This window comes from Rhodococcus sp. IEGM 1318, from assembly GCF_033142465.1.
Taxonomy (GTDB): domain Bacteria; phylum Actinomycetota; class Actinomycetes; order Mycobacteriales; family Mycobacteriaceae; genus Rhodococcus_F; species Rhodococcus_F qingshengii_B.
Window position 1 is genome coordinate 1 of record NZ_JAWLSC010000002.1, and the last position, 56,758, is coordinate 56,758.

Below are 56,758 nucleotides of genomic sequence, written 5' to 3' on the forward strand. Positions count from 1 at the left end.
GCCCCGAGCGGATTACCGACACACGTTTCTGCTGGTGTCGACCTTATCTAAAGTCCACCACGCCATGGGACTCACCCCATCGAAACCGTACTGGCAGCATCAAAACAACACAGTTAGACTGTCTAAATGAACGTAGTTAGGGGTCGCAGCAAGGCTCGAGACGAGATCGACGTACTTTGGGACGATCTGGGTGCCTTCGTCCGGCGCCTGCGCACCAAACGCAACGACCACAAGCTCACGCCGAGCCAGATCCAGGCCCTCGGCCACCTCGATCGACAAGGTCCGTTGACCGCCAAAGAGTTGGCAAAATTCGAGCGCGTCACGCCGCAATCAATCGCAAAAACCGTGGCCGCGCTCGAAGAACAGGGCATGGTGACGCGAAGGGCGGATCCATCGGACGGCCGCGCGGCCTTGGTCACGATGACCGAACTCGGCACCTCGACCCTTCACGAAGACCGAACGAAACGCACAGAGTGGCTGGCCGAGGTCATCGACGCCGAGTGCACCGAGGCCGAGCGCGATCTGCTGCTGATCGCCGGCCGCATCCTGCGCAGACTAGGCCAGGGCGCTTCCCCGGTATCAGCATCGACACCGACTTCAGAGGAGTCACTGATGAACCCGTGACCGCAGTCGTCGAAACGCCGACGCCCCAAACCTCCGTTCCACTGAAGCTGAGCCTTGCTCTCGGTTCGGGGACGGTTCTTCAGGCACTGAACTCGTCGATGATTGCGGTGGCAATCGTCCCGATCGCAACATACTTCGGTTCGAGTTCCGGTACGGCCTGGGTAATCTCGGCCCTCTACATCGCGACCGCGGTCACGGCCCCTGCGGCCGGGCGACTCGGATCGATCCTCGGCGCCAAACGCGTCTACCTCGCCGGGTTGGGACTGATCGCTGCCGGATCGATCCTCGGCTCGCTCGCTCCGTCGCTGGGTTGGCTGATCGCCGCACGAATCCTGCTCGGAATCGGCACGGCGACACAGTATCCGAACGCAATGACCGTCATCCGCGAATACGCGGACCGCCACCGGACTCAAACCCGTTCAGCTATAGCAACACTCACCATTTGCGCTCAATCGGTCGTCGCGCTGGGGCCCACTCTCGGCGGGTTGCTGGTCGGCACACTCGGGTGGCAGTCGATCATGTGGGTGAACCTCCCACTTGTCGTCGTCACTGCGATATGGGTCCTCTTCGCCGCTCCGAGCGACTCCGCCCTACCCGACCGGGCCGGTGCCGCTGCGTTGTTCAAGTCTCTCGACCCACTCGGCATCGCCCTGTTTCTGGCACTGACGACGTCGACGATGCTTTTTCTCCTGTCTCTCGCCGAGCACGCGAAGTGGTACCTCGTCCCATCGACGGCCCTCTTCGCGTTCCTGTTCGTCTGGTGGGAACGTCGAACCGCCTCGGCGTTCATCGACGTCCGTGCCGTCGCGCGAAACCGCGCACTGAGCATGACTCTCGGCCGGACCCTGCTGACCTACACAGCGTTCTACTGCATCTTCTTCGGACTCCCCCAGTGGTTACAGGTAGCCCGCGGAATGTCACCGATCAGTGCCGGGCTCTTCATGCTCCCCGTCGCAGCGGTCGGGATCTTCGCGACCATGTCCGCGTCCAGGGTGTACGGAAAATTCGGCCCACGGATCACCCTGCTGATCGGCACCGCCGCCTTGGCGGTTGGCGGGGTTCTGATCGCCTATGTCGAATCGACCTCGACTCCCCTCGTGGCACTCCTGTTGATTGCGGCGATCCTGGGCATTCCCAACGGCTTCAACAACATGGGAAACCAGAACCTGATCAACTCGGTGACCACCTCCGCCGACGTCGGGACCGCGATCGGCCTGTACCGAACAATCCAGTACATCGGCGCCAACCTTGCTGCCGTCGTCATCGAGTTGACCATGCGCGGAACCATCGACGACGCGGGTCTGCATCGCACTGGCGGGACCATCGCCGTCATCGGAATTGCCCTTCTGGTGGGGGTGGTGTTTTCACGGACTCTGCGGTCCCGTTAGACTCTGCGCCGCGCCCCTATAGCTCAGTTGGTAGAGCTACGGACTTTTAATCCGCAGGTCGTAGGTTCGAGTCCTACTGGGGGCACAGATGAAGTCCCAGGTCGAGACGGTTACCACCGCTCACCTGGGGCTTTTATTCGTTTTGCGGGATGCAAAAGAGCGTGAAATTAGCGTGAAGCGCGGGCGGCGATCCGACTTGTCGGTTCGGTACGGCATGATAGTGGGCATGCCGCCATCTGCTCGTCAACCAGCAGGATCTAGTCGTTGAGCCCAACCGACACTTCTTCGTCTTGGTGGCCAGCTTGGCACAAAGGAATCCTCGCCTTACTACTCGCTCTGCTCGTTGCGGCGTGCATAGCCGCTTACGCGTTTCCCGACACCACGTCTGGCGGCCTATGTCAGGTTTTAGGAATCCCGTTGCTGGGAATAAGCCTCGGCTGGTGGTTTTGTGACCTATACCAGCGCAAGGGGTACTCCGATTCGCTAAAACGCGATGTGAAGAAATCGGTGCGTCCAGTTCTCGAAGTTCGACACGCCTGCGACTTGATAGACCAAGACCTCACGGCCGCAGAAAATGCACTCCAAGAGCTCAGCGATGGTCACATTGAGATGTCTAGGAGCGCGGTCATCCGATCCCGCACACACGCCGTTCATGGCATCAACTCTGCAAACCAGGCGATACATCACTGGAGAGATCTTGCGAACGCCGAAGTGACCGCGGAAATCACGAAGTTCAACGAGGACCTATCTAACAACGGTCAACGACAACAAATCCGAGATGGAAGCAAGGAAGCAAACCGTGGATAGTGACATCAAGGGCAAGATCGCCGAAGTTGTAAACCTCTACACAGTCCTGATCAATCGCGGCACCTACGAAGGCGTCTTACGCGGATCCATCTTTGCGGTCATGGATCCGAATCCGATTCCTGTGATCGACCCAGACACGAAGGATCAGATCGGCGAGAGATTCAAGGAAAAAATTCGTGTCAAGGTAGTAAGCGTCGACGACCACTTTTGTACAGCAGAGACTTACCGCAGGGTGACAACGGGCGGTGAAGGCTTCATGAGCGGTATTACACTTCCAGAGTCAATGCAGCCGCGGCGAGTCACCCGAGAGACGATCTCCTCAAATGCACCTGGTTTCACCAAGCAGCAGAAAGAAGTCACAGTCAACGTCGGCGATGTAGTTCAACTCGTGGATTCAGCCTTCGAGGGAGACTAGTCGGCTGCGATCCGAGCGAACTAAACACCAGTCTGCCTGCGAAAGAAATCGGGGGGGGGCAGTCCTTTCGCGACGATCGCCTAAAGTTCTCTCATGAGACGAACTTTGCTGGCGGTTTGCGCTGCCCTTATCTTTCCACTGGCCGCTTGCGGGAGCGAGGAATCTACAAACTCTCTCCCCGACGCCACGACCACTGCGGTTTCCCCTTCTTCATCGGCCGCCGCACCGACAACTACGGTAAGCCCAGAACAGGCGTTGTACAACGAGTATGCAGCCGCACTGACCGCTGCGGGGATCCCGTTTAGGCCAGGTTCGGGCCTTGGCTCTGGAGCTTTCAGCAGTGACCAAAGCATCTGTAAGGCCATGAGAGGTGGAACCCTCGATGCCTACCAACTCGCACGTGTCGAGCTAGGAACCGCAGGAGAGGACAACAAGCGTCGGGTCACGACGATGGTACCGATCCTTTGCCCCGATCAGCAGCCATTACTCGCGGAAGCACTCTCCGGAAATGCTGTGATGACACGTTTTATCGACGGCAAGTACATTGTTAGCCAGGGCGGCTCTGCCCAAAGATCAGTAATGCCCGGCACTTACAGCACCGGGCCTGTATCTGATTGCTACTGGGAGCGCGCAGACTCACAAGGAAATATCATCGACAACAACATGGTGAGCATTTCTCAATCGATCACCGTCACTATCGCGGAATCTGATGGTGCATTCACCAGCAAGAAATGCGGCCCTTGGACGCTAGTTCGCTAGCCGACCGACCTCCGACCAAACAGCTGAACTACGTTAGACGGTTGCGGCTGAGCCTGGGCAACTTCAGGTTCGGCCGCAACCCCACCGGGGCGCAGCAACGGGGCCTTCTTCCCACCCTCGTCTTCCGCGATGTAGTCCGCGTAGACGTTGAGTGTGGTGACGAACGACGCGTGTCCTAGCCACTTCGATACGGCCATGTAGTGCTCCCCGGCGCTCAAGCTCAGAACGGCGAAGGTGTGTCGGAGGTCGTGCCAGCGGCTATGGGGTAGTCCAAGCGCCTTCAACGCCGGGTCGAAATAGTGGTCTGCGACGTTGGCCGGATTGATCGGCGCGGTCCACTTGTACCCATCGGGTGGAGCGACCCGCAGACATGTCGCGGTCGGGTCCGCGACGGTATTGCGGCGGTCGAGCTGGCCGTCTTTCCTCCGAACCTCCGCGCTGAACGTCGTCGCCCGCTCCGAGCCGATCGCTTCTCGCGTCAACCCGTCCAGCAACGCCTCCCCTTTCGCGTACCGACCAGGGAACAAAGGGGCTTCCGGATCAAAGTCCGACGATTCGGGGTCGCCGTGCGGGTGAACGCCGAGCAGATATCGCCGAATGTCGTCGGTCAACCACCCATCCATCGGCACGGTTCGGCGCGACCGTTTCGATTTGGGCGTGCCCGTCTCCCAACCTCCGCGAATGGGGCGACGAGTTCGCACCACCCTCACCGCGCCTCCCCTCCCCTCCACCTCCGGGAGCAAAATGTCTCCGACGTTGAGGCCGGCCAATTCGCCCGCGCGGACGCCGGTAAAGGTGCTGAATGTGACGGCCAGCGCGTAGATCGGGTAGCCCTGGACTCGGGCAATATGGTCCGCGACGGAAGATATCTGCTCAGAAGTGAGCGGTTGAGGCGTGAACTCTGGCTTGTCCGATTCGGCGCTGGTCTTCCGTGGAAGGCGAACCGAGTGGCATGGGTTAGCGGGGATCGCCCCGTCCACAACGGCAACGTCAAGAATCCGCCGTAGGACGTCGTACGCGTGCTTCACCGTCGAGCGCGCCAACGTCACCATCACGGGCTGCTCGTCGGGGCGATACCTCCGCTTCGGTCGCGGACTGAGCAAGCTCGCGCGGAACCGACGAACGTCCGCCGCAGTGATCGAGGCGACGGCTTTCGGGCCGAATGGTTCCGCGAGGTATCGGTGGTACACGGCCTTGGTTTCTTTGAGCGTGCGCGGTTTAACCGTCCCGAGCATCCCATCGAAGAATGCCGAAGCGAAGTATCCGAGCGGCTGATCCCCTAGCTTCCGCAACTCCGAGGGCGTGTGTGGCGCTGCTCTGTGTCGGGCCGCGTTGAGCTCGTCACAACGCTCCTGCGCCAGTTCCTTGGACAGGAACGTCTCTCGGCGATGGACTTGCTTCTTTTGTCCGCCTGGTCGAGATGGGTCGAGCGGGATCGGTAGGCCCATCTCATCACGCACATTCTCCATCCACCGCACGCGATAGCTGGGCTGCGGCTTTCCGTCCTTCGTGCGCTTGGTTGCTGCCTTCTCCACGAATGCCATTGCGCCTACTTCTTTCCGTTGTTGCCGAAGATCGAGCCGAGTACGCCTGTGCCGACGAAGCTGAGAATGATGAGCACCCAGATCCAGAAGTCGCTCATCACGCCACGCCCTCTCGTGCGAGTACGCGCCGAATGGTCGAGTCCGACCACCCACGACCACCACCAGGCGGTCGAATGTCCGTGTCATCGAGCGCTTCCGCAATTGCCTTGGCACTCAGCCCTTCCTGCTTCCGCATCTCCACGATTCCTTCCACGACAACGGGGTCAATCCGCGTGGGTCGCCCGATGTGCTTGCCTTGAGCTTTTGCGCGCCGCATACCCTCTCGGGTGCGCTCGCTGATCTTGCGCTTCTCCTCTGCGGCCATTGCGATCCTGATATCCGCGAGGAGACGCTGGCTCGGGTCGCCGGAATCGGCCCTGTCGCAATCTAAGAGCCTCCACCCGTTCTTGTTGGCGCGCTTGAATATTGATGCCGCGTCGAGCTGGTCCCGCGTAGCGCGATCGAGAGCGCGCACCAAGAGAGCGTCAGCAAGGCCAGACTCGATAGCTGCGATTGCTGTCGCACGTCCGTGCATCTTCTCCACGCTTCCGCCACTCACCATGTCGTAAGTGATCGTGAGGAGCTGCAAACCGTTCGCAGCGCAGTACTGCCTCATCACGTCCTGCTGAGCAGTGAGGCCATAACCCTTCTCTCCCTGCGCTTGTGTTGAGACTCGGGCGTATCCAACAACCCGCAAACCGCTGAGAGACTGGGTATTTGAAGTCATTGCAACTGCCTTTCAGTTCGTTTGAACCGTTCGGTGGGGACGACGAACGGGAGTCGAAAGCGTCTAAAGGGGTCGGTAACGACGCTTTCGACTCCCCGAAAGCTACGCCAGCCGCCACCGAATGGCGACAAGAGATTTTGCGGATTGCATTGCCACACAGCGCATTTTGTTTCTAAGGATCTGAAAGTCTCGTACCCTCCGATCCCTAGCCGAGGGCGATCGAGCTGGCGAGGCTGTGGATCAGGTGGGTGCAATTTGTGTCGTCAGCTATCGAGCGGGACGAGGCGCGGACGATAGGCGCTCCGCGACGGCGAAAGCGACCTGTCGGGCGGTCAGGATCTCTTGGCCTGGAGGACAAGCCCCATCGGGAAGTTCCGCGAGGAGAGAGCTGAGCGGAGAGACGAGGCAGAAAATCGCCTAGGCCGATGAGTATACAATCCCTACCTGCAAAGTAGGAAACCCTCTAGAACGCCTGAGGTCCAGGGTCCACCCCATCCCACGGCACTAGCGCTCCGAAATTCTCATCGGTCAGCTTGTTCTTCACAACCACCACCTCGGCAAGCGCATCGACTTCCGCCCACTTCGCTGCCTCAGCCTTCTCCCACTTCAACCGCTCTGTCTCCACCCGTCGGCCTGCCCTCCAGGCGGCACGCTTCGGCGTTTCGTAGCGCTCCACGTTCACTCGCTCCAATGCTCAATTTCGCCCGATTTCCCGAGCATTTCCGTTACCTACGACCGACCCGACTTCCCCGACACTCTGACCTGCGAATACCCGTACGTACCCGACCAAGCTTTCCCCAAAAACCCACCCTGACCACCTCTTACCCGATTACCCTCTCTTTTCTTCTTTAAAGTAGTAAGAAGAAGTAGTAATAAAGGGATCTATATAGGGGCTCCTATAAAAGCTCCTATAAGACTTTCCGGAGGGTCGGTAACCTCGGTACCGGGGTAACCGCTGGTCAGGGTGAGTTTTCGGACCTATTTCGCCTCGGTATTCGCGAGGGTAATCCGCTCGACGTTCCGACCACAGGGCGAAACCATTGCGCAGGTCGATCGGTTTCGCCCTGCGAGGTTAACAACCAAAGTTTTTTGCGGAGAGTCGATCTGCCCATTCGAGCGTGAGATAGATGCTCTTTCCCTGCGTGTTCGCGGCCGTATGCGTCTTCTTCAAATCCCTTTTGCGCTTGCGCGATTGGGGTTTTCCGAACGCATCCCGCATCCGTTTGGTGAATTGGGTTCGGTCTAGCCTGTTGTCGTGGGTGAGTCCCGATTCCCTTTGCTCCCTGTCGAAATGGGTCCATGCGTCACCCGGAGTCACTGCCCACCCTTGCCGCGGAGACTCCGTGACCTTCCTCAGCGCCGAAGATTGCCACGACTGGAAGAACGACAGGTCCGAGTGACCTTCTTCGGTGGCTGTGCGTATGTCGGGATGGAGATTACTGAGATCAATTCCGTTCTGTAGATAGTCCAACCGACCCTCGACTAACAGCCGTAGGAAGTGTTGGCGGTCAGCGGTAGTGATCGTGTGGTCTGACTGCTCCGAGTCGCGGAGCTGCTTATTGAAGGGCAAGACCAGAAGGCGACGCTTCAGAGCCTCGTCCGCATCGACAATTGTCGGCATCTCATTCGTCGCGATGATCGGCGTGAACCACGGCTGCACCTTGTGGACGACGCTTTGGTACATGCCCCGCGCGGCAACCTCGTCTCCCGCGCCGGTGATCATTTTGACGTGATCGGCGTGCATCTTCGCCCGCGTCGACAGCTCGGAGGAGAACGTCACGAACAAGAAGACTGCGCTGAGGATTTCGGGGGCAGGTCCGTCGGCCTTACTGCGGAACACCGACAGATTGACTGTGCCACCGAGGTCCCCAATTGCCTCGCGGAACAACCGCAACAACGTCGACTTGCCGCTTCCGGTGTCGCCCTTGATGAATAGGGCGATCCGCGCCGGGTTTCCGCGTTGGAGCGTGTAGCCCAGGAACCGGAACACCTCACGTCGATACCCCTCATCCGGCAAGAACTTTTCCAAATAGTCCTCCACCCAATCGCTTTGAGCGTTCGGGTCGAACTCGGTGGGCGTGTGATAGAGCACCATATCCTCGCGGGTGGCCGACCTGAGCGCGGAATCCCATCTGCCACCAGCAAGAATCCGAGCGAAGTCGAGCACCTTGCCGCCTCCAACCCCAAGCAATTTCTCGTTGCCGTCGAAGTCGGTCCTAGCAACCGCCGCGTTGGTGTGTGCGATCTTGAGGTACTTCTCCATCGCGGCCAGCTGTCCGGTCGCGTTCGCCCGAACCTCCAAGTTCTTCGCGCGGGCGTTCGCAGCCTTCGCGTCATCCTCCTTGCCGGTGCTTCGCGCTAGGTTTCGTTCTGCTTCAGCGGCTTTCCGCAGTCGCCGCTCCACAGCAGGAGCACAGAAATCGTTGTAAAGCGATTGGTCTGCGATGCGCTGCGAGTATCGACCTTGGCGAGAGTCCCATGCCACCCACGAGCTGGTTCCCCGTAGCCCGCGAAGGTTGTCGCCGTGGTAGTCGGTGAACATATTCGCATTGCCCAGATCGTTGGGGTTGTAGTGGTTCGGATCGACTATCTCGCGGTATCCATCACGCACCGATTGAATCTGTTCTGCCACCGAATCTCTATTCGATGCCTGCAAGGTGAAGGTCCACAGCGTCAGGTCTCCGCATGGTCGCGAAGTTGCACGGTAGGGGCGCTCTGGGGTGAGGGTGATGCTCATGCGGATTGTCCGTTCTCTGTCACGTGCCGAAAGTCGATGCGCCCCTCAGCATCTCGCTGAGGTTCTGCGGCTTTTCCGCGAGTCCGCGCGATACCCGCAGAACCGCGCACGGCGCGATGAAAGTCCTGCAAAGCCGCACTCTCCGAACGCGCTTCGCCGGGAGCTTTCCCGTCTCTGCGCATCCGCATCACTTCCAAATACGCCTCACGGATCACCAGTAGTGCCAGCTTCAAACCCGCTCTGCCTTCGGTGGAAAGCAGGACAACATACTGGACCTTCCGGAGCATCAACGAGTGCGCGGAAGCATCCTCATCCGACCCATCTGCAAACAGACGCACAGTGCTTTCGTAGTCGAGTTCACCCAGCATCGAACGGTATCGCCCGAGCTTGAGCATCTCCTTGAAATCGGCATCTGCGCCGGGCTGACTGGCAATCCACGCATCGGCCTCTGCCATATTCGTCGGTACCCGCTCTGCGATGGTGCCGACAGCTCCACCCAATGGCTGAGCATCGCGCATATCAAGCAAACGGACCAGACGGTCACGGCGAACCGCTTCCGAGCGCGGAAAGATGTGGGTTACCACCGGCACAGGATCGCTCTTCCAGTTCGCCGAACCAGGGCACCGAAGAATCCGACTCAGGTCATAGACGTTGTCGATCTTCGCGTCGGGACGGACCTCGCGCGCAACCTGCTGCACCAGGCCACCCCAACGCGCATAGACCTCACGCCAAACCTGGCGAGACCATCGCGCGCCATCCTCCGTCTGCTCATCCGCGATTCGTGTGGATGAACTGCGGGGAGAGGCCAGCCGCCAATACGGCTGGAGACCATGACCGGACTCCACGACGACGGTCGGAGGAACGCCCACAGCCCGAGCCAGTCGGTCCACCACCTCGCGGCATTCGTCGAGCGTTTGCAGACTGTCGTGCTTGATGTCGAGGTCCGCAAATAGGACCCGTACGCGGGTGATATCGGAGTCCGTACCACGACCCGAACTGACAGCCCTGGAGACGGGGTTCACCCCGAAATACACATCACGATCGTGTGGAGCTTCCCAATGCTCAAGGTCTCCAACTGACAGCAGTCGCGGATATACGCGACCATCGGGTGTCTTGTGGTTCAGACTGACGCGTTCAGTGGGACGGTAGCTGAGAGCCGTATATACCGCGTACAGATTAGGTTGCGGCAGAGGAGGGTTGAAGCTTGATACTCGCGGACCCGACCGCGATCGACTAGGATAGGACACAGGATTCCTCACTGAGGCAAAGTGATTGGGATTCATGAAGCAAGTCAGGTGCCGCGGTCCGTAGCCGGGGCACCTGCTATTTTCCGGAACTAACTGAGGGGTGATCGATCCAGAACAGATCGACATGGACCCGCTCCGCGCTGTCAATCAGTTTCCTTTGGCATCGCAAACACACTGGATCCACCAGAATCCAAAATGAGTGTCCACGCAGCAGGAATTTGATTTCAGCTAGCTTGATGCGCTTCGAGAAGCAGATTCCACACCAACTCGCCTTGCGGAGAATCGGTGCAAAATGCTCCTGCACAGCCGCATTCACTTCATCGATGTTGGTGACTGGAATGTGCAATGTGCCCATCAGGTCACTGCCCACCAACGCGGGACGCTTGTCGAAGGGATCGACCTGTTGAGAAATATCACCGCGTTCGAGCAGCCCAGGCTTGCGGTGACCAGCGATTGCATGCGCAAACAGTTCCGCGAGAGAGCTATGTGGATCATGGGGATTTCGGAGCCGCTGATGCCCTGCTGAGAACGATTCTGCGAAGCGTCGGTGCATATCCCACTCATCCACAATGGGATTGCCGTCGTGGATGTCACGAGGGGTACCGCTCGAAAGTCCTAGCCTGTCCAGCATTTCAGCCACATCGAGCGGATGAGCCTCACCATACGGATCAGACCGAAACCGACCTGAGCTCTCATACTCCGCAACAGGTTCAGGTAGAGATTCGCGACGACGACCAATGGAGTCCCTGGCGTACGGATCGAAACTACTCATGATGCACGCCCAGCGCGTCGGTCGATGAAATCTGCATCTGCCGTCGATGCGATCCAATCTCTAATATCGTTCTCACTCAGTCGAACTCGATTTGATATCAAGTGACGGCGCATCGACTTGCTATATATGGCACTACTGATCGTGCGGCGCGTGATGAGATCCAAGCCCAGCCGGTGACACAGCGCAACGGCGTCATCTACTGTCAGATTGGGGATTGTCGGATCTCGCTCGATGATCTTGCCCATAACTTCTCTCCTGGTTGCGGCAGCCCAGGGTGAGTCCAAATACAGCGGAAAGCGGCATTGGGACACGACCCTAGAAAGGGATGGTTGGGCCACAGGCCCGAACTGTGTGGCTCAGCCACGTCGTGTCCACCGCCGGCCAGGTGCACTGATGCACGATGGGACGCCTCCAACGAGACGCCCTCTGTCCCTCACACCCCTGGGGCCGCGCGGCGATGGAATCATCCATGTCTCCGCCAGCCGAGTCCAGATGGAGCAGTGGGTACTTCGGTTCTAGCAACGGATTCGATCGAATCCGATACTCCTAGCGTAGCCGACTCGTAACCGACGCGCTAGTCGCGCCCTCGCCAAAGCTGTTGCGCGAGTGTCGATTTACCCTACCGACAATCAGTCGCAAGAACATCCGGAGCTTGTTCAAATTGTACAGAAAACGGATCACCCCGACCACCGGAGGTTCAATGCCGAAGGTCGGGGCGATCCGTTCCCCTACCGCGCCGCGCCGACATGTCAGGCGATACAGCCGAAGGGTCAGTCCACGCCTCGACACGTCTAAAGGTCCGTGGTCTGCAATTCGAGGTTCGGGTTAGGGGTGCCCGTCTCGAAGGTCTCTATCGAGTTGTCGATTCAGTCCCGATTTAACGAACGCGATTGCCCACAGCTCGGCGTGCCGGAGCGGGCTTGCGAGATGAGGATCGGGCCGACGTACCCTTTCCGGCTTTCGACCCTGCAGAATTGGTCAGAGTGGGTGGCGTGGCCTTCGGTTTGAAGAGTGAGTTCCCTGCTGCGGCCCCTGCTCTGGAGCCGAGCGTATGGCCGAGAGCACCGCCGATCGCAGCGCCGGTGGCGGAGCGAGTGACTGCAAGGCCGGCAATGACACCGACCTGCGCGCCGCTCACCCCGCCAAGGCCCACAAGCGCGGACCTTGCAGCGGTTCCTGCGATCTTTGCGACGTTCGACTTTCCTCGCGGGCTACCCTTCCCTGCCCAACGCCCGCCCTTGTCGCGAGGTTGGCCGAGATAGGCGGTCTTGGATCGGAACTGCCGCCTACTCATCGCTCATCTCTCCTGCTGGCACTCGCGATACTGCGCACGGCGTCCGCAGACAACCCCTCGCTCAACGTTTCACTGGCTGCGCGACCTCGATACCGCTGAACGCCCAGGGGGTCCAATCCGCGACCGTGACTGAACTCGGACGGTCCAGGGTCTTGGTCACGCTTCATTGCCACGGCGACCTACTTCGGGAAGGTCGGCTTGGCATACGCCGCATTGGTCGTGACCTGAAGAACGGCTGCGCCTCCGCGATGTCGAACGCCTGTGCCGTACCCCAATGCGTAGTAACTGGAGATGAGGGGGTAACGCTGGTCTGCTCCAGGAATCAAGCGAAGCCCTTGGTATTCCGGTACTGCGTGGACCCGGAAGCCGACGGGGTTGCCCTCCGCACCAGGGCCAGCAGACGCGACTACTGCCACGTATCCCTTGGGGATGAACGCGCTTTGGATCACATATGCGTCGCCATAGCTACCGAGAATCGGGAGGCCGTTCCACTCAGAGGGTGCCTGATCACCAATGATCTGCTCGGTGACCAGTCGAGGAGGTGCCGCGCTACTGGGAATGAAATCCATGGCTGCCTCAACGCCGTCCGCACCCGGCTCGCCAGCGCGGAATGTCGCGATCATCTTCGCTTCGATTGGGTTGGCGAGGATGAGCAGCTTACGGCCGCTCTCCGCACCGAATCCCTTGCTGCTGACCTTGGTGAGGAGAGTCTCGACATCAGACGGGTCGAGAACGGCCGACCCTGTCGTGAGGTAGTGGGTATCAGTGTCAGGATCGAACTCGGTGCCGAGGTATGGCGGAATGAACATGCCGTCGCCGCTGTAAAGCCCGTAAATGGTATTGCCTTCGGGCGACTGGCTCTGAGTCGGATCAAACAACCGCTCCAGCACCGCCGTCGTCGTCGCCCGATTCGCACCCTCAAGAACCGAATTGTGGACAGCCCGGACCTGCCGCGAATCCGCGTCGCGCAGATACTTCCACGTGAACCGGCTGGCACGGTCGTAATCCTCATAGCCATAAGCAAGCCTAAGAACGTCTTTGGGAACACGATGCCCCTGCGGCACGCCAAACTCCGACGCAATCTCAAACTGAGCGCCTGCTACTGCCTGCGGGACAGCGTCGATCTGCCGCGTGGTCTGGTAACTGATCAATGCGGCAAGCGCGGTTCGTTGCTGGTTGTGCAACTCGAGAGTGGTCGCGAACTCCGCCCATACCTCATTGAGATCGACTCCATCCGAAGTCTGATTGACGAGGACATCGCCGAGAGTGTTTGTGCCGCTTTCAGCACCCCAGAACGAATAGAACGGCTCACGCATATGCGCGGGCATCGGAAAACTTGCAGACATAAGAATGCTCCATCGGATATGTGGATTGAGGGTCGCGCTCCGCGCGGGGTCTGTAGGCCACAGGCCAATGAAGCATCGTGTTTGTCGGGTCGCTAACTAGCGGGATTCCGACGTACGAATCGAGCCTACTCGAGACGAGCGCCCGAGTAAACGAGCGTGAAATTAGCGTGACGTGCGGCGTAGTTCGATCGTTCTAGCGACGTACTCACCGCGTACTCGAACGCCCTAGAACGTATGTCTACCTGCGGCAATGCTCTTCGCTCGCGGAAATCTCCGCTGGTCGCCGAAACCCAGAAATCACACCCATCACCTACTTTTAATCCGCAGGTCGTAGGTTCGAGTCCTACTGGGGGCACAAATGCAGACCCGGCGCCTCATTCGGAGGCGCCGGGTCTTGTGCATTCATGCCACATCAATTCGTGCCACATGAATACTGAACAGGTCATCGAAGCAGGAACTCGAGGGTCACGCGCTCGAATGCCTCCTTGGCTTCGATCATCACCCAGTGACCGCAGTTCGGGAATACATGCAGTTCGGCGTTCGGAATCAGTCGCATCGGAATCATCGGCATGTCCGGTGGACATTGCCGATCATCGAGCCCCCACGTCAGCAAGGTCGGGCATTGCACCTTGTGCATCATCGACCAGTAGGGCGGGGTATCCGAGTTGGCCATCATCTGCTGCTGAGCGGCAAGGGCTTTGGATCCGTACATCGCCGACAATGCCTGGTGCGAAGCCGGGTCGTTGGCCGTTTCCCACCGCTCCTCGATCCGCTCCTCGGTGATCACGGATTTGTCGTAAACCATGCACTCGAGCCAGCGAACCAACTTCTCGCGACTGGGAGCGTCGGCGAAATCCTGGAGGAGACGCGTACCTTCGCTCGGGTTCTGACTGAAGATGTTCGGGCCGACGCCACCGACGGTGACCAACTTGCGGACGCGATCGGGAAACCTCATTGCGATGTTGACGCCGACTACCCCACCCATCGAATTGCCGATCATCGCAGCTGATTCGATTCCCAGCGCGTCCATAAATCGGATCACCGACGACGCTGCCGTGAGCACCGGGTGGCCGTCGACTGGATCACTCACGCCGAAACCCGGGAACTCGAGGATGTAGCAGTGGAAATGCTTCGCGAATACCTCGAGGTTCCCCCGATAGTTCCGCCAACCACTCACACCGATCCCTGAGCCGTGCAACAGGATCAACGGCGGACCATCGCCCGCCTCGTGATAGCGCAAAGTCCCTTTGTCGGTAGCGACTTCGCGTTTGGTCCCCTCATAAGTCACGTCCATCACGCAAGATTAGAACGTGTTACAGATTTGCGACGGTTGATTGCGGAACTTCGCAATCACTGTCAGAAGCATCCCCCGCTACCTCGACGCCCACTGCGATTCGTGGACTTCTGCTCGCTCGTTTTCGGCTTTCCCTGCCCGGCCTTCACGCATCGGTTGGGGCGCCGCACTTGCTCGAAATGCCCAGCGCTCACGACATTGCCGGCCACGCTCACCCTGACCGGCGTGTCCGCGCGGGCGGTTCCGACTTGCGCCGACCCCAACGTCAGGGCGAATGCAGCCACAACGACCAGCGCCGTCATCTTCGAAATCTTCATGCGTGCTGCCACTTCGACACAGTCCACTCCCGATGCTGAACAGGTGCGCGCACCGAAGGAACACGCTGGGTGTCGACGATATTCAGTCCGGGTGGCCGGCCGCGATCCTTTTGCTCACCAGCATCTGAACAGTCGACAACAAAAGTTTTGGCGGCACGTCAACATCCCGAGGGCGTCAACGAGCCGACGCCCAACGTACGCACCGTTACTGAGAAATCCGTAAATCCAGGCAACCGCCTCACTCGAGGGTCGAGCTGCACCCCTACCCGGTCCCGAGAGAACGGCGCGTTTCCTCCACAGTCCGAAGCATCCGGTGTGCGGAAACTCTTAACCCACCAAGCCGCGGAAACCGAGGCATGAATGACACACACGAACGTCACCGGACGGGAAGGGCCGCCACCTGTCCTCTTCGTCATCATGACCGTCACCGCATTGACGATCGTGGTCCGCGTATTTCGATGACGGTTCCACAAAAGCGCCAGTTCCTCCGAGAGGTCCTCGCCCCGGAGGTCGAGCGAGGCGTCATGACTGGTGATTCGCGGACGCCGCGGGTCTCGCCGATACGCGGAACAGAAAGCGACCGAATCGAATTCGCGTGATCCGAGACAAACGAATCCGAAGCTGCGTTTCTCGCCTCAGAGAGCGAGGAACGCAGCGTTTGCCACCAACGCCTGTGTGAACAGCGTCCAGTCGTTGATGATGTGCGCACCCGAGGAGACCCACAGGTTCTTCGTGCGAATGTAGGCGAGGGTCAATACAAGTCGAGCGCCACCGATGACGATGAACGCTTGCGCGAAGTTCCAGTCATATGTCGGAAGATGCGCAGCGGCAAACCACAGGGAACTGATCAGCCAAGCCAGAAGAATCGCGTTCTTACGTGAGAGCTTTGCCTTGGCGAACAGGAAGTACATCAGGGCGAGAAACGGGATGATCGTGAAGACTTCCTCGCCGACGAGTTGGAACAGTGTCCCCACGTAGAAGGCAACGGTGTCCAACGCACCCGCTTCGCCGACATCCTCGATTACGTCGTTCGCCGATACCCCGAAGACCGACTTGACGATGAGGGCCAGTACAACCGTCAGGATGAGGTTGAGAACGGCAAAACCGATCATCACCAACACATCGTGGCCACTGACCTTACGAAACAGTGCACGCCAGTGATCTTTTGTCACCATGGCCAGCACAACCAGCGGAATCGTCACGAACAGGATCCGGGGAATCAACCCCACGAAGTTGTTGGGCTGCGGGATGAGTACCAACGCAGCGAACCCGACTATGACGGAAGCCCACAGGATGATCCACTGCTTCACGGAAAGCGCAGCCGGAACATCGTTGTAGAACGGGAAATCTGCGTCGTCACGACGCTCTACCAAGTGACCGAAACGATCACCAGGGGTATCGCTTCCACCCGCAGGCAGCTCGTGCGTTCCGGAACGACCACTCATCGAAGTGCCCCTTTTAGGTAGTTTGGTGCGTTGATAATCTCACCTCCCACCCGTCAGCACAGCATTGAACACGGCCGGAAATCCATGTCACTGCATGGCGATCAACCGCTGAACCGCCCCGACCGCAGCCTCGCGACGCTGAGCGACGGGACGGGACGACTTGAGCGCGAGCATCCGCGCGATGTCGGTAATCAACAGAATCAACTCCGCGGGATTCCACTCGGGGTCGATGTGTCCCTCGAGTTGGCCTTTGCGAATCTCGGCCACTTTCGGCCTGAACGTCTTGCTTCGTATGTCGTCCTCGCTCATGACGTCCGGCGCTTCGAGATCCGCCCACTGCTGTAATCGAGCGTTCTCGGGATGCGCTACGTAATTGTCGAAAAGTCGACCTGCATAGCCCGGCAGATCATCACCTCGTAGCGCTGTCTCCGCTGTGGTTTCGGACGTCCATTGCTCAGTGACGGCAGAAAACAACTCTTCCTTGCTCGCGAAGTACGCATATAGACGGTCCTTGCTGGCACGCGCTTGCGCGGCGATCCGATTGATCCGCGCGCCGGCCAGGCCGTACGTCGCAAATTCGTCCTTTGCGGCCGCCAGAATGCGGTCTCTCGTGGCTTCCCCTGCTGAGCGCATGTTCACAGCCTAGAACGAATCGACCGTTGCCGAACCATCCGGTTCGGCGTAGCGTGCAGAGTTGACGAACAATTTGGTTCGCGAACTTCGGCCAACTCACCCGCCGCCGCAAGGAGAGACATGAATCTCGATGACGCTCGAACCGCATTCACCCGGCTCCGTGGATCGGAAAGTGGTGTTTCACCAGCAGAACTCGACGAAGTGTGGGCCGCGTTGGAGACCGTCGCCGCCGAAGAAATCCTCGGCGAATGGAAGGGTGACGACTTCGCCACCGGTCATCGTCTGCACGAAAAGCTGTTCGCGAGCCGTTGGTACGGCAAGACTTTCAATTCCGTCGAGGATGCCAAGCCGTTGATCTGTCGCGACAAGGACGGAAACCTCTATTCCGACGTCAAGGGCGGCAACGGCGAAGCAAGCCTGTGGAACATCGAGTTTCGTGGCGAAGTCACGGCGACGATGGTCTACGACGGCGCGCCGATCTTCGACCACTTCAAGAAAGTCGACGATTCGACGCTCATGGGCATCATGAACGGAAAATCGGCGTTGGTTCTCGACGGCGGGCAGCACTACTACTTCCTGCTCGAGCGAGCGTGATTCGCGCCGAACAGAATTCGACGTCCTCCATGCAGATGACAGCGGCGCTCTCACACGGCCCGCACTCCCCCTTCACGCTCGATACCGTCGAGATCGACGAACCCCGCACAGACGAGATCCTGGTTCGCATCGTCGCGACTGGCCTGTGTCACACAGATTTGTTCACGAAGTCGGTGCTACCGGAAAGGCTCGGCCCCTGTGTGTTCGGACACGAAGGAGCGGGGGTGGTCGAGGCCGTCGGCGCGTCAATCGACAGCATTGCACCCGGTGATCACGTGTTGCTGAGCTACCGCAGTTGCGGTGTGTGCAGGCAATGTCTCAGCGGCCATCGGGCGTACTGCGAAAGCTCACACGGGCTCAACAGCTCTGGCGCACGCATCGACGGCTCGACGCCGGTCCGGCGAAACGGGACTCCGATACGGTCCGCATTCTTCGGCCAGTCCAGCTTCGCGGAATATGTCATCGCCTCTGCCGACAACACCGTCGTCGTCGATCCTGCAGTGGACCTGACCGTCGCGGCTCCCCTCGGCTGCGGATTTCAAACCGGCGCGGGTGCCGTGCTGAATCTGCTTCGCCCCGAGCCCGACTCTACGTTTGTCGTTTTCGGAGCCGGCAGCGTCGGACTCGCAGCGCTGCTGGCGGCGAGGGCTGCCGGCGTTTCAACCCTGGTCGCCGTGGACCCCGTTGCGCAGCGGCGCGAACTCGCCGAGGAATTCGGCGCCGTCACTGTCGATTCCTCGACTGAAGATGTGATCGACGCGGTCCACTCCGCCACCGACGGAGGTTCGACACATTCCCTCGACACCACCGGAGTCGGCTCCGTGATCAATCAAGCCGTCGCATCACTCCGAGCACGGGGAACGCTGGCAGTGGTCGGACTCGGAGCATCAACGGTCGAGGTGAACATGGCCGACATCATGCTGAGCGGAAAGACGATTCGAGGATGCATCGAAGGTGAATCGGAAGTCTCGACGTTCATCCCCGAACTCGTCGAACTCTTCACCGAGGGTCGATTTCCGATCGACCGCTTGGTGACGCGCTACGCCTTCTCCGACATCGACAAAGCCGTCGAAGATCAAGCGTCGGGGCGCGTCATCAAACCGGTGCTCGTGTGGTGACTCGGCCGCCTCAGATTTCGGGAGCTGGTGCCTCGCCCTTGCTCTGCGGCTCGTGCTGCTTGAGTTCACCGCGCATCTTGTCGAGATCCTTGCCACGCTTTTTGTACAGGTAGCCGAGCGCAACGAGACCCAGGAACAACGCGACGCCGAGGACTGCACCAACAACGGAGGCTCCACGGAATCCGGGACCGTCGACGTCGAGGATCCGCTCGCCCGCGTGTGCTGCATTGTTGTTGCCGAGAACGACTGTCAAAGAAAGCAGATTCGGCAGCGCGAAGATCACACCCAACGCGAGAGCCGTGATCTGCATGATTCGAGCGTGCTTGCGCTTGCGCACCTGCCACACAGCCCGGAAGAAGAGCAGCGGGACCAGTGTGCAGACGAGACCGAACAGCAGTCCCCACGCGATACCGGCGCTGAAGCTGCCGTTCGCGAGCGACGCGATGCGCTGTGCCCACCAACGTGGAAGGAAGGCGGCAAGGATGAAGTAGGCGATGACCAGGACCACCGCCATCACTGCGATCCCGATGGCCTTCTTCGCCCACGGCGGCATGCCCGGTTTTGCGGTGGTCGGTGAAGTTTCCGGTGTCGTCATGACAATTCCTCGTCTAGTCGGCGTTTGTACTGACGAATCTATCCGTTACGGGCGTTCCTCATCCGCATCGAGAACGATCCGGGCAAGCCGCTTCGGCGCAACGAGGGTGAACGAGGTGTAGATCCATTCCTCGAGCTGTGACCATTTCTCCTCGGAAACGTCGGTACCGATGTCGAGTGAAACCCACCCGTGGCGACCGAGCCCGTAGCCGGCAGCGCTTGCGCCTGGTTCGGTGGCCACCACCGCCTCGGCTTCTTCCTTGCTCAACTTGACGGTCAAGGAGGTGGCTTCGAGGTTGCAGAACACGAAGTTCTTGCCGCGCACCCGAAACGTCGGGTGACCATCCCACGCTTCGATGTCGACACGCTCTGCCTCCGGCAGTGACAGCGAGATCTCTTCGAGTCGACGCATGTTGTCAGGCATGGAGATGATTGTGCACGCTTCGCTACTGGGCTTCACACTCGCGACACAGCTAGGCTCGGCGACGACCGCGTTACCGAACTCCAATCATGGGGAGAGTGGCATGCGCACATTAGTTCATCTGGTTATGTTGATTTGTGGGATCGCCGTAGCCGTCGGCTCGTTCATGTACGTTCTGGCCGGCGTCAAACCGGGCAACGTTCGTCTCGAGGACCTGCGGGACGGCTTTCCGGCGGGTTGGGCCATCGAGCAGATCAGTGATCAGTCGGTGACCTTCTACCGTTCGATGGCGGTACTTCTGCTCGCCGCCGCCGTTTCGATTCTGATTGCCGCATTGTTCGGTTCTCGCATTGCAGCGTGGATCGGAATCATCGTGGGATTGGGAACTCTGGGCACGTTCTACTACCGAGTGAACGACCAATTCGACAACGTCATCAGGGAAAACTACTCCACGATCCTGACAAATCAGACAGGATTCATCTTGACGGCCGGCGGACTGATTCTCGCTCTCCTAGCGTGTCTGGTTCCCCGCGAGAAGACCCGAGCCTGACCGCTCGGCAACCGGAGGGTTACCGTCGACGCCGACATTCACTAGTGTCTGCAACAGCCGGGTACTGACGAGTAGTACCCCAGAAGAGGTAGGGCATCAATGGCATCGCTTGACGACCTTCTATCCCAGATCCCCATCGACCAGATCGCGCAGCAACTCGGTGTGGACCAGGCAACTGCCGAATCGGCGGTCAAGACTGCACTTCCGACCCTCGTCGGTGGCCTGGGCGCCAACGCGCAGGATCCCGCCGGCGCAGCATCGCTGGAAAGCGCGTTGCAGTCGCACGCCGACACCAGCCTTCTCGACGACGGCGTCGACATCAGCAAAGTCGACACCGCTGACGGTCAGAAGATCGTCTCGAACATCTTCGGCGGCAACACCGATCAGGTCGCCAGCGCACTCGGCGGTGTCGGTGGCGACGGTGGAAACGATCTGGTGAAGCAGTTGCTGCCAATCCTCGCTCCCATCGTCCTGGCTTACCTCGCCAAGCAGTTCACCGGTGGCGGAGCTGGCGCGCAGACCCAGGCCTCCGGTGGTGGCGGACTCGGGGATCTCCTCGGCGGAATTCTCGGCGGTGGTGGCAATTCCGGCGGCGGCATCGGCGGAGCACTCGGCGGCATCTTGGGCGGATCCGGTGGCGGCGGCCTCGGAGACCTGCTCGGCGGCCTCCTCGGCGGCGGCAAGAAGTAAGTCGCTCGACAGATTCGCACTGTGGCGATCCCGTTCGGGGTCGCCTCAGTGCACTGTCAGTCGACCATCGAAGTTCGAAACATCTTCAGCGACAATGCAAACGCAACCAACAGCAGCGCGCCGACAAAGGCGCTGACCCCACCCCAACCGCCGCCCGCGTACGCGAGACCCGCGAGGGCACCCGCCACGGACGAACCCGCGTAGTAGGCAAACAGATACAACGCCGACGCCTCGGCCCGGTGGTCGGTCGCGATCAACCCCACCCACCCGCTGGCCACCGAATGTGCCGCGAAGAATCCTCCGGTGAAGAGGAGCATTCCCACGAGTGTCAACGCCAGGTTGTCCGGAACGGTCAGTGCCAGCCCGATACCGATGACGACAACCGAGCCGAGCAGAACACTGCGCCTACCCAGCCGGTCCGAGGCCGCGCCGGCTACCGCTGATGTGAAAGTACCGGCAAGGTAGAAAAGAAACACCAGCCCGACAAGTGCTTCAGGAAGGCCGAAAGGTGCTGCCGTGAGCCGAAATCCGAGGAAGTTGTAGATCGAGACGAAGCCGCCCATCAGGATGAAACCCAAGGCGAACAGCGTGCGCAGCGACGGGTTCGCAAGGTGGCGTCGTAGATTCGATGCTGTCGTGCGTAGCGATACAGGTTGCGGGCGAAAGAACTTCGACGCGGGCAACTTTCGGATCATGTCGAACGCGAACAACGCTGACAGCAGAGCCGCAGTCAGCAGTGCCCAACGCCAGGTACTGAAATCGACCACGGCCGACGGAACAAGCCGTCCGATCAATCCACCGATCGTCGTACCGGCGACGTACCTTCCCATCGCCGCACCGAGGTCCTTCCGATCGACCTCCTCGGCCAGATAGGCCATCGCCACCGCCGGGACACCAGCCAGAGCCAATCCTTGTGCTGCGCGTCCGACCAGCAGAACCTCGATCGTCGGACTCAGCGGCAGAAGCAAACCGATCACACAGGACGCCGACGCCGACGCGATCATCACCCGTGTGCGACCGAAACGCTCGGAGAGCGCACTGGCGGGAATGATCGCCAACGCCAGCATGCCCGTCGTCGCCGAGACGGAAAGCGCAGACACCGCCGGCGAGATGTCGAAGCCTTCCGCGAACGCGGGGAGCAATGCCTGTGCCGCGTACATCGAGATGAACGTCGACAGTCCGGCCGCGAACAACGCAACGGTCACCGTGCGATACCCGGCGGATCCCCGGCGAAGCGGCGCCACCTCGGATTCGATCACATTCTCGACAGTCACCACGTACCTCCAGGCATCACTTACCTCCGGTAAGAATCTTCCCGCCGAGCTTCGACAAAAGAAAATGCATATACTTGGAGTTCTATATGCGCAGAACGCATATAGATTTGGTTCGTGATGCTGACCGAAGACCTCGACTGGTTTGTCGTTCTCGCCGAAACCCAACAGGTGACCGCTACCGCGGATCTGACTCACCTGTCGCAGCCGACCCTTTCGCGCAAACTCGCACGCCTCGAACGGCAGATCGGCGTGACGCTCTTCGACCGTCAGGGACGCCGACTCGAACTGAACCGGTACGGCGAGATCCTCTACGAACACGCTCGGACCGCGCTCCGCGCCCTCGACGCGGCGCAAACCGAAATCCAGTCGCTGGCGAGCCCCGAGAGCGGCACGGTCCGGCTCGACTTCCTCCACTCGTTCGGCACCTGGTTGGTGCCGCACATGCTGCGGGGATATCGCGTCGAGCATCCCGGGGTGCGATTCGAATTGCATCAGGACAGTGCACAGTTCCTGGTCGACAGAATTTCCGCCGGCACGTCCGACCTGGCCGTCGTCTCGCCGCAGCCGCGTGATCCGCAGGTGGCGTGGATGCAAATCGCTCAGCAGTCACTGGCATTGGCCGTTCCGGCTGATCATCGCTTTGCAAAGTTGCATTCGGTCGAGCTTGCGGACGCGGCCGACGAACCGTTCATCGGTATGCATCCGAACTTCGGGATGCGAAGAATTCTCGATGAACTGTGCGCGGCCGCAGGATTCACTCCGAATTTCGTCTTCGAGAGCAGTGAGCTGGCAACGGTCGGCGGACTGGTCTCCGCGTCCTTCGGCGTCTCGGTCATGCCGGTTCAGGATCCACCGATCTGGGCCGAAGGAGTCGTCTACGTACCGATCGAAGGAGCACAGCGAAAAATAGGCCTGATCTGGTCGAAGAGCCGCGAGCTGTCCGACCCCGCCCGGACGTTCCGCGACTACGTCCAAAGAACGACTTGGTCGTGAAAGTGCCCCCGGATAACTACGGATCGGTAACATCCCTCGAGGGGAGCAATTTTCATGCCATTCTTTTCAAACCTACGGTGCCGTAGGCTGGGGCGAAGTCGCGCATTCACTCAACATGGAGGCAAGAAATGACGAGGATTCTGACGCAGCTGGAGCTGCTACAAGAGCTGCAGCCGGTTGCCGAGGAGAACGTCAACCGCCACATCTCCATGGCCAAGGAATGGCATCCACACGACTACGTTCCGTGGGACGAGGGTCGTAACTTCGCAGCCATGGGCGGCGAGGACTGGAGTCTCGAGCAGTCACAACTCGGCGAGGTAGCTCGCGCCGCGATGATCACCAATCTGCTCACCGAGGACAACCTGCCGTCGTACCACCGCGAGATCGCCGAGAACTTTTCGCAGGACGGTGCCTGGGGAACGTGGGTCGGCCGGTGGACCGCCGAGGAGAACCGTCACGGCATCGTGATGCGTGACTACCTCGTCGTCACGCGCGCGGTCGACCCCGTCGAGCTCGAGCGCTTCCGCATGGAACACATGACAAACGGTTACAGCGCGCCCATCGACGAGGGTGACGCCGGCCTGCTGCACTCGGTCGCCTACGTGACCTTCCAGGAACTCGCGACGCGCGTCAGCCACCGCAACACCGGCAAGGCCTGCGACGAGCCGATTGCCGACAAGATGCTTCAGCGCATCGCGGCCGACGAGAACCTGCACATGATCTTCTACCGCAACATCTGCGCCGCCGCGCTCGATCTTGCTCCCGACCAGGCTCTCAAAGCTGTGGCGAACATCGTCCAGAACTTCCAGATGCCCGGCGCCGGCATGCCGAACTTCCGTCGTAACGGCGCTCTCATGGCCAAGCACGGCATCTACGACCTTCGCCAGCACCTCGACGAGGTCGTCTGGCCTGTCCTGCGCAAGTGGAACATCTTCGAGCGCAACGATTTCAGCGCCGAAGGCGAGAACACGCGCGAAGAGTTGGCGGCCTTCCTCGAGAGCCTCGCCGCCAACGCGACGAAGTTCGAGGAACAGCGCGATCGCATGCTCGCACGCGAAGCCGCCAAGCGCGAACAGCAGGCTTCTTAGTTTCACCGGCTATTCTGTGCCCGGTACCGGATTCGGTACCGGGCACTTCCAATTGTCACAAGTATTTGTTCAGAGGTAGACATGTCATCCCTTCGTATCGGTTCACTCGAGCTGCACAGCCCCGTGGTCCTCGCACCCATGGCGGGCGTCACCAACGTCGCCTTTCGCACGCTGTGTCGTGAACTCGAACTCGAACGTGCAGGCAGCACGTCCGGGCTCTACGTCTGTGAGATGGTCACCGCACGCGCGCTCGTCGAACGCCAGCCCGCCACGATGCACATGACCACGTTCGGCCCGACCGAAACGCCCAGGTCGCTGCAGCTGTACACCGTCGACCCGGATACGACGTACGCCGCAGCCAAGATGATCGTCGACGAGAACATGGCCGATCACATCGACATGAACTTCGGCTGCCCGGTACCGAAGGTGACCCGCAAGGGCGGCGGATCCGCGCTGCCGTACAAGCGTCGACTGTTCGGACAGATCGTCGCGGCAGCCGTGCGCGCCACCGAAGGCACCGACATCCCGGTCACCGTCAAGATGCGCGTCGGTATCGACCCGGAACATCACACACACCTCGACGCCGGCCGGATCGCCGCAGCTGAAGGCGCCGCTGCCGTCGCGCTTCACGCACGAACCGCGTCGCAGCGCTACTCCGGCACCGCCGACTGGAACGAGATCACGCGCCTCAAGGAACACGTCACCGACGTTCCGATCCTCGGCAACGGCGACATCTTCGACGCCTCGGATGCTGCCCGCATGATGAACGAGACCGGCTGCGACGGCGTCGTCGTCGGCCGCGGCTGCCTCGGACGGCCATGGCTGTTCGCGGAACTCAGCGCAGCTCTCAACGGACAACAGATCGCCACGCCGCCGACGCTCGGCGAAGTCACCAAGATCATCGCCCGTCACGCCCAACTGCTCGCCGCGCATCACGGTGAAATGAAGGGCTTGCGCGAACTTCGCAAGCACGTCTCCTGGTATATGCGTGGGTTCCCGGTCGGATCGGATCTACGGGTCTCGATGGCTTTGGTCAGCACGTTGTCCGAACTGGACGACCTGCTCGGACAGCTCGATCACGACGTCCCGTTCCCCAAGGACGCCGAAGGCCCGCGCGGACGCCAAGGCTCACCCGGTCAGGTAGCACTCCCGGAAGGTTGGCTCGACGATCCCGAGGACGACCTTGTGCCGGTGGGAGCTGACATGATGCACTCTGGCGGCTAGCGACAACACGCCGTCGGATTACTCACATCACTTTCTGAGTGGAGCACTCAGGATTCACCAGTAATATGGCTCCAGCTTCGTCGACAACCGGTTGACGCCGGCATCTGAATGACGAGTTACTGACAGTCGACGACGGGACAGGTTGCATCGGTGGGTGATGATCACGATTCGGGCCCACCTCCGCCCGAGAGCCGCGCCCCCTGGGAACGTCCGCTCGCAGACAAGCGCTTCCGCAGCGCCCGACCGGACCAACCGGCAACGCCCCAGCGCCCGGCAACACCACGCCCTTCAACATCACAGCGACCAGCACCGCAACCGCCCAGTCCCCCGGAGCGTCGCAGCAGTGGACGTACCGGCCGACGGGATTCGCCTCCGACCGACGACTCCGTGTCGGTCGCCGAGTTGGTCCGTCGGGTAGGCGACAAAAAGCCGCCACCTGCCCCGGCGGCGCCGCCCAAGTCCGCACCACCCAAGACTCCATCTCGAGCTGCATCGGCACCACCCCCGGCGGCATCAGCACCGCCCCCGGCCCGGCCGATTCCCGCGCGTCCGACCGTCCCGCCTGCCGCTGCGGACTGGATAACCGAAGAACATCCCGTCACCTCCGCAGTGCCGCGCATAGTCGGTGACACCGGCGCCACCCGCCTGGCGCAAAGCAAGATTCGCCGCCGCCATCGCGCAAAAGTGATCGGCCGATCAGCAGTAGCGTTCCTGGCCGTCATGTCGCTCGCATTGACCGGCGTCGTCTGGGGTTATCTGCGATCGGTCGAAGGCGGCTTCGATCAGATTGCAGCACTCGACACCGAATCCGACGACATCATCGACGCCGGCGGCCAGCTCGGTGACGAGACATACCTGATCATCGGCACCGATACCCGCGCCGGTGCGAGTGGTGAGATCGGCGCCGGAACCGTCGAGGACGCCGAAGGTGCCCGAGCCGACACGGTCATGCTCGTGAACATTCCCGCCGACCGAAGCCGTGTCGTCGCAGTCTCCTTCCCCCGTGACCTCGACGTCGAACGTCCGATCTGCCAGGGCTGGGACAACGACGCCGGCAAGTACACCAGCGAAACCTTCCCAGCGGCCAGTGGCGACAAGCTCAATGCGACGTACGCACTCGGTGGCCCCAAGTGCCTGGTCAAGGTCATCCAGAAGATGTCCGGCCTGAAGATCGGACACTTCGTCGGAATGGACTTCGCCGGTTTCGAGCGCATGGTCGACACCGTCGGCGGCGTGAACGTCTGCTCCCCCGGACCGATCGAAGACGGCATTCTCGGAACCGTTCTCGCGTCCGGCGGCACGCAGATGCTCGACGGCCGTACCGCACTCAATTACGTGCGCGCCCGCCACGTCGAAGCCGAGGGCAACGGCGACTACGGACGCATCACTCGCCAGCAGAAGTTCCTGTCGGCGCTGCTCCGCTCGGCCCTGTCCAACCAGGTCCTCCTCAATCCGAGCAAGCTCAACGGATTCATCAACGCCTTCACCAGCGACACGTTCGTCGAGAACATCGACACGAAATCACTGGTCACCCTCGGCCGTTCGCTACAGAACGTCGATGCAGGCGCGGTCACGTTCTTGACGGTCCCCACCGACGGCACCAACGACTGGGGCAACGAGATTCCTCGCACCGACGAGATCAAGTCCCTCTTCCAGGCGATCATCGACGACGATCCGCTTCCGGGTGAAGAGCGCGAGGACACCACACCGTCGTCGACCAGTTCCACGACGACCGCTCCTACGTCCAGCACGCCGCCCGCCGCCACTTCAGTCGAAGCGATGAGCGCCTACAACATCTCGGTCGACGTCTCCAACGCGTCGGGAATTGCCGGGCAGGCCGCGACAATCGCCGACAGCCTCGCTGCTTACGGTTTCCAGATCTCCACGGTCGGTAACTTCAGCGCAGCCACCGGCCTGGCGAATGCTCAAGCGTCGACCACCGTCGTGCGTTACGCCGCAGGCTACGAGGCTGAAGCGGTGACTGTCGCATCGTCGATTCCCGGCGCGGTTCTCGTCCTCGCTCCGAGCATGGGAGACATGATCGAGGTCGTCGTCGGAAGCAATTTCTCCGGCACCGTCGTCGCCCCCGCCGACCCGGGGACCATGCTGGCGGCAAATCCGACGTCGGTCGACACCAGCACCTCGACGGCTCTGCCCGCCGACATCGCCAGCGTCAACGCCGGCGACACCACCTGCGACTGACACGCGTTCATTCACCTTGCGTTCACCTGGTGCTTGTGACTTGGTCTTTCACGGCACGTAGGCTCTGACCTCATGCGCGTGGCTTACAACGAACAGATGACCGAGCTTGCAGACACGCTCGGCGAGATGGCAGGACTGGCAGGTGCCGCTATGGAGCGCGCCACCCAGTCCCTGCTCCAGGCAGACCTGTCCCTGGCAGAACAAGTAATCGGCGAACACGACAAGATCACCGAACTCAGCACCATCTGCGAGGAGCGCGCGTTTGCGTTGCTCGCCTTGCAGGCTCCCGTTGCCGGAGATCTGCGCTCGGTGGTCAGTGGAATCCAGATCGTCGCCGACATCGACCGCATGGGTGCACTCGCCCTGCACGTCGCCAAGATCGCGCGTCGCCGACATCCCAACCACGTGCTTCCTGAAGAGGTCAACGGCTACTTCGCCGAGATGGGACGCATTGCTGTCTCCATCGGTGCGGCCGCCAAGGTCGTCCTCGAGACCCGCGACCCCGAGCGCGCTGCCCGTCTGCGCGAAGAAGACGAAGCGATGGACGACCTCCACCGCCACCTCTTCACCGTCCTCATGGACCGCGAGTGGAAGCACGGCGTTGCCGCAGCTGTCGACGTCACGCTGCTCGGCCGCTTCTACGAGCGATTCGCCGACCACGCCGTCGAGGTCGGCCGACGTGTCATCTTCCTGGTGACCGGCAAGCTGCCGGAAGAGCCGGAAACCACCGAGAAGGTCGACAACCTCACCTCGTACCCGGATCTCTGAACCCAACCGTCCACGTGAGTAAAAGGCGGCCGCGCACCTGCGCGGCCGCCTTTCCTATTCAGTTCTCGTGCAACCAGGTTTCCAACGTGGGTCCTGCAGTTGTCGATCCAGGCCCGGGTAGCAACGCCCCACCCTTCATCGCCTTACCCGCTCCCGGCATCGAGATCGGGATCAGCCACTTACGTCGGCCACGGTATTTCAAGATCTCGCGCGTCATGGCCGGGATCTCGAGGACCTCGGGCCCGGCCAGGTCTGGAGCCCTCCCGGTCGGACCGTTCTGAGCACAGGTCACGAGCGCCTCGGCAACGGTCTTCGCTGCTATCGGTTGTGACCGCATCCGCGGAACCATCGCGACCGGCCCGAGTCCGAAGAGGGCGATGGTCTTCTCACCGAACTCGAACCACTGGGTGGATCGCAGAATCGTGAACGGAATGCCCGACGCTTCCACCGCGCGTTCCTGCGCAGCTTTTCCCTGGTAGTACCCGAACGACTTCAATTGCGGATCGTCGCAGTTCACGATCGAAAGCAGCACGTGGTGCTTCACGCCGGCTCTGGTTTCGGCCGCGGCGATATTCCTCGCTGCGGTCTCGAAGAAATCGATCGCCTTCTTGGCACTGTTGGTGACGTGATCGCTCGCGTCGACGACCACGTCGGCGCCGGCAAACGCTTCGTCCAACCCGGCACCGCTGAAGATGTCGACTCCCGTCGATCGAGCGGCAGCGACCACCTCATGGCCCCCTGCCTTTGCCAGCTCTACGACCAGTTTTCCCATCTGGCCGGTTCCGCCCAGAACAACAATTCGCATGATGCCTCCGTCAAACCTGTGCGCCCGGCTCTCTTCGGCCTGGTCACATAGTGGACGATGCAGCCGCCCGGAATGTGACGGTCGGGCAGATCAGTCGCTGTACTTCTCCGCGACCCGTGCCCGCCACTGCGACCAGATCTCGTCCAGAGCCGCGCTCGCCTCGTGTGCGTGATCGGCCACAGCCCGGGCCAGCATCCCCGGTCCCGCCAGAGGCGTCACGTGCCCCTCGACGTCGTCGGAAGTCTTCATCCCCAGCAGCATGGTTGTACCGAGCACGCGATGACCACCAAGAATTCCCGGCAGCGAACGGCCCGGCACGCTACGCAGATCGAGTGTTTCCACGAGAAGCGCGTCACCGTCGACGGTGATTCGCTGATCCGAGCGAAGCGCACCGCCGGTTTCGCCGGTCCGGCCGAACACGATCATCTCGTCGAGCAGCGCCACCGCGTCGGATTCCAGCGAAATATCCACGCGCCTGGTCACATCCGCGCCGCCGGCGACGACAAACGGTGCCGCACGCCAGATCAGCGCCGCACCGGTACCGACTCTGGCCGAAGCCGACCACGACGCCCGGCCACCGCGCGCGTTGTACGCGACGGTCCCTGAAGGCTCGATCACCTCGAGACACGTACCCGGCGCGACCACGAATTCGATACGCAGGTCGTCACCGGCCAGCAGCGTTGCGCTATGCCCTACCAAGGCAATTCGCACGGTGAGCCCGCGAGCGTCGACGAATCGCGGGGCCAGGAAGTCGCCCGAGATCAGCTCTCGTGCAACAGCGGTGTCACCCACTCTCTCGACGACGACCCGCGTAGCTCCGGCACTCATCAGTGAGCGTGAGAGTGACTGTGCCCGTGACCGTGTCCGTGTCCGTGGTCGTGGTCTTCCTCATCGGCATGGAAGTGCGGTGCCATCGGTCCCGGATCCTGCGGGGTGTGGCTACCCGCGCGATGAGCTGCGATGACCTGGCGAAGCCACGCGCTGAGCTGGTCGAGCGTGGCGTGATCCTTCTGGCTGAGCGCGAGAACGGGAAGTCCGTCACGTGCGGCCGTGGCATCGGCAACCATCTGGACCGCGTCGACGTCGACGTAGGGGGCCAGGTCGATCTTGTTGACCACCAACAGATCTGCCCGCTCAATTCCGGGACCACCCTTGCGTGCGACGTCTCCGCCGCCGGCGACGTCGATGCAGAAGATCTGGGCGTCGACCAAGGCCGGACTGAACGTGGCGGTCAGGTTGTCACCACCGCTTTCCACGATCACCATGTCGAGGGGATGGAACTGACGCTCGAGGTCTTCGACCGCAATGAGGTTCGGTGTGACGTCGTCACGAATAGCCGTGTGCGGGCACGCGCCCGTCTCGACTGCGACGATGCGCTCAATCGGCAGAACGTTGGCCGCGCGCAACAGTCGCGCGTCCTCGTCGGTGTAGATGTCGTTGGTGACAACCGCAATCTCGTACTCCGACGCGAGCTCGCGGCAGATGGTGGCGATGAGGGTACTTTTGCCGGTGCCAACCGGTCCGGCGACGCCGAGCCTCAAACCTCTTGCAGCAGTGGCGGTGTTGTTCAGGTTGTCAAGCACGGAAAATCCTCCTGGATCGAGCGTGGTGTTCGAGTGACCATTGTTCGACCAACGGTCCTGTTGTAGCGGGTATATCTGTGACGCCGTCGACTGCTACGGCAGCCGCTGCGACGGTTTCGATGGTCGAGGCAGCTCGGAGCAGCCATTCGACCGGTTCTGCCGGATCCACCGGCAGTAGCTTCAATGCCGCCGACGCCACCGTTTGAGCGTCGTCGTACAGACAGGATCTAGCTGCCTGTAGGTCGTCCATCCCGGAGATCGCCGTGAAGACTCCCAACGCGAGCGGACGCATCGGATGCCCGGGCAGGGCCATGAGGATCTGCACCGCGGGGTGTTGCGGCCACAATCGCGACGCCAGCCTTGCCAGCCCACGCCCGAGCTGAATCGACGCCTCACGCAGCGGTGCGCTGGGAGTCCGAGCGAGCAACTCCCTCGAGATGTCCTCGAGTTCGCCTGCACCACCCTCACTTACGGCCCAGCGTCGCGTGACCACGGTTGCAGCGGCCTCGACCAGTCCGACTGTTTCGAGTCGACCCCGGATGAAATCCGGGACCTGACTCTGCAGGAGTCCGCCCACCAGTGCCGGTTCCAACCCCGACGAGTGCGCGTGACCGCCCGTAGGCAGACGCCCGTCTGACAAGAGCATCGACGCTATCTCGGCAGACGCCATCTCGATGGACATGGTTTCAGAACAGCATGTAGCGCTGAGCCATCGGCACTACGTCAACGGGGTTGGGCGCTATCAGGTCGCCGTTGACCTTGATGGCAAACGTCTCCGGATCGACGTCGATGGACGGCAGCGCCGTGTTGTTCGGCATGTCCGCCTTGGTGAGGTGCCTCGTCGGGCGAACACCGGTAAGGGTGCGGGTGAGACCGAGACGATCGGCCAGACCGTCCTCGATGGCCATCGGAGAGACGAACGTCGTGGACAGGTGCGGGGCCGATCCCGGAGTCGCCGCGATGGCCGGGCGAACGAACACCGGCTGCGGGGTCGGGATAGCAGCATTCGGATCACCCAGCGGCGCAGCAACTATCGCCCCGCCCTTGATCACGGCAGAAGGACGGACTCCGAAGAACGCGGGATCCCACAGCACCAGGTCCGCCATCTTCCCGGCCTCGACCGAGCCGATCTCGTGATCGATACCGTGCGCCACCGCGGGGCAGATCGTGTACTTGGCGACGTAACGCCGCGCACGCTCGTTGTCGGCGGGCATGCTGGTGCCCAGCTTGCCGTACTGGGCCTTCATGACGTGGGCAACCTGCCATGTCCGCAGGGTCACCTCACCGATACGGCCCATCGCCTGGGCGTCGGACGAGGTGATGGAGATGGCTCCGATGTCGTGCAGAAAGTCTTCTGCTGCAATCGTTGTCGGCCGGATCCGGGACTCGGCAAAAGCAAGATCCTCCGGAACCCGGGGATTGAGCGCATGACACACGATGAGCATGTCGAGGTGCTCGGCGACCGTGTTGACGGTATGCGGCAACGTCGGATTGGTCGATGCCGGAAGAACGTTCGACTCACCTGCCGTCACGATGATGTCCGGTGCGTGCCCGCCGCCGGCGCCTTCCGCATGGAACACGTGGATCCCGCGTCCGGCGATCGCATCCAAAGTGTGCTGTACGTAACCGGTTTCGTTGAGACTGTCGGCGTGCAGCGCTACCTGGAGGCCGAACTCGTCGGCTGCGCGTAGAGCTGCGTCGATGGCGGCCGGAGTGGATCCCCAGTCCTCGTGGACCTTGAATCCGCCTGCGCCGGCGAGAGCTTCCTGACGCATGGCCTCATGGCTGACGGTGCTGCCCTTGCCGAGGAGAAGAACGTTGAGCGGGATGTGGTCGAGGGCGCGGTGCATCATCGTCAAGGACCAGGCGCCGGGCGTGACGGTGGTTGCCTTGCTTCCTTCGGTTGGGCCCGTTCCGCCGCCCGCAACCGTCGTCGTACCGGTCGAGAGCGCCTCCATCATCTCGATTTCACTGAGGAAGTGCACGTGAGTGTCGATCGCACCCGCGGTGAGGATCTTCCCCTCGCCGGCGATCACGTCGGTGCTCGGCCCGATGAGCAACTTGGGGTGCACGCCATCCATGATGTCGGGGTTGCCGGACTTGCCGATCGCAACGATGCGTCCGTCGCGAATTCCGACGTCTGCCCGGACGATTCCCCAGTGATCGAGAATCACCGTGTTGGTGATGACGACGTCGAGAGCGCCCTGATCGCGAGTGGTCAGGCCCTGGCCCATCGACTCGCGGATGCTCTTGCCGCCGCCGAAGACCATCTCGTCGCCGGTCGCTGTGTAGTCGTGCTCGATCTCGATCCACAGATCTGTGTCGGCCAAACGGATCTGGTCGCCTGCGGTCGGGCCGTACAGGGAGGCGTAACCGCGTCGATCGATCCTGCTCATTCGGCTGTCCTCTCAACTGTCGTCGCGGCGTCATCCGGTGAATCCGCCTCGACTGGAACATCACTCACGCGAACGTTCACCGAGGACGCTCGCAAAGGCTCTTCGACCTCCACGCCGGGTGTGCCGAACGGCATGACGGTCTTGGGCTCACGCGCATGCGTCGGCAGGTCTTCGTCCGGCACGATCTGCAGGCCCGGAACCCTTTTGAGTCCTCCAAGCGCGATCAGTGTCACCGTCCTGCTGACCCCCGGTTCGAACCGAACCGACGTTCCCGAGGGGATGTCGAGCCGGAAGCCTTCTGCCGCTTCGCGATCGAAGGTCAACGCCGGGTTGGCCGCGGGAAGGTGGAGATGCGAACCGATCTGAATGGGGCGATCGCCGTCGTTGACGACGACCATCGTGATCTTCTCCGCGTCCGTGCCGAACTCGAGCGGTTCGGTGGACACACGTACCTCACCGGGAATCATCGAATGGGCTCCGTCACGGTTACCAGCTTGCGACCGTCCGGGAAAGTGGCCTCCACCTGGACGTTTGCAATCATCTCGGGTACCCCTTCCATCACGTCGTCGCGGGTGAGCACTTGCCGACCGGCGTTCATCAGTTCCGCAACCGTCATTCCGTCACGCGCGCGCTCGAGAATCCAACACGAGATCAGGGCCATCGCTTCGGGGTAATTCAGCAGTACCCCGCGCTCGCGGCGGTCGCGGGCGACCATGCCCGCAACGCTCAGGAGCAGCTTTTCGGTATCTGAAGGGGTGAGGTGCACTGACAAGCCCTTCCGGTTGTGAAACGACATCGATCGACAGCGTGCTGTCGGGCCGAGATTAGCATTGCCCGAAGCGTCGTCAGTATCCACGAGATTCACATCGTCGGCTACTTCAGCACCCGCTCGGCGCACTTGCGCTGCTCATCGAATTATTCGGGCGCCCAACGACGCTCAGCTGTGCGCACCGGAGTGGGAACTATCACCACAACCAAAAATTTTCACCCCCGTCTCCTGTTGGAAACGGGGGTGAAACATGGTCGTGCGGTGTGCAATCCCAGGACTTATCCGAAGCGGCCGGAGATGTAGTCCTCGGTGGCCTTCTGTGTCGGGTTCGAGAAGATCTTCTCGGTGTCGTCGATCTCGACGAGCTGACCGGGCTTACCGGTTGCCTCGAGGTTGAAGAAAGCCGTCTGGTCACTCACACGCGCAGCCTGCTGCATGTTGTGCGTGACGATGACGATGGTGAAGTCCTTCTTCAGCTCGGTGATCAGGTCCTCGATCGCCAGAGTCGAGATGGGGTCGAGAGCGGAGCAAGGCTCGTCCATGAGCAGGACGTCGGGCGAGACGGCAATGGCACGCGCGATGCACAGACGCTGCTGCTGACCGCCTGAGAGGCCACCACCGGGCTTGTCGAGGCGATCCTTGACCTCGTTCCACAGGTTGGCGCCGCGCAGCGAACGCTCGGCCACCTCGTCGAGCTTCTTCTTGCTGCGCTCGCCCTGCAACTTCAAGCCCGCGACGACGTTGTCCCGGATGGACATGGTCGGGAACGGGTTGGGCCGCTGGAAGACCATGCCGATGGTCTTGCGAACACCGACGGGATCGACGTTCGAGCCGTAGATGTCTTCTCCGTCGAGCAAGACCGAACCCTCGACGCGCGCACCGGGAATCACTTCGTGCATGCGGTTGAGTGAACGAAGAACGGTGGACTTGCCGCAGCCGGACGGGCCGATGAAGGCGGTGACACTCCGGGGCGGGACGGACAGGCCCACATCGGCGACGGCGTGGAACTTGCCGTAGTAGATGTTGACGTCCTTGAGATCCAGACGCTTGGCCATTACCGGCTCCCTACTGAGTTGTTGACGCTGTTGAGTACGAACATGTTCCGAGGCCGCATCACTTGCTTCTGACCTGTGAGAAGTGACCGATCAGCTTCGCGACGATGTTGAGGATCGCGATCAGCAGGATCAGGGTCAGTGCTGCGCCCCAGATGCGGTTGGTGCCGGCGTCGGTGGGGTTGTTCATCTCTGCGACCATGACGGAAGGCAGAGTACCCATTTCGCCGTTGAACAGATCGAAGTTGATGAACGGCGCGTAGCCGACGAGGATCAGCAGCGGTGCGGTCTCACCGAGCACGCGGGCCAGGGCCAACATGACGCCGGTGATGATGCCGGGAAGTGCCGTCGGCAGAACGATTTTCGAGATGGTCTTCCACTTCGGCACACCGAGCGCGTACGACGCCTCTCGCAGATCCATCGGGACGATGCGCAGCATTTCCTCGGTGGAGCGGATGACGACCGGGACCATCAGCAGGACCAGAGCCAGCGACACGGCGAACGCGGACTTGGGGAAGCCGAAGGTCGCGATCCACAAGGCGTAGATGAACAGCGCGGCCACGATCGACGGAACACCGCTGAGGATGTCGACCATGAACGTGGTGAGCTTGCCGAGCTTCGACTTCCGGTCGGCGTACTCCACCAGATAGATCGCGACGAAGATACCGAGCGGGATGGAGAAGACCGCGCACACGATGCCTTGCAGCAGGGTACCGATCAATGCGTGATAGATACCGCCGCCGTCGGCCGACGCCGTCAATCCGCTCAGTGAGTTGGTGAACCACGTCGGCGACGTCAGAGCGGGCAGGCCCTTGGCGATAACCGTGAAGAGCACCCAGACCAACGGGATGAGGGCGATGACAACTGCCAGGCTGACCAGGATGGTCGCGATGACGTCCTTGGCGCGACGACGGGCGCCGACGCCTTGGAAAGTGGGGGCCTTGACCGGCCGGTCCAGAGTGGAGGTCATGGGTCAGTCCTTCTTTCCGGCGATCACTGCGCGGGCAGCCGCGTTGACGACGAAGGTCAGAACGAACAGCACCAGTCCGGCCGCGATGTACGCGCCTGCCTGGATGTCGTTGTTGAACTCCGCGTAGCCGAGGGCGATCTTGGAGGCGATGGTCGAGCCGCCGTCGAACAGCGACCAGCCGAAGGCCTGAGAGGTGGTGCGCAGGATCAGGTACAGCGCCATCGTCTCGCCGAGTGCGCGTCCGAGACCGAGCATCGAGCCGCTGATGTAGCCGGACTTACCGAACGGGATGACCGTGGTGCGCACAACTTCCCAGCGAGTGGCGCCGAGTGCGAGTGCGGCTTCGATCTGTGAGCGCGGGGTCTGGATGAACACCTCGCGGGTCACTGCGGTGATGACCGGAAGGATCATCACTGCGAGGACGATGCCTGCGGTGAAGATGGTGCCGCCGCCAGTGATCGATCCGCTGCCGTCCGCGAAGAGCGGGAACCAGCCGAGAGTGTCGTTGAGCCACACCGCGACCGGGGTGATCGCCGGAGCGAACACGAGAAGTCCCCACAGGCCGTAGACGATGGACGGCACGGCCGCGAGGAGGTCGATCGTGTACGACAGTGGCCGCGTGAGCCACTTGGGTGAGTACGAAGTCAGGAAGATCGCGATGCCCAGTGCGATCGGCATCGCGAGCACCAGTGCGAACAGCGAGACCAACACCGTGACCTGGAAGAGATCGAGGACACCGAACGCCATCGCGTTGATGTTCTGCGTGACCCATTCACGGCTGGTCAGGAAGTTGACCTGGTTCCGGCTCAAAGCAGGAACGGCACGCCAGATCAGGAACGCACCGATCGCCGCGATGACAACCGTGATGAAGATTGCCGAACCGGATGCGAGCGATCTGAAGATGCGGTCACCCGGACGGGTCACCGTCTTGCTGTTGCCGCTGCCCGGACCGTCACCCTTCGGAGGATGCTCGGTTTCTGGAGCCTTGGTGGAAGTAATCGTGTCCTCCGTGGTGCCGTTCGGACCGCCCACCCCGGCCCCGCTGGTTGCGGGGCCGGGAGAACGAGATGTCGAGGTGATGGGCGCGTCACTCATGTGCGCTCACTTCCTTCACGTCTGAATGTAGATCCATGAGCTTGTCCGCACGAGTCTCTAGGTCAGCTGATTGCCGTGATGGACGCGTTGAGGCGATCCTGGACGTTGGCCGGCAGCGGGACGTAACCCTGCTCGGCAAGGTTGGCCTGACCCTCGTTGGCCGCGCTCGTCAGGAACGACTTCACTGCTGCGGAGGTGTCCGCGTCGTAGCCCTTGGAGCAGACGATCGAGTACGTGGCGAGAACCAGCGGGTATGCGCCGGCTTCGTTGGTCTTGAAGATCGACGCGAGGTCGAGCGTCAGGTCGCCGGTCGCGTCGGACTTGAACTTCGCGCCTGCGATCGACTTCGAGGCCGAATCGTTGGTCAGTGCGACTGCCTCGGAGCCGGTGTTGATTTCGGCAACCGAGAGCTTGTTCTGGTCCGCGAACGACTTCTCGACGTAGGTGATCGAACCCGGTGCAGTAGCGACTGCCTGCGCAACGCCCGCCGAACCCTTGGCGCCCTCACCGACGCCACCGGTGAAGTCGGACCCAGCGCCCGACGTCCAAGCACCGTTCGATGCTGCGTCGAGGTACTTCTGGAAGTTGTCGGTGGTGCCCGAGGAATCGGACCGGATCACGGTGGTGATCTTCTCGTCGGGAAGCGAAGCACCGGAGTTGAGCGCGGCGATGGCCGGATCGTTCCACTTGGTGATGCCACCGTTGAAGATCTTCGCGAGAACCTCTGCGTTGAGAACGAGCTTGTCGACGCCGTCGAGGTTGTATGCAACTGCGATCGGGCCGAAGACGAGGGGAAGGTTCCAGGCTTCGCCGCCGACGCAACGCTCCTTGGCCTTGTCGGCCTGCTCGTCCTTGATGGCCGAGTCGGAGCCGGCGAAGTCGATCTGGCCGGCGATGAACTGCGTACGTCCGTCACCCGAACCGCTGGGGTTGTAGGCGACGTTGACCGTCTTGCCCTTTTCCTGGCACACGGAGATGTAGGTGGAGACGAACTGGTCCATGGCGTTCTTCTGTGCCGAGGAACCAGCGGCAGAGAGGTTGCTCTTGCCTTCGCACGTTGCGTTCGATGAGGACGCGTCCACACCCGTCGACGACGAGTTGTTGTCGCTGCCACATGCGGCCAAGGTCATGGCGCCCACGGCCACTACACCGAGCAGGGCACCACTGCGCTTGAGATTCACCAAGATCCTCCGGAAATCGCTACCGCCACGCCCACGATCGGGCGGCGACATGAGATGCAGATGATTGAAATCTGCATCAGGCAACACGGCGCTGCCCACAGAGAAAAGTAGGCGGGCGCGGTGTCCGGTTGGACCACACATGGTTAACGGAGAATGAACAGACCAGACATTTCTGCGTGTTCGACTGTGACGTCAGCGCGCGCGGGCGTAAGCCATGTCCACATGGAACCGATCGAAGCCGAGACGCTCGTACGTGTGCAGGGCGGCAGTGTTGTCGCCTTCGACGTAGAGAAGGACGGTTCCGAGGCCGCGATCACGCAGGTAATGCATGCCCGCGAGAGTCAGCACTCGGCCGAGACCGCGTCCCTGCGCCGCAGGATCGATACCCACGACGTACACCTCACCCAGTTCGGGATCGTCACCTTCCGGTGCGTGCACCTTGGTCCAGTGAAAGCCGAGAAGAGTATCGGGATCGGTGTCCGCGAACGCCATGAACAGACCGGCGGGGTCGAACCACCCTTCGGCCGTTCTCTCGTCGATCTCCGACTGGGTCCAGCCGCCCTGCTCGGGATGCCAGGAGAACGCCGCGTTATTGACGCGAAGGATCTCGGAATCGTCTTCGGGTCCACGATACGTCCGCATCGTTATACCCTCGGGCACAACGATTTCCGGAAGCTGCGGAGCATCGAGAGGTCGACGCAACTGGAGGAGCTCACGAACACTGATCAGATCGAGACTCTTGGCGAATTCCACTGCAGCATCGATGTTTCCGTGCGCCCAGACGCGTGCGCCTGAACGACCCTCGTCGAATACCGCTGCGGCAAGCCCGGTTCCGATGCCGCGGCGCCGTGCCTGCGGGTCGACCACCAACTCCGCCATGTCGGGATGCTCGTCCGAACCGGCTTGCAGCTGTGCGTAACCGACGACGGCATCGCCGTCGAACTCGAGGAAGTGTCGTGCTGCACCGCGTCCGGCAACGGCATGGCGCCCCTGCTCCGACACCGGTGCCTTGCCGTCGAACTCGGTCGCGCGATCGAGCAGCGAGGAAACCTGCGCGGCGGATCCGGCCGGCAGCGAATCGGTCCAACCCACGTCAGACCACCGAACCGTCGGCCGCGTCGTAGTCGACGTCTTCGTCGTCCTCGAACTGAACGGGAGCTGCTGCGCCGCCCTTGGCCCTGGTCGGACGCACTGCCTTGTATCCGACATTCCGGACTGTACCGATCAAGGACTCGTATTCGGTGCCGAGTTTCGCCCGCAGACGACGCACGTGGACGTCGACCGTCCTGGTGCCGCCGAAGAAGTCGTAACCCCACACTTCCTGTAGCAGCTGTGCACGGGTGAATACACGCCCGGCGTGCTGCGCGAGGTACTTGAGCAGCTCGAATTCCTTGTAAGTCAAATCAAGGGGCCGTCCACGCAGTCGTGCCGTGTACGTCCCCTCGTCGATAACCAGTTCGCCCAGCGTGATCTTTCCCGACGCTTCCGGACTGGCCACACCGCCGCTGCGAGCGACCAACAACCGCAATCGGGCGTCCACCTCCGCCGGACCGGTACCGGGAAGCAGGATGTCGTCCAGCCCCCAGTCGGCGTTGACTGCGACGAGTCCGCCTTCGGTGAGTACGGCGACCACAGGTACTGCTGATCCCGTGCTTCCGAGCAGTCGACACAAACCGCGCGCGGCAGCAAGATCGGTGCGCGCATCCACCAACGCCACGTCCGCGGAACTCGCTTCGAGAAGCGAGGAAACCTCTGTGGGGGCAGGCCGAACCGAGTGCGCCAGCAACGCCAACGCCGGTAGTACAGCTTCCGGGTTGGGGTCGGAGGTGAGGAGGAGCAGTTCCACACGGCCTCCTATCTAGTAGCCCGCGCAACCCGCGAGGGCAACGCTCGAGTAGTTCGACGCTTTTGGTCGGTCACTACATTAGCGTGCCTGGTACCGGGGCCGTCGCATCGAACCCCGACCGGAGTCCGTCACAATGGTGCGGTGCGCAAACTGATCATCGGCATCGTCTTCCTCCTCGGCCTCGGACTGGTGGCCGATTTCGGCGCTGCCGCGTACGCCGAGTACCGGGTTTCCCGCGAGCTCCGAACCGGCGCGTCACTCGAGGCGGACCCCGAGGTCACCTTCAACGGGTTCCCCTTCCTCACCCAGGCACTCAGTGGGAAGTACAAGGACGTCTACGTCAGAGCCACCGGCGTCCAGAGCGACGTGGTCGGCGAAGTGACCGTCGAGGCCAACCTGCGCGGGGTCACCGTGCCCTTCTCCGACATCGTGAACGGCAACGTCACCCAGCTCCCCGTCGACAAACTCGACGGCCGGATGGGAATCAACGCCACCGACCTCGGAAAGCTGCTCAACATCCCTGACCTGCAGGTATCTTCGCCGCCGGCCAACAAGTCGGACGGCACCGGGGGCAGCGGCGGAACGGGCGCCAGCACCGCGGGCGCCGTCGTGCTGACCGGAACGGTTGCCGTCGGCCCGGTCGAGACTGCCGTGAGCGTGCAGGCCAACCTGGTTCTGGAAGGAGGGCAGGTCAAGATCGTCGCCAGCAACCTGTACTTCGGTCCTGAGGGCAAAGCCGATTTCTCGATCCCCGCAGCACTCGAGCCCGTAGTCCTCGGATTGTTCAGCTACACGATCGATCCGCAGGCACTCCCCTACGGAATCCAGCCGAGCCTTGTCTACGCAGAAGGCGGAAGAATCGTGATCGAAGGCAGCGCCGAAAACACGACGATCGATCTCGCAGAGCTGCAGAACCGATGACCGGGATCACAATTCTGCTGGTCGCGCTCGTAGCCGTCGTCGCGGTCGGGCTCTTTCTCAAGTCGCGCAACGGAGCGGTCCGAGCCACAACCACGTCCGCAGCCGGCACCACCGACAGCCGCCTCGAACTGCTGAGCGCCGCCGGAGTCGCGTCGCCGAACGGCGGACCCGTCGTACTGCATTTCTCCGCCGACTGGTGCGGGCCGTGTGCAGCAGTACGGCGCGTCGTCGGCCAGGTCGTGGTTTCGATGGCCGACGCTCCCCGTCCGCCGGTGGAGATCGAACTCGACATCGACAAGGAACCGGCCCTGGCAAGCGAAATGAGCGTCCTGTCCCTACCCACCACGTTCATCCTCGACGGTGGTCTCGACGAACAGTTCCGAGTGTCCGGAGTGCCGTCCGCAGCCGATCTGAAAGCTGCGCTCGTACCACTATCCGGACCCCACGAGCCAAAATCCGAGAATTCGGGGTAAACTCGCCGACGTGCAAACCCGCCACGAGCTGATGCTCACCCGACGCCGCGCAGTAGACCTGTGCCGCCTCGGGGGCTGTTGCTGTACCTGTTGCTGATCACCACATCCGTCAGTTCTCTCTGACTCTCGAGTTTTCGCTCACGTGATCAATTCACCGAATGGGACTTTTGCGTCCCCGTTTTCTCGGTCCAGGCAAGCACCATGCAATCCAGCGCAGGAGCACTCCCGATGTCCACAACCACACCCCAACTCGAGCAAGTCGACGTCCGCGGACCTCGATTCGCAGCATGGGTCACCACCGGCGTACTCGTACTCACGCTCATTCTCTCGACCTTCTCCCTGCCCGCCGCCACCGCGCTTCTCGCCCTGCAGGCGATCGTCTTCGCGGTCGGAGCGATACTCGGCCCCAAGCGCAGCCCGTACGGCCAGATCTTCGGCAAGCTCGTCGCGCCGCGAATCTCGCCGGTCAGCGAACGCGAACCCGTAGCGCCACTTCGCTTCGCGCAGTTCGTCGGCTTCGTCTTCGCACTCGCCGGCACGGTCGGTTTCCTGGCCGGCTCGACGATCGTCGGCACCGTTGCCACCGGCTTCGCCTTGTTCGCGGCTCTGCTCAACGCCGCGTTCGGCATCTGCCTCGGCTGCCAGATCTACCCACTCGTCGCAAGGCTGCGAAATACCGGCCGCGCTACCACCGTGTGAAAGCGCTTGCCACACAACCCTGTTGAACCCCTGCTAGATATCGACCGATGCAAGACCACATCGAAAGGAACACCATGGCTCGCTCCGACGTCCTAGTCTCCGCTGACTGGGCTGAGCAGAACCTCAACACCCCCAAGACCGTTTTTGTCGAGGTGGACGAGGACACCAGCGCATACGACGGCGGCCACATCGAGGGTGCAGTCAAGCTCGACTGGCGCAAGGACCTCCAGGACGGCGTCCGACGCGACTTCCTGAACCAGGAGCAGTTCTCGGATCTGCTCTCCGCCAAGGGCATTGCGAACGACGACACCGTCGTTCTCTACGGTGGCAACAACAACTGGTTCGCCGCTTACGCGTACTGGTACTTCAAGCTGTACGGCCACCAGGACATCAAGCTGATCGACGGTGGCCGCAAGAAGTGGGAGCTCGACGGACGCCCGCTCTCGAAGGACGCCGTCAACCGCGAAGCCACCCAGTACAAGGCCGAGACCCCCGACTTCTCGATCCGCGCATTCCGCGACGAGGTCATCGACGCCATCGGCAGCAAGAACCTCGTCGACGTTCGCAGCCCTGACGAGTTCTCCGGCAAGATCCTCGCCCCCGCGCACCTTCCGCAGGAGCAGGCACAGCAGCGCGGCCACGTCCCCGGAGCCATCAACATCCCGTGGAGCACCACCGCCAACGAGGACGGCACCTTCAAGTCGGACGACGACCTCGCCAAGCTGTACGCGGAGAAGGGCTTCGACGACACCAAGGAAACGATCGCATACTGCCGCATCGGCGAGCGCTCGAGCCACACCTGGTTCGTCCTGCAGGAGATCCTCGGCAAGAACAACGTCAAGAACTACGACGGCAGCTGGGTCGAATACGGCTCACTCGTCGGCGCACCTATCGAATTAGGAGCCTGATCATGTGTGGAGCACCTACCCAGGGCCAGACCCTGCCTGCCGGCGTCGACGTCGAGAAGGAAACGGTCATCACCGGCCGCGTTCTCGCAGCTGACGGCCAGCCCATCGGCGGCGCATTCGTGCGTCTGCTCGACGGCTCCGGAGAGTTCACGGCCGAGGTCGTGGCATCGGGAACCGGCGATTTCCGCTTCTTCGCCGCTCCGGGCGAGTGGACCGTGCGTGCGCTGTCCAGCTCGGGCAACGGCACCTCGACCGTCGCTCCCGAGGGCTCGGGCGTGCACAACGTGGACGTGACCGTCAGCAAGTAATTCCTGCTTCGGCAGGCGGCCCCGCACCCCTTCGGTGCGGGGCCTTCTGCATTCCGGCTCCCGATTTTTCCGGTCGGTCGCCGCGGTCTAAGATGTACCCGTGGTCATTTTCTTCGAGGTACTCCTCGCACTCGCATCCGTCATGATCGCTTGGTTCTCCGTGTACGTCGTGTACCGCTTGGTCACCGACGAGTCGTGAGCCAGGCTCCGGATTCAGGGTCCGACGCGACCGCTGACGATTCCGCCGCTGCAGGTGCCGTGAGGCGCGGCAGCGGGGACGAAGCTGTCGCCATCGCCGTCGAGCGCTCCAAGTCGACGGCGTCGCTCAACATTCCGACCCTGCCGGACCTTCCGTTGCCCGAGGACACCGCAAACCTGCGCCTCGGCCCGGACATCAATCCTGAACTCCTCGCACTACTCCCCCTCGTCGGCGTCTGGCGCGGCGAAGGCGAAGGGCACGACGAGACCGGCGACTACGCCTTCGGTCAGCAGATCGTCATCTCCCACGACGGTGGCCCCTACCTCAATTGGGAGTCCCGGTCCTGGCGCCTCGACGCCGAGGGCGAGTACGTGAGCCCTGATCTGCGCGAGAGCGGTTACTGGCGCATGGGCGGCGACGGCATCCCCGGCAGCGTCAACCAGGAAGTCGTCGAACTCCTGCTCAGCCACAGCTCCGGCGTCGTCGAAATGTACTACGGCCGAGCTCTGACCCAGGCGTCGTGGGAACTTGCCACCGACGTGGTGATCCGCAGCCAGTCCGGTGCACTGTACGGCGGCGCGAAGCGCCTGTACGGCATCGTCGAAGGCGGCGACCTCGCGTACGTCGAAGAGCGGATCATGTCTGACGGTGGCCTGGAACCGCGCCTCTCGGCGCGGCTGACGCGCTACATCGGCTAGTTCTGCTGTGCGCCTCTACTAACGGCAGGCTCACGTGGTTGTCGCAACGAGCGACCCCCGAGCCACATCCACGCTTTCGCGGGGTCCCGGTCGGACTGATCGGGGGCTCGGGGGTCGGGTGGCTGCCTGGGATTCGCCGGCCGCTCGCGCGGTAAGTGAATTCCGTCAGCGATTGCGGCTAGCTGGCAGCCACCTCACGCGTCCGTCTGTACTTCAATTTCAGACCACCTCCTTCCTTGTGTACTGGAGAAAGTACGCCCACTTCACGATGACGGCAACGTATTTTCCACAGAAGCTTTTCCGACGCATATCACCTGTTCAGCTCCAGTACCGGCCGGAAGTTGGTGGGTGACTACAACAACCGTTCGCGAAGAATCGACCAGCATCCCGTCGCGATCGAGTAACTCGCGAAGCAACTGAGCGCCTGCCTCCGCGTCCATGTGCTCGGTCGGCTCGTCGAGCAGCAGTACCTCCGCGGGCGAGACGATCGCGCGTGCCAAAAGCAACCGACGACGCTCACCGCCCGAAACCGCTCGCATACCGCCGACCAGGTAGGTGTCGAGCCCGCCCGGCAGTTCCGCCAGCCAATCGCCGAGACCGACTGCGGCAAGTGCTTTCTTCGCGTCCTCGACGGTGAGGTCGCCGCGCGCAACGCGCAGGTTCTCGAGTACCGACGTCTCGAAGAGGTGTGCGTCCTCGGCGAAGTACCCCACGTGACGACGCAACTCTGCCGGATCGACATCCGAAACATCCACTCTGCCAACGCGAACTGTTCCCGCGACAGGCGGCAGCAGACCCGCCATCGTCATCAGCGCAGTCGTCTTTCCCGATCCACTCTCGCCGACGACTGCAACACGAGCACCGCGAGGAAGATCCATCGACAGCGGTTCGGTCACCCTTCCCCCGGGCCAACCAGCCCGCAACGCGTCCACGCTGAGGACCCCGTCCTCCGGCCACGCACGGTCACCTTCGACGTGTTCCTCAGCTGCGCGATCGAGAACCGCCATGATGCGCGCCGACGCCAGTCGCGCCTTGGTCAACGCCACCGCTGCGCTGGGCAGTATCGCGGTTCCCTCAAAAGCCGACAGGGGAAGCAGTACAAGGATTCCCATGGACATCGGTGACATGTCGGTGGTTCCGTAGAGCGCGATTCCGATCAGTAGAGCCCCGAGGACGCTCACCCCGATTGCGAGAGGCGTCGCGGCGGCTGCAAAGGCACTCGGTACCGCCGCACGGTCGGTTGCCTCGACCACCTCGTTCTCGGCGGAGACTGCCTCGTTCACCGCCTGATCCAAGCGACCCGATACCCGGAGTTCGGCGGAATGGTCGAGGGCCGTCACCGCAGACTCACTGAATCGAGCTGCGGCAGCAGAACTGTCGGCTTCGGCCAGGCGAGCAGCTCGCGCCGACAGCCAGGGTGCCGCGATCCCGGACACCGCCAACGCAACAGCGAGAATGAGCGCCGCCGGAACGGAGATGAACAACAAGATTCCCACCGCAGCGAATGCGAGGACAACCGAAACCGCAATCGGGATCAGCGCTTTGACGACGACGTCGCCCAGCGCGTCCACATCGGCGCCGGTACGTGAGAGCAGGTCACCGCGTCGAAGTCCGGCAGCGGCCGCGGGGTCCCCCGCTGCCAACTCCTGGTAGATCCTCGACCGCGCCGCGGTGGTTCCGCGCAATGCGACGTCGTGCGTCGTCAATCGTTCGAGATAGCGGAAGACACCACGCGAGATTCCCAATGCGCGTACGGCAACCACCGCAACACTGAGGTCGAGAACGGGAGGCATCTCCCAGGCTCGCGTGATCAACCACGCGGACAGTGCGGCCAAGGCAAGTGCACTGCCGAGTGTTGCCACGCCCGCCGCTACCGCAGTCAGTACGCGTCGTGGCCGAAGTTCCAGTAGCCGCAGAGCACGCAGAAGCGGATCGTGAGCGTCACTTCTCATGAGCATGTACCTCGACAATCCGGTCAGCCGCGGCAAGCACACTCGGACGGTGGCCGATCACGACCACGGTGTCGCCGCGCTCCGCCCGTGCTCTCAGAGAAGCCAACACTGTCCCTTCCGAATCGGAGTCGAGGTGAGCGGTGGGTTCGTCCAGGACAAGAACCACGCGGTCGGAGGCGAGAACACGCGTCAGGGCCAGGCGCTGCCGCTGCCCCAGTGACAGACCTGTGCCGCCGACGCCGATCACGGTCTCGACGCCCGCAGGCAGCTCGGCCAGTACCGCGTCGAATCCTGTCGCGGCCGCAGCACGGGCCAACGCCTGCGACTCGACGGCCCCGGTGAGATCGAGGTTCTCGCGAATGGTGCCGGGCAAGAGGACCGGGTGTTGCGGTAGCCAGGCCAACTGACTCCACCACGCGTGCTCGTCCAGGTCGCGGACATCGATGCCGGCGACCGTCACGCGCCCACTGCTCGGTTCGATCAACCCGAGCAGCGCGTGCACTGCCGTCGACTTGCCGCAGCCGTTGGGGCCGGTGAGCACCGTGATCTTCCCTGGCGACGCAACGGCGGAAAGTCGAGACGGCGCCACTCCCCCACGAGAGGCCACACCGAGACCGTCGAAGACGATATCGGCGCCGCGAGCGACCACCGTCGTCCGACCGCCCTCCGGCGCGGCAGAATCGGCCTCGATAACCTCGAATGCTTTGTCGGCTGCGGCCATTCCGTCCTCGGCGGCATGGAACTGGGTTCCCACCATTCGGAGCGGCAGGTACACCTCGGGCGCGAGGATCAACGCGACTATCCCCGGCTCGAGTGTCATGCCCCCGTACACCAGTCGCAAGCCGATGCTCACGGCCACCAATGCAACGCAGAGTGTTGCGAGCAGTTCCAACACCATCGAGGACAGGAACGCGACGCGGAGGGCAGACATCGTCGTTCGCCGATGAGCGTCACCGAGTTCACGGACGCGCTCGGCAGGACCTTGCTGACGACCGAGCGCCCGCAGCGTCGGCAAACCTGCGAGTAGATCGAGGAGTTGCGAAGACAACGTGGTCATCGCTGCCAGCGTCTTCTCCGACTTACCCTTTGTCAGCAAGCCGATCAGAATCATGAAGATGGGGATCAGCGGCAGCGTCACGAAAATGATGACCGCAGACGTCATGTCCTGCATCGCAATGACTATCAGGGTGATGGGTGTCAGCGTTACCGACAGGACCAGAGCCGGAAGGTATCCCGTCAGATACGGACCAAGACCGTCGACGCCGCGGGTGACCACGGTCGCGATCTCGTCACGCCGCGGATCGAGATCGCGAGGACTCATCGCCGTCGCCGACGCCAGCACGCCGTTCTTGATCTCGGCAACGACGCGTGTCGACGCCCGGTGCGCATACCTGGTCTGTAGCCAAGTCCCCAGAACTCGGACCACCACAGCGGCGGCAAGAACAGCCAACTCGGTTGTCCACGAGGAAACATCCACAGTTCGAGTGGTGATCACTCCGGCCAGCACCCGGCCGATCATGAGCGCCGCGACGATGACCATCACGACGTTCACTATCGACAGAGCAACGGTCAGGATCAGATAGCCGCGCGCAGAAGCGGAATGTCGCCACAGCCGCGGGTCGATCGGCCCCCGGCGACGCTCCCGAGTGGTGGGAGCGTCGCCTACTTCGATAGTCACGTGAATTCGACCGTCAGTTCTTTCGTGATTCGAATCGTTTGTGACTGCGGGTTTGCCACTACCACGTCTTCTCCTTGAATCGCAGACCGATCGACGCCGGAATCTGCTTGGAGGAGATGCGCTGTCGGAACACCCAGTACGTCCAACCCTGGTAGATGATCACCACCGGCGTCATGAAGGCCGCGGCCCACGTCATCACCTTGAGCGTGTACGGGCTCGACGACGCGTTCTCGATGGTCAGGCTGTACGCCGGATCAAGCGTCGACGGCATGACGTTCGGGAACAGCGAGGCGAACAGCAGCACGACGGTGGCGATGACGGCCACACAGGTGAGAACGAAGGCCCAGCCTTCGCGCTCGGCCCGCGTCAGGAAGACGACGCCGATCAGTGCGGCAGCAGCGGCGGCTACCAGAATCCACGTCCATCCCTTGCCGTAGGCGAGTTGCGTCCACAGGACGAATCCGCCGGCGACCGGAATAGCTGGAATTGCCAGTCGTGCAGCAATTTTCACGGCATCTTCACGAACCTCGTCGGCACTCTTGAGCGCCAGGAACACAGCGCCGTGGAGAGCGAACACCAGCGCGGTGGTTAGACCACCGAGCAGTGCGTACGGATTGAGCAGATCGAAGAATCCCGACTCGACCTGCTTGTCGGCGTTGATCGCCACGCCCCGAACGATGTTCGCGAAAGCCACGCCCCAGAGAACTGCCGGGACCCAGGAGCCGAAGATGATGCCCCAGTCGCAACGCTGACGCCACTTGTCGTCGTCGATCTTGCTCCGCCATTCGATGGCGCAGATCCGAACGATCAAGGCCACCAGGATGATCAGCAGCGGTAGATAGAACCCGGAGAACAACGTCGCGTACCACTCCGGAAATGCCGCGAACATCGCACCACCGGCCGTGATCAGCCACACTTCGTTTCCGTCCCACACCGGGCCGATCGTGTTGAGCGCCACCCGTCGACGCGTATCGGCGGGGAGGTCACTGCCTCTGCCGACGATCGGCATGAGCATTCCGACACCGAAGTCGAACCCTTCGAGGACGAAGTAACCGATGAACAGTACTGCGACGAGCACGAACCATACTTCTTGAAGTCCCATGATCGCCTCCTAGTACGCGAACGACAGTTGTTTGGGCTTGTCCGGATCTTCCGGCTCGTCATGATCTGTATCGCCCGGCGGATGCATGTCGTGCTCCAACGGGCCTTCCTTCGCGTACCGCACGATCAGCTTGAACCAGACCACACCCAGCGCTCCGTACAGAAGAGTGAACGTGATCAACGAGGCCCAGACCGTCGCCGTTGCATGGTCCGAAACACCTTGGTCGACAGTGAGTCTGATCATGTCGACGCCCGTCGGGTTGGGATGCACCACCCAGGGCTGACGGCCCATCTCGGTGAAGATCCAGCCGGCGCTGTTCGCCATGAACGGAGTGGGAATCGCGACCAGGCTGAGGATTCCGAACCACTTCTGGTCCGGGACTCGCCCCTTACGAGTGACCCATAGTCCCGCGAGAGCCAGTGCTGCCGAACCTGCGGCGAGGCCGATCATGGCGCGGAAAGACCAGTACGTGACAAAGAGATTCGGTCGGTAGTTGCCCGGTCCGAAGTCTTGCTCCGCCTGCTCCTGCAGCTGGTTGACGCCTTGCAGTTCGACGCCGGTGAACTTGCCCTCGGCCAACCACGGTAGAACGAAGGGGACCTTCAGAACGTGCGTCACGCTGTCACAGTTGTTGTGTGTACCGATGGTGAGAATCGAGAAATCCGGATCCATCTCGGTGTCACACAGCGATTCCGCCGACGCCATCTTCATGGGCTGCTGCTGGAACATGAGCTTGCCTTGGACGTCACCGGTGTAGATGATGCCGATTCCGGCCACGATCATGACGAGCAACGCGAATCGTGTTGCCGGGCGGTACATCGTCCGCGCATCGGTTTCGAGACGTTCGGCTTCGGCGGCCTCAGCCTGCTTGGCGCGGCGCATGTTCCGCACCATCCACCAACCACTGATGCCGGCAACAAACGTCGCCGCCGTCAGGAAGGCGCCGGCAACCGCGTGCGGGAAGGCAGCGAGAGCGGTGTTGTTGGTCAACAACTCCCAGATGCTGGTGAGTTCGGCACGACCCGTTTCAGGGTTGTACGTCGCACCGACCGGATGCTGCATGAACGAGTTGGCCGCGATGATGAAGAACGCCGACGCATTGACGCCGATCGCCACGAGCCAAATGCACGCCAGGTGTACAAGTTTGGGCAGCCTGCCCCAACCGAAGATCCAGAGTCCGATGAAGACGGACTCCATGAAGAAGGCGACAAGGCCTTCCAATGCGAGTGGAGCTCCGAAGACGTCACCGACGAATCGCGAGTATTCGCTCCAGTTCATACCGAACTGGAACTCCTGCACGATGCCGGTGGCTACACCGAGTGCGAAGTTGATGAGGAAAAGCTTGCCGAAAAACTTGGTGAGCCGATACCAGTGGTCCTTTTTGGTGACCACCCACATCGTCTGCATGATCGCGATCATCGGTGCAAGTCCGATGGTCAGCGGAACAAGGATGAAGTGGTAGACGGTAGTGATACCGAACTGCCACCTGGAGACGTCCAAAGTATCCATTGGCTACTCCGAGAGTAGGGCCCTGGGACAGGCTTCGGGGTTCGAGACGCGGGCAGTCGCTCGGCCCCTGCGGACACGGTACTGCTGTCCGGTTTGGACCGCAGGACTTTGCTACTACCAAATGTAGTAGCAACCTGTCGCGATTCCTATTCGCCTATCGCCCTGCTGAATCCGAATCAATTGCACGTTCAACCAATTCCGCGAATTCCTCGGAGACCTTCGGCTCTGGCAATGCGAGCCCGTCGAGTGTATGGACGCGCGCGGCCAGCGTGACGCTCGAAACCATCCACACTCCGTCGGCTGCAATCAAATCCGCAGGTCGGAGGGTTTCGTATCGGCAATCGAAGCGAGCACTGCCGGCAACGTCGAACAGGGCACGCTGCGTCGTACCCATCAAAATGCCCTGTGCGGGAGGAGGTGTGATCAAAGTCCTGTCCCGAACGATCACCACCGTCGAGCGTGGCCCCTCCAACACATTGCCCTCGGAACTGACGAAGATCACATCGTCGGCACCCAAATTCGCCGCATATCGAAGCGCTGCCATGTTGGTTGCGTAGGACAACGTCTTCGCGCCCAGTAGTTGCCAGGGTGCCCGGGCGGAGAGATCGACGGAGAAACCTCGCTCGAGAGTCATCACCGACAGCCCCGATTCACGGACCTGCCTGACCCGATCAGCCACCGGACCGACCATTACGAAGGCTGTCGGCTTGTCACCGCTCTCACGGCCGCGGGTCAGAACGAGACGAAGAGCGCCTTCCTTCTCTGTCCCCCACTCCTCGGCTGCCATCTCGATCGCCAGACGCCAGTCATCGAGAACGGGGGCGGGTAGACCCAGTGCCCGCGCGCTCAGAACCAGTCGACTCAGATGTCCCTCGACCACCCGCGCCCTACCGTCGCGCACCAACAGCGTCTCGAAGACTCCGTCGCCGCGCACCACCGCCAGGTCGTCGGCGTGCAGAAACGGTGCGTCAGCATCGAGCACCTCATGGTCGAGAGTCACCAATACGCGTTCAGGCATGCCATCAACCCTAACGATCCGCCAAGCCGCCGGGGCCGCCCTGTAACCGCGATCCCGCCCACACTCCTAGACTGGTCTTGTGGTCGACAACGCTCTTGTGCCCAACAGCCCACTTCTGACTTCGCCCGGCGCGGTCACCGCACCGGACGGTTCGGCCGACATCGGTGTCGCGTGGCACTACGGCGATCCCCTCGGTGAACAGCGAACCGCGCAGCGCGCAGCAGTGGTGGTGGACCGCAGTCACAGATTCGTGATCGCCATTCCCGGCGACGAACGCCTCACGTGGCTGCACACGATTTCGAGCCAGCACATCGCCGCGCTCCCCGACGGCAAGAGCGCCGAAAACCTGAGCCTGGACGTCAACGGACGCGTCGAGCACCATTTCGTGCAGACGGACCTGGCAGGTGTCACCTGGATCGATACCGAGGCCGACCGCGGACCGGACCTCCTCTCCTTCTTGAAGAAGATGGTGTTCTGGTCCAAGGCCGAACCTCGAGACGGCAACGAACTCGCGGTCCTGAGCCTGATCGGACCCGAGGCGCCTACCGTCCTCGCCGCACTCGAGGTTCAGACACCAACCGAGGCCTACGACGCTCTCGCGTTGGCCGACGGCGGATTTGTCCGCCGCATGCCGTGGCCTACCGAGAACTCTTTCGATCTCCTCGTCCCACGTGAGCAATTGGCGGCGTGGTGGACCAAGCTGACCGATGCCGGCGCGAAGCCCGCCGGAAGTTGGGCCTTCGAGGCACTGCGCGTCGAAGCGACGAGGCCACGCATCGGACTGGACACCGACGAGCGGACGATCCCACACGAGGTCCACTGGATCGGTGGGCCGGCCGAGCAAGGCGCTGTCCACCTCGACAAGGGCTGCTACCGCGGTCAGGAAACCGTCGCCCGGGTTCACAATCTCGGCAAGCCCCCGCGCCATCTCGTCATGTTGCACCTCGACGGCAGCGCCGAAGCCGTCCCGGAACCGGGTGACCCGATCACGGCGGGCGGACGAACTGTCGGACGCGTCGGCACCGTTGTCAATCATCACGAACTCGGCCCCATCGCGCTCGCTCTGATCAAGCGCAACATCCCGGTCGACACCGAACTCATGGCCGGACCCAGCGCCGCGTCCATCGACCCGGACTCGATCGTCGCGGACGACGCACCCCAGGCCGGACGTGAGGCTGTCAACCGATTGCGCGGAAAGTGACGGGCATCGTCGACGCGGTCTGCGTCGTCCACACCGAACGTGACAGTGGCGTCAGGCGCGTCCCGCGAACCGCGATCGACAAGCGTCCCGTCGACGGCCGTGTCGCTGTCGGGCGACTCGGACTCGGCGGCGACTACGTCTGCGACACCGAGTTCCACGGCGGTGCCTTCCAAGCTGTCTACGCCTATCAGCGCGACGAAGCCCAGCGTTGGTCGGACGAATTGGGCCGACCTCTCGGCCCCGGATGGTTCGGCGAGAATCTCCATATCAGCGGGATGCTTGTCACGGACGCCGTGATCGGCGAGCGTTGGCACATCACCGGAGCCGAGGCGTCGGACGTTCTCGAACTCGAGGTGACCGCTCCCCGCGTCCCGTGTGGCACGTTCGGCATCTGGGCCGCGGAAAAGGGCTGGGTCAAGAGATTCACCGAGCGGACCGACGTCGGCGCCTACCTTCGCGTCAACCGGACCGGCACGATCGCCGCGGGCGACTCGGTCACCCGAGTCCACATACCGGATCACGGAGTGACTGTTCGAGAGGTCTTCGCCGGAACGGACCCTGAGCGGCTTCGACGGCTGCTCGCAGAACACACCGATCTTGCACCGAACGTCACCGCGCGCGTCCAGAGGTTCATCGAACAAGCCGAAGCGCAGGTGCACTCGTGAGTATCGACTTGGTGGAAGTGGTCCGCTCCGGATTCCGCGAATGCGTGCATCGCGGATCGGCAGTCATTCTCGGCGCCGACGGCGAGGTCGTTGTCGGACTCGGGGAAATTCACACACCCATCTACCCCCGCTCGGCGAACAAGCCGCTGCAAGCCGTCGCTGCGCTTCGTAACGGCTTTGCACCCACCAGCCCGCAAGAGTTGGCCGTCGCGTCGTCTTCACACGCGGGCGAGGCCGATCACATCGAACTGGTCGCCGCGCTTCTCGCTCGCTACCAGCTCGGTGTCGACCAGTTGCAGTGCCCGTCCGACCTCCCGGGCAACGAACTGGCCCGAGCCGAACTGATCGCCGCGGGCGAGCTTCCCAGCCCGATCTACATGACCTGCTCGGGCAAGCACTCCGCGATGCTCGCGACGTGCGTCGTGAACGACTGGCCTCTCGAGACGTACATGGAGCCGACTCATCCCCTGCAGCTCGCGATCCAGGAGACGATCTTCGATCTCAGTGGCGAGGAAGAGCAGGAACTCGGCATCGACGGTTGTGGTCTCCCGATCGTGCCGCTCTCGCTCACGAACCTGGCTCGGGCATTCGGACGCCTGCCCTCGGCCGAGCCCGACTCACCCGAGCGAGCTGTGGCCGACGCGGTCCGCGAGAACCCCTTCCTCGTCTCGGGCACGGGCCGCAACGATCAGCGCCTGATGTCCGCCGTGCCGGGTCTGTTCTCCAAGACCGGATACGACGGCATCTACGCCGGAGCGCTTCCCGACGGTTCCGCTTTTGCCCTCAAGATCGACGACGGTCACGAGCGGGCGCTCCTGCCCTTGGCGGCAGCTCTGCTCAAGCGGATGAACACGGAGTGGACCGAGGAGTTGGCGGCTCTTGCGTCCGCTCCGGTCTTCGGCGGCGACGCCCGAGTGGGGACGATTCGCGCAATTCCGGGAAACTTCTGAGCAGTTCTCACAAAGTTCTGACGAGTTCTTTCAGCATCCTGGCAGCTCGCGGCCATAGTGAGAGCAATCAGACACGGCGGTGAGGCCTTCGTGGAAGCGGAAGCGACTTTTCCACGCTAGAGTGTGTGTCAGGAAACTTACACACTCAAACGGGGCCGCCAAATTCCCCAGGCCGCCCCGCGAAAGCGCGAGGGGGTCAGCCATGGGCCGCGGCCGGGCTAAGGCAAAGCAGACCAAGGTTGCACGCGAATTGAAATACAGCGTACCGACCACGGATTTCGACAGCCTGCAAAGAGAGCTCGCAGGTGGATCGACCAACTCGCATCGGAGCAGTGTCCGATCGGACCAGACTTCCGATAGGGAAGGGCATGCGCGAGAGGACGACTACGACGACTGGCGGCGTTGACCGCGCACTGCCACCGCGCAGACTGTGAAATGAGGAAGAGCTGATCGCTCTTCCTCATTTTTGCGTTCCATTTTCTGCCTCGCGACGGCTTGTGCGGACACACAAAACTGCCCCACCGGATCTCTCCGATGGGGCAGTTGACGTTGCGGTTCAGAAGCGCGGGTGGTCTCCGGCCAGGAACGCACGCTCTGCAGCGGCGTCCGACGCCTTCTTGACGCTACCGAGCGTCCAGCAGTCGATGTGACGTGCGGTGAGGACGGCCAGCGCGCGGTCGACATCCTCGGGTGCGACAACGGCGACCATGCCGACGCCCATGTTGAAGGTCTGCTCCATCTCGGCGCGCTCGACGCGTCCGCGCTGCGCGATCATGGCGAAGACCGGAGCGGGGCTCCAGGTTCCGCGATCGAGTTCGGCGACCAGGCCCTTGGGCATGACGCGCGCGAGGTTGTTGGCGAGGCCGCCACCGGTGACGTGGCAGAAGGTGCGCACGTCGGTCTCGGCAGCGAGTGCCAGGCAGTCCTTGGCGTAGATCTTGGTGGGCTCGAGCAGTTCCTCACCGAGCGTGCGGCCGAACTCGTCGACGTGTGCGCTCAGGTTCATCCGGTCGATCTCGAGCAGGACCTTGCGGGCCAGCGAGTAACCGTTGGAGTGCAGTCCCGACGAACCCATGGCGATGACGACGTCGCCGGGGCGAACGCGGTCCGGTCCGAGCAACTTCTCTGCCTCTACGACGCCGACGCCGGTGGCGGAGAGGTCGTAGTCACCGTCGGCCATGATGCCGGGGTGCTCGGCGGTCTCGCCACCGAGGAGAGCGCAGCCGGCCTGGATGCAGCCCTCGGCGATACCGCTGACCAATTCCGCGACGCGTTCGGGGACGACCCGGCCGACCGCGATGTAGTCCTGGAGGAACAGCGGCTCAGCGCCACAGACGACGAGGTCGTCGACGACCATGGCGACGAGGTCGAGTCCGACCGTGTCGTGCTTGTCCATCGCCTGGGCGACAGCGAGCTTGGTACCGACGCCGTCGGTCGATGCGGCGAGCAGCGGCTCCTTGTAGTCACCCTTGAGGGAGAACAAGCCGGCGAAACCACCGAGGCCACCCATGACCTCGGGGCGGCTGGCCTTCTTGGCCAGAGGGGCGAAGAGTTCCACCGCCCGGTCGCCTGCGGCGATATCGACTCCTGCTGCCGCGTAGGAGGCGCCTGCGGTGCGGTGACTGTCCTCGGTCATCGGGTTACTACTCCAGCCTTGTATTTCTCGCGAGCACGTATTGCTCGTGCACAGGTAAGTGGTCTTGCAATGTGAAGTGTTTGCAATCCTCGTGACGCGAGATGGATCGTTCGACTCGAGACCCAGAGCGCGCACACAAATACCGACGATTACGCCCATACGCTACCGGACCGGCCCCCTCGGTGAGACCTCGCGTACCCCGAGACGTCAGTTCTGCAGCCGCGCGCCGATCGAGGCGTG

The 56,758-nt window shown here is 62.1% G+C and carries 60 protein-coding genes and 1 tRNA gene (1 of these 61 cut by a window edge); 25 read left to right on the top strand and 36 right to left on the bottom strand.

Annotated elements, in window-relative coordinates:
- Positions 1–126: 126 nt before the first annotated feature.
- From R4P65_RS04170 to R4P65_RS04190, 5 genes are all read left to right on the top strand, one after another.
- Complete coding sequence (locus R4P65_RS04170) at positions 127–624, top strand: MarR family winged helix-turn-helix transcriptional regulator (protein ID WP_317825557.1); 498 nt, start codon at positions 127–129, stop codon at positions 622–624.
- Entirely contained in the window at positions 621–2,012 is a 1,392-nt protein-coding gene (locus tag R4P65_RS04175; protein ID WP_317825558.1) for an MFS transporter, read from the top strand. Before R4P65_RS04170 ends, R4P65_RS04175 begins: the two co-directional genes overlap by 4 nt.
- 12 nt (positions 2,013–2,024) lie before the next feature.
- A tRNA-Lys gene (locus tag R4P65_RS04180) sits at positions 2,025–2,097 on the top strand.
- 714 nt (positions 2,098–2,811) lie between these two features.
- The gene (locus R4P65_RS04185) at positions 2,812–3,234 is read left to right on the top strand and encodes a hypothetical protein (RefSeq protein WP_317825559.1); all 423 of its coding nucleotides are present in this window, start codon (positions 2,812–2,814) and stop codon (positions 3,232–3,234) included.
- A gap of 93 nt (positions 3,235–3,327) precedes the next feature.
- On the top strand, positions 3,328–3,993 hold the full coding sequence (locus R4P65_RS04190; RefSeq protein ID WP_317825560.1) for a hypothetical protein: 666 nt from the start codon (positions 3,328–3,330) through the stop codon (positions 3,991–3,993).
- On the opposite strand, the gene R4P65_RS04195 is transcribed toward R4P65_RS04190, so the two are convergent.
- The 13 genes from R4P65_RS04195 to R4P65_RS04255 form a co-directional block, all read right to left on the bottom strand.
- Positions 3,990–5,537: a site-specific integrase gene (locus R4P65_RS04195; protein ID WP_317825561.1), complete on the bottom strand. Its 1,548-nt coding sequence runs from the start codon at positions 5,535–5,537 to the stop codon at positions 3,990–3,992. The two genes, R4P65_RS04190 and R4P65_RS04195, sit on opposite strands and share 4 nt — an antisense overlap.
- Before the next feature lie 97 nt (positions 5,538–5,634).
- Positions 5,635–6,303, bottom strand: a complete 669-nt coding sequence (locus R4P65_RS04200; RefSeq protein WP_317825562.1) for a recombinase family protein — start codon at positions 6,301–6,303, stop codon at positions 5,635–5,637.
- A gap of 463 nt (positions 6,304–6,766) precedes the next feature.
- Complete coding sequence (locus R4P65_RS04205) at positions 6,767–6,979, bottom strand: hypothetical protein (RefSeq protein ID WP_317825563.1); 213 nt, start codon at positions 6,977–6,979, stop codon at positions 6,767–6,769.
- Positions 6,980–7,375: 396 nt separating this feature from the next.
- Positions 7,376–9,040, bottom strand: coding sequence for a DUF5906 domain-containing protein (locus tag R4P65_RS04210; protein WP_317825564.1), 1,665 nt, complete (start codon positions 9,038–9,040; stop codon positions 7,376–7,378).
- Positions 9,037–10,062, bottom strand: coding sequence for a hypothetical protein (locus R4P65_RS04215; protein ID WP_317825565.1), 1,026 nt, complete (start codon positions 10,060–10,062; stop codon positions 9,037–9,039). The genes R4P65_RS04210 and R4P65_RS04215 overlap by 4 nt, the downstream gene beginning before the upstream one ends.
- 301 nt (positions 10,063–10,363) lie before the next feature.
- Positions 10,364–11,059, bottom strand: coding sequence for a hypothetical protein (locus R4P65_RS04220; protein WP_317825566.1), 696 nt, complete (start codon positions 11,057–11,059; stop codon positions 10,364–10,366).
- The gene (locus R4P65_RS04225; RefSeq protein ID WP_317825567.1) at positions 11,056–11,304 is read right to left on the bottom strand and encodes a hypothetical protein; all 249 of its coding nucleotides are present in this window, start codon (positions 11,302–11,304) and stop codon (positions 11,056–11,058) included. The genes R4P65_RS04220 and R4P65_RS04225 overlap by 4 nt, the downstream gene beginning before the upstream one ends.
- A gap of 632 nt (positions 11,305–11,936) precedes the next feature.
- Complete coding sequence (locus R4P65_RS04230) at positions 11,937–12,353, bottom strand: hypothetical protein (RefSeq protein ID WP_209920629.1); 417 nt, start codon at positions 12,351–12,353, stop codon at positions 11,937–11,939.
- A 179-nt stretch (positions 12,354–12,532) separates the two neighbouring features.
- A complete protein-coding gene (locus tag R4P65_RS04235) occupies positions 12,533–13,699 on the bottom strand; it encodes a hypothetical protein (RefSeq protein ID WP_317825568.1) in 1,167 nt (388 codons plus the stop codon).
- Between the two features lie 442 nt (positions 13,700–14,141).
- Positions 14,142–14,993: an alpha/beta fold hydrolase gene (locus R4P65_RS04240; RefSeq protein ID WP_317825569.1), complete on the bottom strand. Its 852-nt coding sequence runs from the start codon at positions 14,991–14,993 to the stop codon at positions 14,142–14,144.
- A gap of 62 nt (positions 14,994–15,055) precedes the next feature.
- Positions 15,056–15,322 carry a hypothetical protein gene (locus R4P65_RS04245; RefSeq protein ID WP_230814648.1) on the bottom strand — a complete coding sequence of 89 codons (267 nt, stop codon included), beginning with the start codon at positions 15,320–15,322 and terminating at the stop codon, positions 15,056–15,058.
- A 623-nt stretch (positions 15,323–15,945) separates the two neighbouring features.
- On the bottom strand, positions 15,946–16,755 hold the full coding sequence (locus tag R4P65_RS04250; RefSeq protein WP_317825570.1) for a type II CAAX endopeptidase family protein: 810 nt from the start codon (positions 16,753–16,755) through the stop codon (positions 15,946–15,948).
- Positions 16,756–16,842: 87 nt separating this feature from the next.
- Positions 16,843–17,388, bottom strand: a complete 546-nt coding sequence (locus R4P65_RS04255; RefSeq protein WP_317825571.1) for a TetR/AcrR family transcriptional regulator — start codon at positions 17,386–17,388, stop codon at positions 16,843–16,845.
- Between the two features lie 120 nt (positions 17,389–17,508).
- On the opposite strand from R4P65_RS04255, the gene R4P65_RS04260 reads away from it, so the two are divergent.
- Positions 17,509–17,982 carry a DUF4334 domain-containing protein gene (locus R4P65_RS04260; protein WP_230814651.1) on the top strand — a complete coding sequence of 158 codons (474 nt, stop codon included), beginning with the start codon at positions 17,509–17,511 and terminating at the stop codon, positions 17,980–17,982.
- Positions 17,983–18,011: 29 nt separating this feature from the next.
- Positions 18,012–19,100, top strand: coding sequence for an NAD(P)-dependent alcohol dehydrogenase (locus R4P65_RS04265; protein ID WP_317826123.1), 1,089 nt, complete (start codon positions 18,012–18,014; stop codon positions 19,098–19,100).
- Positions 19,101–19,110: 10 nt separating this feature from the next.
- On the opposite strand, the gene R4P65_RS04270 is transcribed toward R4P65_RS04265, so the two are convergent.
- Positions 19,111–19,695 (bottom strand): hypothetical protein, encoded by a 585-nt coding sequence (locus R4P65_RS04270; protein WP_230814652.1) that lies wholly within the window; start codon positions 19,693–19,695, stop codon positions 19,111–19,113.
- A gap of 45 nt (positions 19,696–19,740) precedes the next feature.
- Positions 19,741–20,118 (bottom strand): MmcQ/YjbR family DNA-binding protein, encoded by a 378-nt coding sequence (locus tag R4P65_RS04275; RefSeq protein ID WP_047889847.1) that lies wholly within the window; start codon positions 20,116–20,118, stop codon positions 19,741–19,743.
- Between the two features lie 100 nt (positions 20,119–20,218).
- Here R4P65_RS04275 and R4P65_RS04280 point away from each other — a divergent pair, with 100 nt between their 5' ends.
- A complete protein-coding gene (locus R4P65_RS04280) occupies positions 20,219–20,665 on the top strand; it encodes a hypothetical protein (RefSeq protein WP_317825572.1) in 447 nt (148 codons plus the stop codon).
- Positions 20,666–20,764: 99 nt separating this feature from the next.
- Positions 20,765–21,355 carry a DUF937 domain-containing protein gene (locus tag R4P65_RS04285; protein WP_230814654.1) on the top strand — a complete coding sequence of 197 codons (591 nt, stop codon included), beginning with the start codon at positions 20,765–20,767 and terminating at the stop codon, positions 21,353–21,355.
- A 56-nt stretch (positions 21,356–21,411) separates the two neighbouring features.
- On the opposite strand, the gene R4P65_RS04290 is transcribed toward R4P65_RS04285, so the two are convergent.
- Positions 21,412–22,629 carry an MFS transporter gene (locus R4P65_RS04290; RefSeq protein ID WP_230814655.1) on the bottom strand — a complete coding sequence of 406 codons (1,218 nt, stop codon included), beginning with the start codon at positions 22,627–22,629 and terminating at the stop codon, positions 21,412–21,414.
- A 117-nt stretch (positions 22,630–22,746) separates the two neighbouring features.
- Here R4P65_RS04290 and R4P65_RS04295 point away from each other — a divergent pair, with 117 nt between their 5' ends.
- The 5 genes from R4P65_RS04295 to phoU all read left to right on the top strand — a co-directional run bounded on the left by R4P65_RS04295 (position 22,747) and on the right by phoU (position 28,904).
- Entirely contained in the window at positions 22,747–23,622 is an 876-nt protein-coding gene (locus R4P65_RS04295) for a LysR family transcriptional regulator (protein WP_269068236.1), read from the top strand.
- Positions 23,623–23,750: 128 nt separating this feature from the next.
- The gene (locus R4P65_RS04300; protein WP_230814657.1) at positions 23,751–24,710 is read left to right on the top strand and encodes an acyl-ACP desaturase; all 960 of its coding nucleotides are present in this window, start codon (positions 23,751–23,753) and stop codon (positions 24,708–24,710) included.
- Positions 24,711–24,791: 81 nt separating this feature from the next.
- Positions 24,792–25,934 carry a tRNA dihydrouridine synthase DusB gene (gene dusB / locus R4P65_RS04305; RefSeq protein ID WP_003939756.1) on the top strand — a complete coding sequence of 381 codons (1,143 nt, stop codon included), beginning with the start codon at positions 24,792–24,794 and terminating at the stop codon, positions 25,932–25,934.
- A gap of 150 nt (positions 25,935–26,084) precedes the next feature.
- Entirely contained in the window at positions 26,085–28,136 is a 2,052-nt protein-coding gene (locus R4P65_RS04310; protein WP_317825573.1) for an LCP family protein, read from the top strand.
- Between the two features lie 72 nt (positions 28,137–28,208).
- Complete coding sequence (gene phoU / locus R4P65_RS04315) at positions 28,209–28,904, top strand: phosphate signaling complex protein PhoU (RefSeq protein WP_003940130.1); 696 nt, start codon at positions 28,209–28,211, stop codon at positions 28,902–28,904.
- 58 nt (positions 28,905–28,962) lie between these two features.
- Here the strand turns inward: phoU and R4P65_RS04320 are convergent, their stop codons facing one another.
- From R4P65_RS04320 to R4P65_RS04380, 13 genes are all read right to left on the bottom strand, one after another.
- On the bottom strand, positions 28,963–29,709 hold the full coding sequence (locus tag R4P65_RS04320) for an SDR family oxidoreductase (RefSeq protein ID WP_317825574.1): 747 nt from the start codon (positions 29,707–29,709) through the stop codon (positions 28,963–28,965).
- A gap of 90 nt (positions 29,710–29,799) precedes the next feature.
- The gene (locus tag R4P65_RS04325; RefSeq protein ID WP_317825575.1) at positions 29,800–30,537 is read right to left on the bottom strand and encodes an urease accessory protein UreD; all 738 of its coding nucleotides are present in this window, start codon (positions 30,535–30,537) and stop codon (positions 29,800–29,802) included.
- Positions 30,537–31,292, bottom strand: a complete 756-nt coding sequence (ureG, locus tag R4P65_RS04330; RefSeq protein WP_317825576.1) for an urease accessory protein UreG — start codon at positions 31,290–31,292, stop codon at positions 30,537–30,539. Before ureG ends, R4P65_RS04325 begins: the two co-directional genes overlap by 1 nt.
- Complete coding sequence (locus tag R4P65_RS04335) at positions 31,285–31,974, bottom strand: urease accessory protein UreF (RefSeq protein ID WP_317825577.1); 690 nt, start codon at positions 31,972–31,974, stop codon at positions 31,285–31,287. Before R4P65_RS04335 ends, ureG begins: the two co-directional genes overlap by 8 nt.
- Positions 31,975–31,978: 4 nt before the next feature.
- On the bottom strand, positions 31,979–33,688 hold the full coding sequence (locus tag R4P65_RS04340; RefSeq protein WP_317825578.1) for an urease subunit alpha: 1,710 nt from the start codon (positions 33,686–33,688) through the stop codon (positions 31,979–31,981).
- Entirely contained in the window at positions 33,685–34,155 is a 471-nt protein-coding gene (gene ureB, locus R4P65_RS04345) for an urease subunit beta (protein ID WP_317825579.1), read from the bottom strand. Before ureB ends, R4P65_RS04340 begins: the two co-directional genes overlap by 4 nt.
- Complete coding sequence (gene ureA, locus R4P65_RS04350) at positions 34,152–34,454, bottom strand: urease subunit gamma (RefSeq protein ID WP_003939800.1); 303 nt, start codon at positions 34,452–34,454, stop codon at positions 34,152–34,154. The genes ureB and ureA overlap by 4 nt, the downstream gene beginning before the upstream one ends.
- A 281-nt stretch (positions 34,455–34,735) precedes the next feature.
- Complete coding sequence (pstB, locus tag R4P65_RS04355; RefSeq protein ID WP_230814665.1) at positions 34,736–35,512, bottom strand: phosphate ABC transporter ATP-binding protein PstB; 777 nt, start codon at positions 35,510–35,512, stop codon at positions 34,736–34,738.
- Between the two features lie 58 nt (positions 35,513–35,570).
- Complete coding sequence (pstA, locus tag R4P65_RS04360; protein ID WP_003940100.1) at positions 35,571–36,479, bottom strand: phosphate ABC transporter permease PstA; 909 nt, start codon at positions 36,477–36,479, stop codon at positions 35,571–35,573.
- 3 nt (positions 36,480–36,482) lie between these two features.
- Positions 36,483–37,574, bottom strand: coding sequence for a phosphate ABC transporter permease subunit PstC (gene pstC / locus R4P65_RS04365; RefSeq protein WP_230814666.1), 1,092 nt, complete (start codon positions 37,572–37,574; stop codon positions 36,483–36,485).
- Between the two features lie 62 nt (positions 37,575–37,636).
- On the bottom strand, positions 37,637–38,755 hold the full coding sequence (gene pstS, locus R4P65_RS04370; protein WP_317826124.1) for a phosphate ABC transporter substrate-binding protein PstS: 1,119 nt from the start codon (positions 38,753–38,755) through the stop codon (positions 37,637–37,639).
- A gap of 192 nt (positions 38,756–38,947) precedes the next feature.
- Positions 38,948–39,847 (bottom strand): mycothiol synthase, encoded by a 900-nt coding sequence (mshD, locus tag R4P65_RS04375; RefSeq protein ID WP_317825580.1) that lies wholly within the window; start codon positions 39,845–39,847, stop codon positions 38,948–38,950.
- Position 39,848: 1 nt separating this feature from the next.
- The gene (locus R4P65_RS04380; protein WP_003939728.1) at positions 39,849–40,601 is read right to left on the bottom strand and encodes a winged-helix domain-containing protein; all 753 of its coding nucleotides are present in this window, start codon (positions 40,599–40,601) and stop codon (positions 39,849–39,851) included.
- Between the two features lie 141 nt (positions 40,602–40,742).
- Here R4P65_RS04380 and R4P65_RS04385 point away from each other — a divergent pair, with 141 nt between their 5' ends.
- The 7 genes from R4P65_RS04385 to R4P65_RS04410 all read left to right on the top strand — a co-directional run bounded on the left by R4P65_RS04385 (position 40,743) and on the right by R4P65_RS04410 (position 44,807).
- The gene (locus R4P65_RS04385) at positions 40,743–41,522 is read left to right on the top strand and encodes an LmeA family phospholipid-binding protein (RefSeq protein WP_317825581.1); all 780 of its coding nucleotides are present in this window, start codon (positions 40,743–40,745) and stop codon (positions 41,520–41,522) included.
- On the top strand, positions 41,519–41,995 hold the full coding sequence (locus R4P65_RS04390) for a thioredoxin family protein (protein WP_230814669.1): 477 nt from the start codon (positions 41,519–41,521) through the stop codon (positions 41,993–41,995). Before R4P65_RS04385 ends, R4P65_RS04390 begins: the two co-directional genes overlap by 4 nt.
- Before the next feature lie 10 nt (positions 41,996–42,005).
- Positions 42,006–42,092 carry a putative leader peptide gene (locus R4P65_RS33095; RefSeq protein WP_350318872.1) on the top strand — a complete coding sequence of 29 codons (87 nt, stop codon included), beginning with the start codon at positions 42,006–42,008 and terminating at the stop codon, positions 42,090–42,092.
- Between the two features lie 131 nt (positions 42,093–42,223).
- Positions 42,224–42,694 carry a DUF4395 domain-containing protein gene (locus R4P65_RS04395; protein ID WP_317825582.1) on the top strand — a complete coding sequence of 157 codons (471 nt, stop codon included), beginning with the start codon at positions 42,224–42,226 and terminating at the stop codon, positions 42,692–42,694.
- Positions 42,695–42,768: 74 nt separating this feature from the next.
- Positions 42,769–43,602 carry a sulfurtransferase gene (locus R4P65_RS04400; protein WP_003939859.1) on the top strand — a complete coding sequence of 278 codons (834 nt, stop codon included), beginning with the start codon at positions 42,769–42,771 and terminating at the stop codon, positions 43,600–43,602.
- A gap of 2 nt (positions 43,603–43,604) precedes the next feature.
- A complete protein-coding gene (locus R4P65_RS04405) occupies positions 43,605–43,910 on the top strand; it encodes a DUF1416 domain-containing protein (RefSeq protein WP_003939797.1) in 306 nt (101 codons plus the stop codon).
- A 258-nt stretch (positions 43,911–44,168) separates the two neighbouring features.
- Entirely contained in the window at positions 44,169–44,807 is a 639-nt protein-coding gene (locus R4P65_RS04410; RefSeq protein ID WP_214884598.1) for an FABP family protein, read from the top strand.
- A gap of 263 nt (positions 44,808–45,070) precedes the next feature.
- Here R4P65_RS04410 and cydC read toward each other — a convergent pair whose 3' ends face one another.
- The 5 genes from cydC to R4P65_RS04435 form a co-directional block, all read right to left on the bottom strand.
- Positions 45,071–46,759 (bottom strand): thiol reductant ABC exporter subunit CydC, encoded by a 1,689-nt coding sequence (cydC, locus tag R4P65_RS04415; protein ID WP_317825583.1) that lies wholly within the window; start codon positions 46,757–46,759, stop codon positions 45,071–45,073.
- Positions 46,749–48,437 (bottom strand): thiol reductant ABC exporter subunit CydD, encoded by a 1,689-nt coding sequence (gene cydD / locus R4P65_RS04420; RefSeq protein ID WP_317825584.1) that lies wholly within the window; start codon positions 48,435–48,437, stop codon positions 46,749–46,751. Before cydD ends, cydC begins: the two co-directional genes overlap by 11 nt.
- Positions 48,438–48,495: 58 nt before the next feature.
- Entirely contained in the window at positions 48,496–49,539 is a 1,044-nt protein-coding gene (cydB, locus tag R4P65_RS04425; RefSeq protein WP_003939727.1) for a cytochrome d ubiquinol oxidase subunit II, read from the bottom strand.
- 9 nt (positions 49,540–49,548) lie between these two features.
- Positions 49,549–51,048 carry a cytochrome ubiquinol oxidase subunit I gene (locus tag R4P65_RS04430; RefSeq protein WP_230814675.1) on the bottom strand — a complete coding sequence of 500 codons (1,500 nt, stop codon included), beginning with the start codon at positions 51,046–51,048 and terminating at the stop codon, positions 49,549–49,551.
- Positions 51,049–51,202: 154 nt separating this feature from the next.
- Entirely contained in the window at positions 51,203–52,066 is an 864-nt protein-coding gene (locus tag R4P65_RS04435) for an aminodeoxychorismate lyase (RefSeq protein ID WP_317825585.1), read from the bottom strand.
- A 79-nt stretch (positions 52,067–52,145) separates the two neighbouring features.
- On the opposite strand from R4P65_RS04435, the gene R4P65_RS04440 reads away from it, so the two are divergent.
- The 4 genes from R4P65_RS04440 (at position 52,146) to R4P65_RS04455 (ending at position 55,288) form a co-directional block, all read left to right on the top strand.
- Positions 52,146–53,267, top strand: a complete 1,122-nt coding sequence (locus tag R4P65_RS04440) for a folate-binding protein YgfZ (protein WP_317825586.1) — start codon at positions 52,146–52,148, stop codon at positions 53,265–53,267.
- Positions 53,264–53,932, top strand: a complete 669-nt coding sequence (locus tag R4P65_RS04445; RefSeq protein WP_317825587.1) for an MOSC domain-containing protein — start codon at positions 53,264–53,266, stop codon at positions 53,930–53,932. The genes R4P65_RS04440 and R4P65_RS04445 overlap by 4 nt, the downstream gene beginning before the upstream one ends.
- Positions 53,929–54,882 (top strand): asparaginase, encoded by a 954-nt coding sequence (locus R4P65_RS04450; RefSeq protein WP_317825588.1) that lies wholly within the window; start codon positions 53,929–53,931, stop codon positions 54,880–54,882. The genes R4P65_RS04445 and R4P65_RS04450 overlap by 4 nt, the downstream gene beginning before the upstream one ends.
- Positions 54,883–55,084: 202 nt before the next feature.
- Entirely contained in the window at positions 55,085–55,288 is a 204-nt protein-coding gene (locus tag R4P65_RS04455; protein WP_003940337.1) for a DUF3073 domain-containing protein, read from the top strand.
- 150 nt (positions 55,289–55,438) lie between these two features.
- Here the strand turns inward: R4P65_RS04455 and purM are convergent, their stop codons facing one another.
- The gene (gene purM / locus R4P65_RS04460; protein ID WP_070795756.1) at positions 55,439–56,518 is read right to left on the bottom strand and encodes a phosphoribosylformylglycinamidine cyclo-ligase; all 1,080 of its coding nucleotides are present in this window, start codon (positions 56,516–56,518) and stop codon (positions 55,439–55,441) included.
- 207 nt (positions 56,519–56,725) lie between these two features.
- Positions 56,726–56,758: the final stretch of an AIM24 family protein gene (locus tag R4P65_RS04465; protein ID WP_003939813.1), read on the bottom strand. 714 nt of this gene lie beyond the right edge of the window; only the last 33 of its 747 coding nucleotides appear in the window; its start codon lies off the right edge, out of view — the gene reads right to left on this strand; it ends in the stop codon at positions 56,726–56,728.

What these genes read in the sequence shown, in the direction of transcription:
- R4P65_RS04240 (WP_317825569.1), bottom strand. Translation starts at nt 14,993, where the DNA reads ATGGACGTGACTTATGAGGGGACCAAACGCGAAGTCGCTACCGACAAA.
- R4P65_RS04270 (WP_230814652.1), bottom strand. Translation starts at nt 19,695, where the DNA reads ATGACGACACCGGAAACTTCACCGACCACCGCAAAACCGGGCATGCCG.
- pstA (WP_003940100.1), bottom strand. Translation starts at nt 36,479, where the DNA reads ATGACCTCCACTCTGGACCGGCCGGTCAAGGCCCCCACTTTCCAAGGC.
- pstB (WP_230814665.1), bottom strand. Translation starts at nt 35,512, where the DNA reads ATGGCCAAGCGTCTGGATCTCAAGGACGTCAACATCTACTACGGCAAG.
- dusB (WP_003939756.1), top strand. Translation starts at nt 24,792, where the DNA reads ATGTCATCCCTTCGTATCGGTTCACTCGAGCTGCACAGCCCCGTGGTC.
- R4P65_RS04230 (WP_209920629.1), bottom strand. Translation starts at nt 12,353, where the DNA reads ATGAGTAGGCGGCAGTTCCGATCCAAGACCGCCTATCTCGGCCAACCT.
- R4P65_RS04295 (WP_269068236.1), top strand. Translation starts at nt 22,747, where the DNA reads ATGCTGACCGAAGACCTCGACTGGTTTGTCGTTCTCGCCGAAACCCAA.
- cydB (WP_003939727.1), bottom strand. Translation starts at nt 49,539, where the DNA reads ATGGGACTTCAAGAAGTATGGTTCGTGCTCGTCGCAGTACTGTTCATC.
- R4P65_RS04265 (WP_317826123.1), top strand. Translation starts at nt 18,012, where the DNA reads ATGCAGATGACAGCGGCGCTCTCACACGGCCCGCACTCCCCCTTCACG.
- R4P65_RS04280 (WP_317825572.1), top strand. Translation starts at nt 20,219, where the DNA reads ATGCGCACATTAGTTCATCTGGTTATGTTGATTTGTGGGATCGCCGTA.
- R4P65_RS04250 (WP_317825570.1), bottom strand. Translation starts at nt 16,755, where the DNA reads ATGAGTGGTCGTTCCGGAACGCACGAGCTGCCTGCGGGTGGAAGCGAT.
- R4P65_RS04210 (WP_317825564.1), bottom strand. Translation starts at nt 9,040, where the DNA reads ATGAGCATCACCCTCACCCCAGAGCGCCCCTACCGTGCAACTTCGCGA.
- R4P65_RS04300 (WP_230814657.1), top strand. Translation starts at nt 23,751, where the DNA reads ATGACGAGGATTCTGACGCAGCTGGAGCTGCTACAAGAGCTGCAGCCG.
- R4P65_RS04285 (WP_230814654.1), top strand. Translation starts at nt 20,765, where the DNA reads ATGGCATCGCTTGACGACCTTCTATCCCAGATCCCCATCGACCAGATC.
- R4P65_RS04320 (WP_317825574.1), bottom strand. Translation starts at nt 29,709, where the DNA reads ATGCGAATTGTTGTTCTGGGCGGAACCGGCCAGATGGGAAAACTGGTC.
- R4P65_RS04405 (WP_003939797.1), top strand. Translation starts at nt 43,605, where the DNA reads ATGTGTGGAGCACCTACCCAGGGCCAGACCCTGCCTGCCGGCGTCGAC.
- R4P65_RS04435 (WP_317825585.1), bottom strand. Translation starts at nt 52,066, where the DNA reads ATGCCTGAACGCGTATTGGTGACTCTCGACCATGAGGTGCTCGATGCT.
- R4P65_RS04275 (WP_047889847.1), bottom strand. Translation starts at nt 20,118, where the DNA reads ATGCCTGACAACATGCGTCGACTCGAAGAGATCTCGCTGTCACTGCCG.
- R4P65_RS04335 (WP_317825577.1), bottom strand. Translation starts at nt 31,974, where the DNA reads ATGTCCATCGAGATGGCGTCTGCCGAGATAGCGTCGATGCTCTTGTCA.
- R4P65_RS04340 (WP_317825578.1), bottom strand. Translation starts at nt 33,688, where the DNA reads ATGAGCAGGATCGATCGACGCGGTTACGCCTCCCTGTACGGCCCGACC.
- R4P65_RS04395 (WP_317825582.1), top strand. Translation starts at nt 42,224, where the DNA reads ATGTCCACAACCACACCCCAACTCGAGCAAGTCGACGTCCGCGGACCT.
- R4P65_RS04220 (WP_317825566.1), bottom strand. Translation starts at nt 11,059, where the DNA reads ATGAGTAGTTTCGATCCGTACGCCAGGGACTCCATTGGTCGTCGTCGC.
- R4P65_RS04225 (WP_317825567.1), bottom strand. Translation starts at nt 11,304, where the DNA reads ATGGGCAAGATCATCGAGCGAGATCCGACAATCCCCAATCTGACAGTA.
- phoU (WP_003940130.1), top strand. Translation starts at nt 28,209, where the DNA reads ATGCGCGTGGCTTACAACGAACAGATGACCGAGCTTGCAGACACGCTC.
- R4P65_RS04190 (WP_317825560.1), top strand. Translation starts at nt 3,328, where the DNA reads ATGAGACGAACTTTGCTGGCGGTTTGCGCTGCCCTTATCTTTCCACTG.
- R4P65_RS04235 (WP_317825568.1), bottom strand. Translation starts at nt 13,699, where the DNA reads ATGTCTGCAAGTTTTCCGATGCCCGCGCATATGCGTGAGCCGTTCTAT.
- R4P65_RS04455 (WP_003940337.1), top strand. Translation starts at nt 55,085, where the DNA reads ATGGGCCGCGGCCGGGCTAAGGCAAAGCAGACCAAGGTTGCACGCGAA.
- R4P65_RS04260 (WP_230814651.1), top strand. Translation starts at nt 17,509, where the DNA reads ATGAATCTCGATGACGCTCGAACCGCATTCACCCGGCTCCGTGGATCG.
- purM (WP_070795756.1), bottom strand. Translation starts at nt 56,518, where the DNA reads ATGACCGAGGACAGTCACCGCACCGCAGGCGCCTCCTACGCGGCAGCA.
- R4P65_RS04200 (WP_317825562.1), bottom strand. Translation starts at nt 6,303, where the DNA reads ATGACTTCAAATACCCAGTCTCTCAGCGGTTTGCGGGTTGTTGGATAC.
- R4P65_RS04325 (WP_317825575.1), bottom strand. Translation starts at nt 30,537, where the DNA reads ATGAGTGCCGGAGCTACGCGGGTCGTCGTCGAGAGAGTGGGTGACACC.
- R4P65_RS04400 (WP_003939859.1), top strand. Translation starts at nt 42,769, where the DNA reads ATGGCTCGCTCCGACGTCCTAGTCTCCGCTGACTGGGCTGAGCAGAAC.
- R4P65_RS04170 (WP_317825557.1), top strand. Translation starts at nt 127, where the DNA reads ATGAACGTAGTTAGGGGTCGCAGCAAGGCTCGAGACGAGATCGACGTA.
- ureB (WP_317825579.1), bottom strand. Translation starts at nt 34,155, where the DNA reads ATGATTCCCGGTGAGGTACGTGTGTCCACCGAACCGCTCGAGTTCGGC.
- R4P65_RS04390 (WP_230814669.1), top strand. Translation starts at nt 41,519, where the DNA reads ATGACCGGGATCACAATTCTGCTGGTCGCGCTCGTAGCCGTCGTCGCG.
- pstC (WP_230814666.1), bottom strand. Translation starts at nt 37,574, where the DNA reads ATGAGTGACGCGCCCATCACCTCGACATCTCGTTCTCCCGGCCCCGCA.
- R4P65_RS04255 (WP_317825571.1), bottom strand. Translation starts at nt 17,388, where the DNA reads ATGCGCTCAGCAGGGGAAGCCACGAGAGACCGCATTCTGGCGGCCGCA.
- cydC (WP_317825583.1), bottom strand. Translation starts at nt 46,759, where the DNA reads ATGAGAAGTGACGCTCACGATCCGCTTCTGCGTGCTCTGCGGCTACTG.
- R4P65_RS04195 (WP_317825561.1), bottom strand. Translation starts at nt 5,537, where the DNA reads ATGGCATTCGTGGAGAAGGCAGCAACCAAGCGCACGAAGGACGGAAAG.
- R4P65_RS04430 (WP_230814675.1), bottom strand. Translation starts at nt 51,048, where the DNA reads ATGGATACTTTGGACGTCTCCAGGTGGCAGTTCGGTATCACTACCGTC.